Annotated in this window: 54 protein-coding genes and 2 tRNA genes (2 of these 56 cut by a window edge); 36 read left to right on the top strand and 20 right to left on the bottom strand. The window is 35.9% G+C overall.

The window, feature by feature from the left end; translation table 11 throughout:
* From NDQ75_RS15045 to NDQ75_RS15020, 6 genes are all read left to right on the top strand, one after another.
* Positions 1-739: the 3' portion of a DUF4129 domain-containing protein gene (locus NDQ75_RS15045; RefSeq protein WP_202029821.1), read on the top strand. Its footprint begins 5 nt before the window's first position; 739 of the gene's 744 nt are visible here — the last part of the coding sequence; its start codon lies beyond the left edge, outside the window; its stop codon occupies positions 737-739.
* Entirely contained in the window at positions 736-1935 is a 1200-nt protein-coding gene (locus NDQ75_RS15040; protein WP_202029822.1) for a DUF4350 domain-containing protein, read from the top strand. Before NDQ75_RS15045 ends, NDQ75_RS15040 begins: the two co-directional genes overlap by 4 nt.
* A 137-nt stretch (positions 1936-2072) precedes the next feature.
* A complete protein-coding gene (locus NDQ75_RS15035; protein ID WP_202029823.1) occupies positions 2073-3101 on the top strand; it encodes an AAA family ATPase in 1029 nt (342 codons plus the stop codon).
* Positions 3101-4432, top strand: a complete 1332-nt coding sequence (locus NDQ75_RS15030) for a DUF58 domain-containing protein (protein WP_202029824.1) — start codon at positions 3101-3103, stop codon at positions 4430-4432. The genes NDQ75_RS15035 and NDQ75_RS15030 overlap by 1 nt, the downstream gene beginning before the upstream one ends.
* Before the next feature lie 112 nt (positions 4433-4544).
* Positions 4545-4976, top strand: coding sequence for a DUF2141 domain-containing protein (locus tag NDQ75_RS15025; RefSeq protein WP_202029825.1), 432 nt, complete (start codon positions 4545-4547; stop codon positions 4974-4976).
* 87 nt (positions 4977-5063) lie between these two features.
* The gene (locus NDQ75_RS15020) at positions 5064-6005 is read left to right on the top strand and encodes a LysR family transcriptional regulator (protein ID WP_202029826.1); all 942 of its coding nucleotides are present in this window, start codon (positions 5064-5066) and stop codon (positions 6003-6005) included.
* 30 nt (positions 6006-6035) lie between these two features.
* Here NDQ75_RS15020 and NDQ75_RS15015 read toward each other — a convergent pair whose 3' ends face one another.
* Entirely contained in the window at positions 6036-6230 is a 195-nt protein-coding gene (locus tag NDQ75_RS15015; protein ID WP_202029827.1) for a hypothetical protein, read from the bottom strand.
* 98 nt (positions 6231-6328) lie between these two features.
* On the bottom strand, positions 6329-6697 hold the full coding sequence (locus NDQ75_RS15010; protein WP_202029828.1) for a DUF805 domain-containing protein: 369 nt from the start codon (positions 6695-6697) through the stop codon (positions 6329-6331).
* Between the two features lie 154 nt (positions 6698-6851).
* Between NDQ75_RS15010 and NDQ75_RS15005 the strand changes: the two genes are divergently transcribed.
* The 4 genes from NDQ75_RS15005 (at position 6852) to NDQ75_RS14990 (ending at position 10995) form a co-directional block, all read left to right on the top strand.
* Positions 6852-8114 carry a D-alanyl-D-alanine carboxypeptidase/D-alanyl-D-alanine-endopeptidase gene (locus NDQ75_RS15005; RefSeq protein WP_202029829.1) on the top strand — a complete coding sequence of 421 codons (1263 nt, stop codon included), beginning with the start codon at positions 6852-6854 and terminating at the stop codon, positions 8112-8114.
* A gap of 96 nt (positions 8115-8210) precedes the next feature.
* Complete coding sequence (rlmD, locus tag NDQ75_RS15000) at positions 8211-9620, top strand: 23S rRNA (uracil(1939)-C(5))-methyltransferase RlmD (RefSeq protein ID WP_202029830.1); 1410 nt, start codon at positions 8211-8213, stop codon at positions 9618-9620.
* A gap of 30 nt (positions 9621-9650) precedes the next feature.
* Positions 9651-10214 (top strand): DUF6452 family protein, encoded by a 564-nt coding sequence (locus tag NDQ75_RS14995; RefSeq protein WP_202029831.1) that lies wholly within the window; start codon positions 9651-9653, stop codon positions 10212-10214.
* The gene (locus tag NDQ75_RS14990) at positions 10195-10995 is read left to right on the top strand and encodes a DUF6048 family protein (protein ID WP_202029832.1); all 801 of its coding nucleotides are present in this window, start codon (positions 10195-10197) and stop codon (positions 10993-10995) included. The genes NDQ75_RS14995 and NDQ75_RS14990 overlap by 20 nt, the downstream gene beginning before the upstream one ends.
* Before the next feature lie 13 nt (positions 10996-11008).
* On the opposite strand, the gene NDQ75_RS14985 is transcribed toward NDQ75_RS14990, so the two are convergent.
* Positions 11009-11245, bottom strand: a complete 237-nt coding sequence (locus NDQ75_RS14985; protein WP_202029833.1) for a hypothetical protein — start codon at positions 11243-11245, stop codon at positions 11009-11011.
* Positions 11246-11248: 3 nt separating this feature from the next.
* The gene (locus NDQ75_RS14980; RefSeq protein ID WP_202029834.1) at positions 11249-12418 is read right to left on the bottom strand and encodes a THUMP domain-containing class I SAM-dependent RNA methyltransferase; all 1170 of its coding nucleotides are present in this window, start codon (positions 12416-12418) and stop codon (positions 11249-11251) included.
* Positions 12419-12670: 252 nt separating this feature from the next.
* Here NDQ75_RS14980 and NDQ75_RS14975 point away from each other — a divergent pair, with 252 nt between their 5' ends.
* Positions 12671-13345 (top strand): ZIP family metal transporter, encoded by a 675-nt coding sequence (locus NDQ75_RS14975; protein WP_202029835.1) that lies wholly within the window; start codon positions 12671-12673, stop codon positions 13343-13345.
* Positions 13346-14265: 920 nt separating this feature from the next.
* Here the strand turns inward: NDQ75_RS14975 and NDQ75_RS14970 are convergent.
* Complete coding sequence (locus tag NDQ75_RS14970; RefSeq protein ID WP_202029836.1) at positions 14266-15459, bottom strand: Gfo/Idh/MocA family protein; 1194 nt, start codon at positions 15457-15459, stop codon at positions 14266-14268.
* 242 nt (positions 15460-15701) lie between these two features.
* Here NDQ75_RS14970 and NDQ75_RS14965 point away from each other — a divergent pair, with 242 nt between their 5' ends.
* Positions 15702-16130 (top strand): DUF4268 domain-containing protein, encoded by a 429-nt coding sequence (locus tag NDQ75_RS14965; protein ID WP_202029837.1) that lies wholly within the window; start codon positions 15702-15704, stop codon positions 16128-16130.
* On the opposite strand, the gene trhA is transcribed toward NDQ75_RS14965, so the two are convergent.
* Positions 16127-16747, bottom strand: a complete 621-nt coding sequence (gene trhA, locus NDQ75_RS14960; protein ID WP_202029838.1) for a PAQR family membrane homeostasis protein TrhA — start codon at positions 16745-16747, stop codon at positions 16127-16129. The genes NDQ75_RS14965 and trhA overlap by 4 nt on opposite strands.
* A gap of 260 nt (positions 16748-17007) precedes the next feature.
* Here trhA and NDQ75_RS14955 point away from each other — a divergent pair, with 260 nt between their 5' ends.
* From NDQ75_RS14955 to NDQ75_RS14865, 19 genes are all read left to right on the top strand, one after another.
* Entirely contained in the window at positions 17008-18273 is a 1266-nt protein-coding gene (locus NDQ75_RS14955) for a site-specific integrase (RefSeq protein ID WP_202029839.1), read from the top strand.
* A complete protein-coding gene (locus NDQ75_RS14950) occupies positions 18251-18904 on the top strand; it encodes a hypothetical protein (protein WP_202029840.1) in 654 nt (217 codons plus the stop codon). The genes NDQ75_RS14955 and NDQ75_RS14950 overlap by 23 nt, the downstream gene beginning before the upstream one ends.
* Before the next feature lie 97 nt (positions 18905-19001).
* Positions 19002-19304, top strand: a complete 303-nt coding sequence (locus NDQ75_RS14945; RefSeq protein WP_207190477.1) for a helix-turn-helix domain-containing protein — start codon at positions 19002-19004, stop codon at positions 19302-19304.
* 10 nt (positions 19305-19314) lie between these two features.
* Positions 19315-19776, top strand: coding sequence for a helix-turn-helix domain-containing protein (locus tag NDQ75_RS14940; RefSeq protein WP_202029841.1), 462 nt, complete (start codon positions 19315-19317; stop codon positions 19774-19776).
* A 21-nt stretch (positions 19777-19797) separates the two neighbouring features.
* Entirely contained in the window at positions 19798-20493 is a 696-nt protein-coding gene (locus tag NDQ75_RS14935) for a P-loop NTPase family protein (RefSeq protein ID WP_202029842.1), read from the top strand.
* A 367-nt stretch (positions 20494-20860) separates the two neighbouring features.
* The gene (locus NDQ75_RS14930; RefSeq protein ID WP_251762036.1) at positions 20861-21064 is read left to right on the top strand and encodes a hypothetical protein; all 204 of its coding nucleotides are present in this window, start codon (positions 20861-20863) and stop codon (positions 21062-21064) included.
* Positions 21054-22304, top strand: a complete 1251-nt coding sequence (locus NDQ75_RS14925) for a relaxase/mobilization nuclease domain-containing protein (RefSeq protein ID WP_202029844.1) — start codon at positions 21054-21056, stop codon at positions 22302-22304. The genes NDQ75_RS14930 and NDQ75_RS14925 overlap by 11 nt, the downstream gene beginning before the upstream one ends.
* An 87-nt stretch (positions 22305-22391) precedes the next feature.
* Positions 22392-22982, top strand: a complete 591-nt coding sequence (locus NDQ75_RS14920) for a ParA family protein (RefSeq protein ID WP_202029845.1) — start codon at positions 22392-22394, stop codon at positions 22980-22982.
* A 42-nt stretch (positions 22983-23024) separates the two neighbouring features.
* On the top strand, positions 23025-23258 hold the full coding sequence (locus NDQ75_RS14915; RefSeq protein WP_202029846.1) for a hypothetical protein: 234 nt from the start codon (positions 23025-23027) through the stop codon (positions 23256-23258).
* 235 nt (positions 23259-23493) lie between these two features.
* Positions 23494-23727 carry a hypothetical protein gene (locus NDQ75_RS14910; protein ID WP_202029847.1) on the top strand — a complete coding sequence of 78 codons (234 nt, stop codon included), beginning with the start codon at positions 23494-23496 and terminating at the stop codon, positions 23725-23727.
* Positions 23728-23772: 45 nt separating this feature from the next.
* Complete coding sequence (locus NDQ75_RS14905; protein ID WP_202029848.1) at positions 23773-24249, top strand: hypothetical protein; 477 nt, start codon at positions 23773-23775, stop codon at positions 24247-24249.
* 101 nt (positions 24250-24350) lie between these two features.
* Positions 24351-25103, top strand: a complete 753-nt coding sequence (locus NDQ75_RS14900) for a metallophosphoesterase (protein WP_202029849.1) — start codon at positions 24351-24353, stop codon at positions 25101-25103.
* Between the two features lie 51 nt (positions 25104-25154).
* Positions 25155-25349, top strand: a complete 195-nt coding sequence (locus NDQ75_RS14895) for an MbcA/ParS/Xre antitoxin family protein (RefSeq protein ID WP_202029850.1) — start codon at positions 25155-25157, stop codon at positions 25347-25349.
* A gap of 132 nt (positions 25350-25481) precedes the next feature.
* Positions 25482-28736 (top strand): helicase-related protein, encoded by a 3255-nt coding sequence (locus tag NDQ75_RS14890; RefSeq protein ID WP_202029851.1) that lies wholly within the window; start codon positions 25482-25484, stop codon positions 28734-28736.
* A 2-nt stretch (positions 28737-28738) separates the two neighbouring features.
* Positions 28739-32038 carry an Eco57I restriction-modification methylase domain-containing protein gene (locus NDQ75_RS14885; RefSeq protein ID WP_202029852.1) on the top strand — a complete coding sequence of 1100 codons (3300 nt, stop codon included), beginning with the start codon at positions 28739-28741 and terminating at the stop codon, positions 32036-32038.
* A 3-nt stretch (positions 32039-32041) separates the two neighbouring features.
* Positions 32042-32404 (top strand): DUF4062 domain-containing protein, encoded by a 363-nt coding sequence (locus NDQ75_RS14880; protein ID WP_202029853.1) that lies wholly within the window; start codon positions 32042-32044, stop codon positions 32402-32404.
* On the top strand, positions 32343-33134 hold the full coding sequence (locus tag NDQ75_RS14875) for an ATP-binding protein (protein ID WP_202029854.1): 792 nt from the start codon (positions 32343-32345) through the stop codon (positions 33132-33134). Before NDQ75_RS14880 ends, NDQ75_RS14875 begins: the two co-directional genes overlap by 62 nt.
* A 187-nt stretch (positions 33135-33321) precedes the next feature.
* Entirely contained in the window at positions 33322-34719 is a 1398-nt protein-coding gene (locus NDQ75_RS14870; RefSeq protein WP_202029855.1) for a GmrSD restriction endonuclease domain-containing protein, read from the top strand.
* A 2-nt stretch (positions 34720-34721) separates the two neighbouring features.
* Positions 34722-36545 carry an AAA family ATPase gene (locus NDQ75_RS14865; RefSeq protein WP_202029856.1) on the top strand — a complete coding sequence of 608 codons (1824 nt, stop codon included), beginning with the start codon at positions 34722-34724 and terminating at the stop codon, positions 36543-36545.
* A gap of 84 nt (positions 36546-36629) precedes the next feature.
* Here the strand turns inward: NDQ75_RS14865 and NDQ75_RS14860 are convergent.
* The 3 genes from NDQ75_RS14860 to mutS form a co-directional block, all read right to left on the bottom strand.
* Positions 36630-36715, bottom strand: a tRNA-Leu gene (locus NDQ75_RS14860).
* 96 nt (positions 36716-36811) lie between these two features.
* A tRNA-Gly gene (locus NDQ75_RS14855) sits at positions 36812-36884 on the bottom strand.
* A gap of 131 nt (positions 36885-37015) precedes the next feature.
* Positions 37016-39592: a DNA mismatch repair protein MutS gene (mutS, locus tag NDQ75_RS14850; RefSeq protein WP_202029875.1), complete on the bottom strand. Its 2577-nt coding sequence runs from the start codon at positions 39590-39592 to the stop codon at positions 37016-37018.
* Between the two features lie 295 nt (positions 39593-39887).
* Here mutS and NDQ75_RS14845 point away from each other — a divergent pair, with 295 nt between their 5' ends.
* Positions 39888-40418, top strand: coding sequence for an RNA methyltransferase (locus NDQ75_RS14845; protein ID WP_202029857.1), 531 nt, complete (start codon positions 39888-39890; stop codon positions 40416-40418).
* Between the two features lie 180 nt (positions 40419-40598).
* On the opposite strand, the gene folK is transcribed toward NDQ75_RS14845, so the two are convergent.
* The 3 genes from folK to NDQ75_RS14830 all read right to left on the bottom strand — a co-directional run bounded on the left by folK (position 40599) and on the right by NDQ75_RS14830 (position 46834).
* Positions 40599-41723: a 2-amino-4-hydroxy-6-hydroxymethyldihydropteridine diphosphokinase gene (gene folK / locus NDQ75_RS14840; protein WP_202029858.1), complete on the bottom strand. Its 1125-nt coding sequence runs from the start codon at positions 41721-41723 to the stop codon at positions 40599-40601.
* 104 nt (positions 41724-41827) lie between these two features.
* Positions 41828-46207: a DNA polymerase III subunit alpha gene (gene dnaE / locus NDQ75_RS14835; RefSeq protein ID WP_202029859.1), complete on the bottom strand. Its 4380-nt coding sequence runs from the start codon at positions 46205-46207 to the stop codon at positions 41828-41830.
* 177 nt (positions 46208-46384) lie between these two features.
* Positions 46385-46834 carry a ferritin-like domain-containing protein gene (locus NDQ75_RS14830; protein ID WP_202029860.1) on the bottom strand — a complete coding sequence of 150 codons (450 nt, stop codon included), beginning with the start codon at positions 46832-46834 and terminating at the stop codon, positions 46385-46387.
* Positions 46835-47103: 269 nt separating this feature from the next.
* On the opposite strand from NDQ75_RS14830, the gene NDQ75_RS14825 reads away from it, so the two are divergent.
* Positions 47104-47535: a tellurite resistance TerB family protein gene (locus NDQ75_RS14825; protein WP_202029861.1), complete on the top strand. Its 432-nt coding sequence runs from the start codon at positions 47104-47106 to the stop codon at positions 47533-47535.
* An 89-nt stretch (positions 47536-47624) separates the two neighbouring features.
* On the opposite strand, the gene fbp is transcribed toward NDQ75_RS14825, so the two are convergent.
* Complete coding sequence (gene fbp, locus NDQ75_RS14820; protein ID WP_202029862.1) at positions 47625-48632, bottom strand: class 1 fructose-bisphosphatase; 1008 nt, start codon at positions 48630-48632, stop codon at positions 47625-47627.
* A 114-nt stretch (positions 48633-48746) separates the two neighbouring features.
* Here fbp and NDQ75_RS14815 point away from each other — a divergent pair, with 114 nt between their 5' ends.
* The 3 genes from NDQ75_RS14815 to NDQ75_RS14805 are packed head-to-tail and all read left to right on the top strand — an operon-like array spanning position 48747 to position 52355.
* The gene (locus tag NDQ75_RS14815) at positions 48747-49226 is read left to right on the top strand and encodes a GNAT family N-acetyltransferase (RefSeq protein ID WP_202029863.1); all 480 of its coding nucleotides are present in this window, start codon (positions 48747-48749) and stop codon (positions 49224-49226) included.
* Between the two features lie 3 nt (positions 49227-49229).
* A complete protein-coding gene (locus NDQ75_RS14810; RefSeq protein ID WP_202029864.1) occupies positions 49230-50480 on the top strand; it encodes an aspartate kinase in 1251 nt (416 codons plus the stop codon).
* Positions 50481-50537: 57 nt separating this feature from the next.
* Positions 50538-52355 (top strand): GNAT family N-acyltransferase, encoded by a 1818-nt coding sequence (locus NDQ75_RS14805; RefSeq protein ID WP_202029865.1) that lies wholly within the window; start codon positions 50538-50540, stop codon positions 52353-52355.
* A gap of 24 nt (positions 52356-52379) precedes the next feature.
* Here the strand turns inward: NDQ75_RS14805 and NDQ75_RS14800 are convergent, their stop codons facing one another.
* From NDQ75_RS14800 to rsmA, 7 genes are all read right to left on the bottom strand, one after another.
* A complete protein-coding gene (locus tag NDQ75_RS14800) occupies positions 52380-52703 on the bottom strand; it encodes an ArsR/SmtB family transcription factor (protein ID WP_202029866.1) in 324 nt (107 codons plus the stop codon).
* A 102-nt stretch (positions 52704-52805) separates the two neighbouring features.
* A complete protein-coding gene (locus NDQ75_RS14795; RefSeq protein WP_202029867.1) occupies positions 52806-53168 on the bottom strand; it encodes a TM2 domain-containing protein in 363 nt (120 codons plus the stop codon).
* A gap of 59 nt (positions 53169-53227) precedes the next feature.
* Positions 53228-53686: a DUF1801 domain-containing protein gene (locus NDQ75_RS14790; RefSeq protein ID WP_202029868.1), complete on the bottom strand. Its 459-nt coding sequence runs from the start codon at positions 53684-53686 to the stop codon at positions 53228-53230.
* Positions 53687-53711: 25 nt separating this feature from the next.
* Positions 53712-54647 (bottom strand): 2-hydroxyacid dehydrogenase, encoded by a 936-nt coding sequence (locus tag NDQ75_RS14785; RefSeq protein ID WP_202029869.1) that lies wholly within the window; start codon positions 54645-54647, stop codon positions 53712-53714.
* A 141-nt stretch (positions 54648-54788) separates the two neighbouring features.
* The gene (locus NDQ75_RS14780) at positions 54789-55253 is read right to left on the bottom strand and encodes a hypothetical protein (RefSeq protein WP_202029870.1); all 465 of its coding nucleotides are present in this window, start codon (positions 55251-55253) and stop codon (positions 54789-54791) included.
* 206 nt (positions 55254-55459) lie between these two features.
* The gene (gene mgtE / locus NDQ75_RS14775; protein ID WP_202029871.1) at positions 55460-56812 is read right to left on the bottom strand and encodes a magnesium transporter; all 1353 of its coding nucleotides are present in this window, start codon (positions 56810-56812) and stop codon (positions 55460-55462) included.
* A 96-nt stretch (positions 56813-56908) separates the two neighbouring features.
* A protein-coding gene (rsmA, locus tag NDQ75_RS14770; RefSeq protein ID WP_202029872.1) for a 16S rRNA (adenine(1518)-N(6)/adenine(1519)-N(6))-dimethyltransferase RsmA crosses the window boundary here: on the bottom strand, positions 56909-57671 show its 3' portion. It continues 101 nt past the right edge of the window; the window shows 763 of its 864 coding nt (coding positions 102-864); the start codon falls outside the window, past its right edge; it ends in the stop codon at positions 56909-56911.

Genomic DNA, 57671 nt, shown 5'->3' with positions numbered 1-57671 from the left:
GAAATATCTACCGCTTCTTTTGCTATGCTTTTCACTGCATAGTTTTACGCTTCAAGCAAAAACGCCTTTTTTTCAAAAGGACACATTGCGGGTGGATAGAAATTCTGAATTAACACAGCGTAGTTTCAAAGAAAATGTAAAAGAAAAATACACTGCTGAAGAATACGATTATGAAACCGATGCGAATCCCGACAATTGGTTTCTCCGCTTGAAAAAATGGTTCGTCGACCTTTTATCAGATTTGTTTAGTATTGGAAATCGGCCTGAAGCAGAAAAGTTGGCGCAAATCATCTCGCGTGTATTCTATTTTGCCATCATTTTGGCGGTTATCTATTTTATAGTTAAAGCAATACTTAAAAAAGAAGGACGGTGGATTTTCGGGAAGTCATCCAACAAAAAAGTACTCAACGTTCAAGATATAGAAAGCAATATCTACGAAACCGATTTTAAAAAACTCATCGAAGAAGCCGTTCAGCAGCAAAACTTCCGATTGGCCATTCGATATTACTATGTATGGCTTTTAAAAGAACTTTCAGAAAAAGGACATATAGACTATGATGTTGAAAAAACCAACAGCGATTACCTCCATGAAATTAAAGAGCAACGTTTAAAAACAAACTTTTCCTACGCCTCTTACTTATACAATTACATTTGGTATGGGGAGTTTGTCATTGTTCATGAAGAATACAACAAAGCGGCTCTTCAATTTGAAAATTATATAAATAACCTTAAAAAATGAGCAAGACCTTAAAAATATACATTGCGGTGCTCATTTTACTTTTTGTTGGTGCCATTATCTTCGAAGTGAATCGACCACGACCAGTGGACTGGACACCTACGTTTAACGAAAATCACAGCAAGCCTTACGGATTAAAAATTTTTAGAAACGAACTTACCAATCTTTTTCCAAACGATTCGGTGAAAGACATCCAATCCACATTATACGAATTCCTTGATAGCCATTACTACTGGATTGATTCCACCCACACAGCAAACGACGCTATTTTAGCCATTCATCCGCGTTTACATTTAGACCAAGTTACGGTAGATTATCTTTTATCGTACGCTGCGGAAGGAAATACGGTTTTTCTTTCTGCGGAAGAATTTTCGCCTTTGCTGGAAGACACATTGGATTTTGAAACCAAATACGATTTTGCATACAGAAACAAGACGATTACCAGTTCCCTTGCCAATGAAAAATTCAAAAAAGACACCCTGCAAATAAAGAAAGGTGCAAACAACATAAACTTTGTAAAACTTCCTGAAGCCACCGCTACTGTGCTTGGTTACCAAACTCTAGATAAAGAGCGGATTAATTTTGTAAAAATCGCCCATGAGAAAGGGCAATTTCTGCTGCACACGCAACCGTATGTTTTTACCAATTACCATATTTTACAGGATAATAATCAAAATTACATTGCAGATGTACTGACTTACATCCCCGATGGAACCATTTATTACAACGCTCTGGAAAAATATGGTTCTTCAGAAATAAATTCACCACTTCGGTTTATTTTCACTCAACCGCCTTTGCGATGGGCATGGTTGTTAGCGCTACTCTTTATTGCTACTTTCATGCTTTTTAATGCCAAAAGAAGACAACGAGTGGTTCGTGTTATTCAGCCTTTACGAAACACTACCGTGCAGTTCACCAAGACGGTTGCAAATTTGTATTTTGAAACAAAAGACCACACCAATATTATTCAGAAGAAAATAACGTACTTTTTAGAAAAAATAAGGCGGGATTATCATTTGGATACGCACGATTTGAAGGAAGGCTTTAGCAAACAACTCGCTTTAAAGTCGGGGAACGATGTGGAACAGACCAAAAAACTAATTGATTACATCGTATTTTTAAAAGACAGGGAAGGTTTATCAGAAGAAAATCTTATCGAACTCAACAAACGTATTGAACAATTTTATCAGAAAAAATAATATGAAATGAGCATAAACAAATTTATTTTTTTGCTTACAACCGAAATAATTAATTTTTTGTGCGAAAGCGCAGCGGTTGATTTAAGCAGAAAATTTTTATTTATTTCATTTTCAGTAAAATAAAAATTTTTAAATAAATGAACACACCGTTAGAAAACCAGCACGACAGTCCTAATGAAAGCGATAACAAAGAGAATATCACTTTTGAAAATAGGGTCGATTTAACCGAGTTACAAGAAGCTGTTTCAAAAATTAAAAGCGAGCTCGGCAAAGTAATTGTGGGTCAAAAATACATGATAGACATGCTTCTCACCGCTTTACTGGCCAATGGGCACGTGTTGATTGAAGGAGTGCCGGGTATTGCCAAAACCATCACCGCCAAATTACTCGCAAAAACACTTACGGTCGACTTCGGAAGGATACAATTCACACCGGATTTAATGCCGTCGGATATTTTGGGAACGTCAATTTTCGATTTAAAGAAGTCGGAATTTGAGTTTAAAAAAGGGCCTGTTTTCACCAACATGCTCCTCATTGATGAAATTAACCGGTCACCCGCAAAAACTCAAGCTGCACTGTTTGAGGTGATGGAAGAAAAACAAATCACCATTGATGGAACTAAATATGAACTTCCACCGCCATTTATGGTACTGGCTACCCAAAACCCTATTGAACAAGAAGGTACGTATCGCCTACCGGAAGCTCAATTGGACCGTTTTCTTTTTAAAATTGATATTAGCTATCCTTCTTTGGAAGAGGAAGTGGAAATTATCTTAAGGGAACACCAACTGAAAGAAGATAAAAAATTAGATAAAGTCACCGCTTTTCTTTCCCAAGAAAAGATTGTGAAATACCAAAAGTTGGTCAACGAAATTATTGTAGAGCCACACCTTATTCGTTATATCGCGGAAATCATTAATCAAACCCGAAATAACGAGTTCCTTTACATGGGTGCCTCCCCGAGAGCTTCCATTGCTATTTTAAAAGCATCCAAAGCTTTTGCTGCCATCAACGGTCGGGATTTTGTGACACCGGAAGACATAAAAGCAGTGGCGGTATCGGTTATTCAGCATCGAATTATTATTACCCCAGAACGGGAAATGGAAGGGATTACCGCCAAGCAAATTATTCAACAAATCATTCAAAATGTAGCCATTCCCAGATAATGAAGGTATTAAAACTACTTTATATTGAAAACCGATTTTACTACATTGCTTCTGCTGTAGTGGTCCTTTTTTTGCTCAGTTTTATAATAGAGTGGTTGTTTTTTATTGCCAAAATCTCCCTTTTTACCTTTGGTGCTTTCTTTCTCATCGATATTTTACTGGTTTTTTTACTGAAAAAAGGAGTTCTGACAAAACGGATTACACCTGATAAATTTTCGAACGGAGATATTAATTTTATTTCTCTTCAGATTGAAAACCACTACGATTTTTCAATCTATCTTAAAATTATCGACGAACTTCCTGAGCAATTTCAAATACGGGATTTTAAAATAACGAAACAACTTAATCCTTCCGAAGAAATTACTCTGAAGTATGAAGTACGCCCTACCGAAAGAGGTGAATATCATTTTGGCAAACTCAACGTATACGCTTCCAGTTTCATGGGCTTGGTAAGCAAACGGTACATTTTTTCTGATGAAGTAATGGTGCCCACCTACCCCGCATTTCTTCAGTTAAAGAAATATGACCTGCTGGCCATCTCCAACCAGCTTCATTTGTACGGAATAAAGAAGATTAGAAAAATTGGACATACCATGGAGTTTGAACAGATAAAAGAGTATGTTCAAGGAGATGATTTACGAACGATTAATTGGAAAGCCACGGCGAAAAAAAATCAGTTGATGGTAAATCAATTTCAAGATGAACGTTCGCAACCTGTTTATTCCATCATTGATAAAGGCAGGGTGATGAAAATGCCTTTTAACGGGTTGAGTTTATTGGACTACGCGATTAACGCCAGTCTAATCATCAGCAATGTTATTCTAAAAAAACAAGATAAAGCCGGCGTATTTACCTTTTCGAAAAAAGTTGAAAATGCCGTGGTAGCCGACCGCAGAAATAACCAAATGCAACGCATCTTGGAAACCCTCTACAGAGTGGAAACCGATTTTTGGGAAAGTGATTACGGAAGACTCTATGCAGATATAAAAAAGCATATCAATCAGCGAAGTTTGCTATTTCTCTATACTAATTTTGAAACATTGGATGCCCTTCACCGACAACTTCCCTACCTAAAAGGAATTGCTAAAAACCATTTGTTGGTAGTTGTTTTCTTTAAAAATACCGAACTGGATACGCTTATAAAAACCAACTCCAACAATGTAGAAGAAATTTATGATAAGGTAATTGCTGAAAAATTTGCCTTTGAAAAAAGATTGATTGTAAACGAGTTAAAAAAATATGGTATTTATTCCATTTTAACGGCTCCTGAAGATCTCACTATAGATACGATCAACAAATATTTGGAGATTAAAGCGCGCGGACTTATTTGATAATCGGTAAAACTTCAACTCATCCATCAAATAGTACAATTCGGTAAGTAATTCTGGTTTTTCCCTGATATATAGAGGTACTTTACACCATAACCTTTAAAAACAATCAGTTATGAAAAACATGTTAATTATTACCGTCGCTATCTTGAGCGTCTCATTTGGCCTGGCTCAGGAAAAGGATGCTGAAAAACAAGGAGTTTCTATTGAAGTAACCATTGACAATATCACCAACAGTAACGGCATGGTTTTACTTTCTTTACACACCGAAGATACTTTTATGAAAGGAAAAGGCATTAAAAACTTACAAAGTGAGATAAAAGACGGCAAGGTAACAATGACTTTTACTGACGTTCCATCGGGAACCTATGCTATTTTAGCTTTACACGACGAAAACGACAATAAAAGAATGTATTTTGAAGCTAGCGGGATGCCCAAAGAAGACTACGGAATGTCTAACAACGATATGACTTTTGGACCTCCGCAATTCTCGGATGCCAAGTTTGAAGTTGAAAATACGGACATGGAAATGACCTTACGTTTCTAAAACAACTATTGGAAAAGAATATTGAAAGCAAAGGATACTATAAAATTATCTAATAGTTTTATACCTTTGCTTTCAAATAATAGACGAATGACCATTACTCAACTGCAATACGTACTTGCCGTAGCAGAATTTCAGAATTTTACTCATGCGGCCGAAAAAAGCTTTGTTACACAACCAACTCTTAGCATGCAAATACAAAAGTTGGAAGATGAATTGGATGTATTAATCTTCGACCGAAGCAAAAAACCCATTCAATTAACTGCGGTTGGAGAAAAAATAGTAGAACAGGCACGTAATATTGTAAACGAATCGTACCGAATACAAGATATTGTAGACCAAGAAAAAGGATATATCGGCGGTGAGTACAGGCTCGGTATAATCCCTACAATTATGCCAACACTGTTACCATTATTCTTAAAAAACTTTGTAAAAAAATATCCCAAAGTCAATTTAAAAATAGAGGAACAGAATACCGAAACGCTTATAGAAAAATTGGAGGACGGTCATTTAGATGCTGCTATTGCTGCAACTCCTTTAGAAAATGAAAATATTATTGAAAGACCGTTGTATTACGAGCCCTTCGTAGCTTACATTCCAGAAAGTCATCGTTTAAGCTCTTTAAAAAAGGTGAATATTACCGACTTAGATATAGATGATATTTTACTTTTGGAAGACGGCCATTGCTTCCGGGATGGGGTAATTAACCTTTGTAAAGCAAAAAAAGGATTTAAAGATGATCATTTTCATTTAGAAAGCGGAAGTTTTGAAACCATGATGAAGCTAGCTGATGAAGGCTTAGGGATGACACTCCTTCCATATCTACACACCCTAGATGTTAGCACAAACCAACAAAAGCATCTGCGCTATTTTGTGGAACCGGCACCCGCGAGAGAGGTGAGCCTAATTTTCCATAAAAGCGAACTTAAAATGCATATTACCGATGCCTTAAAAGATATTATTTCTGCAGTGGTAAGAGGAGCAATTGCTTTTCAGAATGTAAAAATTGTAAGTCCGATTCAAAAAAAATAGCCGTTAAAAAACGGCTAATTGAATATGTGATTATTTAAAATAAATTAAACTTTTGGAAAGTTCCGGTTTCCCCTGAATGTATAAATTAAGCCAAATTTTTAATTCATCCAATTCGTAAGGAAGCAATCTTTTTGCCGCTTTTTCAAGCTCTTTACAAAAAAGGATTGGGTCGAAACTTACCTTTTGTAACACCGTTTTGGTGTACTCAAACATAGCTCTAGCCATTGTATTAAGGTTTAATAATTGGTTGTTATAAAAGTAACGTAACTACAAATATAAAATTGTTGCGGTATCGTTAAAATCAATTTTCATCTGTTAAATTATTATGCCTTTCCTATTTCAGAAATTTCTTCAAAGCGATTAATTTCTTTAGGGTTTTGTCCGTACTCATTTGCTCCCGACTGTCCTTCAGCAAACAAAAGCCAAAAAATGTAAAAAGGGATAAGTTGGTACCACCCGCTATTTCCAAGATCGTGACAACGCTTGGCACTTTGTGCAATATTAAAATAGAGAATAGGCACCAAGAAAACCCAAAACAACAAGGTTGCTCCGGTAGCATCCAATTCCATAAATCCAGTAAATAAAGCGGTTAACATAAAGACTAAAAAGTAGCCAATAAAATAAATGAGAATACTTAAACCATATTCGGTTCTGCGAATCCTTCCGTCAAAGGAAAAAGGGGATTTAAACATTGTAAAGTAAGATTTTAGGTTCTTCCAAATATATAAAAACATTTAACATACGTGCTTTTTTATCGATAAAATGCATGATTTTTCAAACTTAGGATAGAAAAACGCAAGTAAAAACCAGTTTTTTTATTAATTTCCGATTTTAAATTTTCCCCTTATGAGAATACTTTTATTGGCGCTTATTAGCGCTACATTTCTTGCATGTGCTCCGCATAAAAAAATAACAAAAACAGTTGGCAAAGAGTTAGAAACTGACTTCTTCAAAAATCAATTTACCGGCTTTTTTGTTTACAATCCTAAAACGGGAGATACTGTATTAAACTATAATGGAGAAAAATATTTTACCCCTGCCAGTAACACTAAAATTTTTACACTGTATACCGCCCACACCCTTTTACCTGAAAATTTACCCGTTTTAGCTTATACAACTAATGATAACGGGGTTTACATTAAGGGTCTTGGAAATCCAGCTTCTCTACATTCCTATTTAAAGGACAGTACCTTGGTGAACTTTCTTAAAAATCAAGAGAATATCCATTTGGTGTATAATAATTTTGAAGACGATCCTCAAGGACCCGGCTGGTCTTGGGGCGATTTCGATACTTACTATGCCCCCGAAAGGAGTCCGCTGCCTATCTATGGAAATGTCCTGACAATTGCTAAAAGCGATTCGATTTACACGGCTCCCAAATACTTTAAAGACAGCGTTGCTCCTATTCATTATAAACACAGAAGAGCCCTTCATAAAAATCAGTTTTATGCGAGTCTTTCTAAAAACGACACCATAGAAGTTCCTTTTTTAACCAACGGCAACACCGTTAAAGGCATCCTGGAAAACCTTTTGAATAAAAAAATTCAGCTAACCGACTCTTTTCCTTCGGGAGAAAAGCAAATTATTTATGGCATAAAGGCCGATTCGGTTTATAAAAGAATGATGCATGTAAGTGATAATTTTATTGCTGAACAACTGTTAGTTTTATCGTCTTCCATGCTTAGCGACACTTTGAGTAGTGGGAAGGCCCGCGAATATATTTTAAAAAACGAGCTTGCCGGAATTACGCAAAACCCAAGATGGGTAGATGGCTCGGGGCTATCAAGATACAACCTGTTTACACCGCAATCCATGGTGTTTACTTTACATAAACTTTACGAGGAGATTCCTACGGAAAAACTTTTCGATTTTTTTCCTACGGGTGGCGAAACAGGAACTTTGAAGAATTATTTTAAAGGAAATCCGAAACCCTATGTGCACGCAAAAACAGGCACGCTTAGCAACAATTATTGTTTAAGCGGCTATTTGGAGACCAAATCTGGGGAAATTCTAATTTTCAGTTTTATGAACAACCATTACCGCGGTGGCAGTACCGAAGTTAAAAAACATATGACACCCATTTTAGAATGGATACGTGATAATTATTAATCTTCGGATTCTTACTTTCTGAATTTGATTGCATCTCCTTGGATAAAAAACGTATGATGAGAGATTTTCCTGCTAAAAAACTCCTATTTTTGCCGCATGTCGAGAAAGAATAGAAAACAATTTTTTGAAAAGGTAGAAGTTATCGATGCGGGCGCAAAGGGGAAAGGCGTTGCCAAAGCTCCAGATGGGCGTGTTATCTTTCTACCGTATGCTGTCCCTGGGGATGTTGTGGATGTGCAAACATTTAAAAAAAGAAAAGCATATTTTGAAGGTAAAATAGCCAATTTCCATGTAGAATCGGAAAAGCGAACGACACCCGAATGTCAGCATTTTGGAGTTTGTGGGGGATGCAAATGGCAAAATATGGGCTATGAGCATCAACTTTTCTACAAGCAAAAAGAGGTTGAAAATAATCTAAAGCGCATCGGGAAAATTGACTTGCCCGAATTCACTCCTATTTTAGGTTCAGAAGAAATCTATTTTTACCGAAATAAAATGGAATTTTCTTTTTCCAATAGTCGATGGCTCACGCAAAAGGAAATTGAAAGTGACGATGATATTGATAACAAAAACGCATTAGGATTTCACATTCCTGGTATGTGGGATAAAATCTTGGATATTAAAAAATGTCATCTTCAAGAAGACCCTTCAAATGCTATTCGTTTAGCGGTTAGGAATTTTGCTATTGAAAACAATCTTGCCTTTTTCGACCCTAGAAACCAGAACGGACTCCTTCGCACGATGATGATTCGCACCTCCTCTACTGGGGAAATTATGGTGCTTATTCAGTTTTATGATGATAACGTTGAAGAAAGGGAACTTGTACTAAATTTTCTTCAGGAAAAATTCCCTGAAATCACTTCATTGCAATTTGTGGTCAACCAGAAACCGAACGATACCATTTACGATCAAGAAGTAGTTTGTTTTGCTGGAAGAGACCATATTTTTGAAGAAATGGAAGGTTTGCGATTTAAAATAAATGCCAAATCGTTTTACCAAACCAATTCTGCACAAGCGTACGAACTTTATAAAATAACTAGAGATTTTGCTGGGCTTACCGGTGATGAATTGGTGTACGATTTATACACAGGAACAGGAACCATTGCTCAATTTGTGGCTAAGAATGCCAAAAAAGTAGTTGGTGTAGAAGCAGTTCCCGAGGCTATTGAAGATGCAAAAGCGAATGCACAATTAAACGGTATCGACAACGTTAGTTTCTACGCAGGGGATATGAAAGAGGTGTTTAATGAACAGTTTATTGCAGAAAACGGCCAACCGGATATTATTATTACCGATCCGCCTCGTGACGGCATGCATAAAGATGTGGTTCAGCAAATATTAAATATTGCTCCTAAAAAAGTAGTGTATGTAAGTTGTAACAGCGCTACCCAAGCTAGGGATTTATTACTGATGGACGACATGTACAAGGTAACCAAAGTACAGCCTGTAGATATGTTCCCGCAAACACATCATGTGGAAAATGTTGTACTTTTAGAAAAAAGATAAATTTAATTCCGAAGAAGAATTAATTGTATAATGAAAAAACTTTTAATCATACTTTTTGTAGCAGCCATCGGTGGCGCCATTTTTTCCGCTTGCGAAAAAGATGATATTTGTCCACCCGAAACCTTAACAACTCCCCTTTTAAAGGTAGGTTTTTTCAACTTTAATAATCAGGATACCCCAAAAGCAGTTCCAAAATTGAGGGTTTTCGGCGTAAATAGAGAAGAAGATGGAAGTTATACCATCGTGGACACCTTAAACACTTTCCCAGATAGAACTAATCGCGTGGCTGTAGACCTCCCTTTGAAAACATCCGAAAATGTAAGCACGTTTTTTATTATCAATAATTCCAGAGATAATGAAGAGGGAAACGAAATTGGAAATATAGATACTTTACAATTTTCTTACGCCCGCCAGGAGCGTTTTGTTTCCAGAGGCTGTGGTTACGGAATTAATTTCTTTGAATTGGTTACTACGCTCAATCCAGATTATACAAACGATACCATTCAGAATCCTGGGGAATGGATTACCGCCATTTTCGACCAAGAAACTAATTTAGAAATCCAAGACACTATCCATGTTAAAATATTTCATTAGTGGTATATTTCTTTTTATCTCCCTAAATTCTTTTTCCCAGGAAAAGGAAACCATAGTGGTAGATAGTAGCGCCATAGATACCGTTTCTGTAACCAAAATTAAAGCAGATAGCACCACTTTTAAACAACGGTATGGTTTACGGGTGGGTATTGACCTAAGCAAGCCCTTACGTTCTATTTTAGATGAAGACTACCGAGGATTGGAATTGGTAGGGGATTTTAGGGTTTCCCATAATTTTTATGTTGCTGCGGAATTGGGTAATGAAGAAAAGACCACCCAAGAAGACAATTTCAATTTTACCACCAATGGAAGTTACCTAAAACTCGGTTTCGATTGGAACACCTATGAAAATTGGTACGGAATGGAAAACATTATCAATCTTGGGATTCGTTTTGGATTGAGCACTTTTAGTCAGACTTTAAATGAATACCAAGTTTACACTCCAAACCAATTCTGGAACGAAGCAGGCTCTGGCATTTTTGGAGAAGATAATTTAGGAGAATACAGCGGACTCAGTGCGCAATGGACAGAAATCGTTTTGGGGATAAAAGTAGAAATCCTCCGCAATGTCTTTATGAGCGGAAGCGTTCGGCTTAATTATTTAATAAACGATACACAAGCCAACCAATTTCCAAACCTTTACATTCCAGGATTCAACAAAGTGACGGATGGCAGTAATTTTGGAGTTGGCTACAACTATACCATTTCTTATCTCATCCCTATTTTTAAAAGCAACAAACCCAAAAAGAAGAAAGAAGAAAAGCCTGAGGAAGAAAGCTAAGATTAATCAATAATCAGTTTACGTCTTTAAATCCTTTAAAAAATATCCATTTCATTTTAATTTGCTCTTTAGAACCTTCTTTCACTACAGCAAATTTCGGTGCCAATACACTACTGGCAAATGCCGCGATTAGTACCAGCAACAAGTGACTCAAAGTTGGGAACAAATACAGGAGCGCGAACCTAAGAAGGAGAAATATCCCAACAAAACCCAATAAGTTATAAAGAAATGCTTTTGTTTTTGGTGACATAGCTTATTTGCTTTTAGGATTATTGAATTTAGCTTTTTTACTTCCTTCGTAGATTTCGTATTTCAGCAGTTTACTTTCCAGTTTTCCATTGAATAATTTAATTCTTCTGGAAGGACGCAATCCTACATTTTTTATAGCTTCCATATTCGAAGTGATAAACCAAGCATCGGTATTGGGATAATTTTGCTTTAAGGTGTCTCCAATTTCAGCATAAAAAGCCTCCATATCTATTTGCAAACGCTCACCATAAGGCGGGTTAAAAACCATATGAAGCTTTCCTTCCACTTGCTTTTCAGTATCAAAAAAGTTTTCATTCTCTATGGAAATATAATCCGCTAAATTGGCGTTTTTCACATTATCAATGGCTTTTCTTACTGCCGAAGGCGCCTTATCAAATCCGTAAATTTTATGATGGAACTCTCTCGTTTTTTTCAGACTACTCTCAACAATCTTATCGAAAAGGTCTTCATCATAATCTCTCCATTTTTCAAAAGAAAATTCCCTTCTGTTAATATTTGCCGGGATATTACAGGCAATCATAGCTGCTTCAATTGGTATGGTCCCACTCCCGCACATGGGGTCTAGAAAATCGGTTTGTCCGTCCCAACCACTCAGCAGCAGCATTCCAGCAGCCAAAACCTCGTTAATAGGGGCGATATTTGTGGCGGTTTTATAACCACGCTGGTGTAAAGATTGACCAGAACTGTCCAGCGAAACATTACAAATATCCTTCTGAATATGCACGTTGATACGCAAATCGGGATATTTTAAATCCACGTCGGGTCTTTTTCCGTGGGCATTTCTAAACTTATCAGCTATGGCATCTTTTGTCTTTAAAGCAATAAATAAGGAGTGATTGAATTTATCAGAATTCACTGTAGCATCTATAGCGAAAGTATTGCTGTAAGACATGTACTCCTCCCAATCCATTTGGTAGATTTTGTCGTACAAATCCTGTTCACTCCTCACCCGAAAACTATGTATCGGTTTTAAAATTTTAATGGCTGTACGCAAACAAAGGTTCGCCTTGTACATAAACCCTTTGTCCCCTTCAAAAGAAACATTTCTTACCCCTTTTTCAACATTAATTGCCCCTAATTTCTTGAGCTCTGTTTCTAGGATTTCTTCAAAACCAAACATGGTTTTGGCCACCATTTTAAAATTATTAGACATCGTACTGCTATTTTAAAAGGCAAAAATACATTAATTTAGCCGCCTGATATCATTTATTAATCGATATTACTGTAAAAGAAAGTGGAATATTTTTTCTTTTAGCGAAGAAGAAAATTACAGCATAGCTTAAGCTACGGTTTTATTTTATGATGACGTTAAAAGTAAAAAGAGACATTTTATTCCAGTAATATTGATGAGTAAATGGTATAATTCAATAATCCCTCAGCTACTGGCCAAAAAAAGGCACTTTGTATGTTAAATTACTTCCTTCCCATTCTAGCCGTCCTTTTAGGATATGTTTTTGTGCTTGTTTTTAAAGTAAGAGAAAAAAACACGCTTAAGCTATTTTTGGCGTTTAGTGGTGCATTTTTATTATCCATTACGGTTTTCAACATGCTCCCAGAGGTTTACGAGCACGGAAACGCCAAAAAAACGGGTTTGTTTATAATGTTCGGGATTTTGTTGCAAATATTTTTGGAGTTCTTTTCCAAAGGCGCAGAACATGGCCATGTACACTTGCACAGCCAAATGCAAACTTTTCCGTGGTTGCTTTTTATAAGTTTAAGCATCCATTCAATTTTAGAAGGATTCCCCATTCACAATCACAATAGTTTGCTTTATGGAATTATCATCCATAAAATCCCTATTGCTATTATTTTAAGTACCTTTTTTCTTAACGCCAAAATAGAAAAAACGAAAGTAGCCGTATTCCTTATTCTATTTTCTTTAATGACGCCCTTCGGAAGTTTTTTAGCTGAAAACTTTAGCATTCTACAAAAATACTATCATGAAATCACTGCTGTGGTTATTGGTATCTTTTTACATATTTCCACCGTAATCCTTTTTGAAAGTTCCGAAGGACATAAATTCAACCTCAGAAAGTTGGTTGTTATTTTAGTAGGAATTGTAATTGCCTATTATGTTTAATACTCCTCTCCCGCATAATTGTTTCGGGACTAACAAGTTATGCATGCCACAACTTGCCTTTAAGAACATTCTTTATACGTTGTTTTGGTCTCGTTCCGCATAATTTATAGGTCTTGATAGGTTATAGAACCTATCCAACGGATTATTTTAATGAAATTTTTAGGTCCCCAAACCTAAATGGCGGCATAATTGACGTCTATTTTTCCCTTTTTAACCTCAAACTTGGGTGTTTTAACCCCAAATTTTAGGTTGCAAGACGTGTCGATTTGTATAAATAACCCCGACGAAGCGGTTAAAGACGTGGAAAAAGCATTCTTTTATACCAACGGATAGGTTAGTAAACGTATATTTTGGGGTTATACAACCTGTTAGGACAGGTTAATAGACGTATCGGTTGGAGTTTCAAAGGTGTCCAGAGCAGTTTTTAACAGCCCTTATTGCCGTACGATAGCATCGTGTAAAAATTCTCTATTTATAGCCATATTCTAATTTTACTATTCGTAAAACATCTCTTGTTTGGGCAAACTTTTAAATTGTCAAGAATCAAAAAGCTACTCCTAGTTACGAGTGGCTGAATTTTAATTTATTCCGACTTTGTTTTCAGTTCTATGTTTTTTTCACCCCACAAGATAAAATTTAGCAGGAATAGGTATTTATTATCTAAAAATTCTAAAATGATAAAATGTTAGACCATTTTAAAATAAACATAAAGAGAAATGTTAATCCTGTACTGTAAAATATTACACCCTGCCACAAATAAAGTTTTGAATTCCATTGTTTTTGCATCTTTTCACTTAGTTGCTTTTTAGTGTAATTACTTAAAATCTTCCAACAGAAAAAAGTGCTGATCGAAAAAATGAATATTGCGGTTATTATTGTAGAATGTTCTATTATCATCTTTTTTAGGTTATTGACCCCGTTTAAATAAGCGATACCTCGTCCCAATGAACGATTTTATTTTGATGCATTGCGTCGATTCCCATTTGCACGGCAGTAGCGGCTTTTCCTCCCGTAACCGCATTGGAGATTGGTGTGGTATTGGTTCTAATACTATCCCTAAAATCCATTAAGGCCTGCTTTGTTGGGTTCGCATGATTGTTTGGCAGGGGAATTCCTTTGCCTTCATCCCAACCATTGTTTATTGTGGCTCCTGATACACCATCTACTTCGCCAACCAATTTTTTGGCCTCATAGGCACCTTCCGGATAGAACCATGCTTTGGTGTAATCAAGAATAAGCGTTCCCTTATCGCCCATAACCTTAATCTGGTAATCATCTTTGGAGTTAGAAGTCAAACAAGTAAACTTTGCCTTAATCCCTTTTGGATATTCATATAGCAAATGCACATTATCGTAAGTCTCCCTACCGTCTTTCCAATAATCGATGCCTCCCATTCCCATCACACGTTCAGGAGTGGATTTAGTAACCCAATTGGCAAAATCGATTTGATGCGAGCAAAGTTCCGCGGTTAGTCCGCCCGAAAATTCTTCATACATCCTCCAATTGATGGCTCTTTCCAAAGAAGGATCTGGCACTGCTCGCCTCCAATCACCATTACGGTTCCATTGGCATTCAAAAGCAGCTATTTCACCTATTTTTCCTTCATGAATGGATTTAACTACATCTACATACAACCGCGAACTATGGTATTGATGCCCTGTTTGCATTATCTTTCCAGAGTTTTTGGCCGTATCTATCAGTTCCTTTATTTCCTGATATCCACGTGTCATGGTTTTCTCACAATACACATGTTTACCAGCTTGAAGGGCGTCTATGGCAATTTTACCATGCGTGGCAAAAGGAGTAGCAATTAAAACAGCATCTATATTTTTATCGTCCAGTAATTTTCGGTAATCGACATACCCTTTGGCTTTATTGCCTGTTCTACGCAAACCATTTTCCAAACGGAAAGGCAAAACATCGCAACAAGCGGCTACCTCAACACCTTCAATCTCATTTAAAAACGGAATTAATCCGCCTCCACGACTACCGGTACCAATCACTCCAATTTGAATGGGTTTCTCCTTGGAAAATACATTGTTAGCCACCGAACCAAAAGCAGATGTCGCCGCTAACGCCGCACTACCTTTTATTACAAAATCTCTTCGTTTCATTAATCTTTACAGTAATTTAGGGATTCCTTTATTTTAGCAAATACTTACTAAAAATCATCATTACATATCAATTCATCAAATAAGTAACGATACTTATTGCTGAATATTTATATTTTGACGTGAAAATAAAGATAAAATTGAGAAAACAAAACCTAATTAACATTCAACTGCATTGCAGGCGTTTTAAATTTTACTCTTAGCAATCTTTATGTGTATTTTTGCATCCATAATTTATTTTAACAATGTTCAGTAGGGAAGAATCAAAAGCACTTAGAAAAGAATTTTGGATTTCATTCGGAAAATCATTTCCTCGGAAGTGGATTTTATACAACACCAAGATTAAGGACTTTTCTTTTAAATTTTATTTTGACAAGAAAAAGGCCATGGTGATGCTAGATATTGAACACCAGGATTTGGAGAACCGAATTAAGTATTACGAAAAAATGGAATCGCTTAAATCGGTTTTAAAAGAAAATTATCTTCCAGAGGCCGTTTATGAAGATGTTCATTACTTGGATAACGGCAAAGAAATATCTAGAATTTTTGTTTTGAAAGAAGGGGTGAGCATTCACAATAAAAATACTTGGCAAGAAACCATGGTTTTCCTAAATGAGAACATGCAGAAATTTGAAGAATTCTATTTGGATTTCGAAGATTTTATAAAGGCTTAAACCAAACTCAGCACCATAAAATAATGACTTATAGCACCGCCTAAAACAAAGAAGTGCCAAATTACATGGTAATATGGAATTCTTTTAATAGCATAAAACACAACTCCGACGGTGTAAAATAAACCACCAACAATTAAAAGCGTAAGCGATTCTCTGGAAAGCGTTGCAATAAGGTTTTGAACATCAAAAATGATAAGCCAGCCCATAGCTAGGTAGAGTAGCAAGGATAAATACTCAAACTTTCCAGTAAAGAATAGTTTTAAAATCATCCCCACGGCAGTTATTCCCCAAACAACCCAAAACATAGACCAACCAGAGCCATTTTCCAACGCAATGAGGCAAACAGGGGTGTAGGTGCCGGCAATCAAAAAATAGATACTGATATGATCTAACTTCCGAAGAAAAATCTTTTTTTCCGCATCACTCACCGAATGATATAGTGTTGAGATGGAAAATAGCAGAAAAGCAGACAACCCATACATCCAAATGCTTAACGTGCTAAATTCGGTCTTATGATTATCTGAAGTTAACAAGACAACAAGCCCAACCAAACTCAACACCGCCCCTACTCCGTGCGTAACGGCATTCCATAATTCTTCTTTTTTAGTTTGATGCATGAAAGATAATTTACAAGAAAGAGTGCAAAGTTAAAGTTCAAAAACAAAAAACCCTTGAAAATCAAAATGATTAACAAGGGTTTAAGTACTCGAGGCGGGAGTACCATTAAATTTAACCGCTTTTAATCCCTTTTAAACCAAATAATACTGTTATACATAGGATAGGTTATTTGTTTTTATATGTGTTTAATTTACTTTTTATTCAAAAAAGTATCCCTATTTGTATCCCCTTTTGTATATTTAAATCAAAATTAATTTATATGAAAGTTTCATTTCATTTAAGAACGGATAAATTCGATAAAGATGGATACGCACCTATTAGAACATTAATCTCGGCAAATGGTTTTAAATTGTTCAAAGCTGTCCCAGAAGTAAAATGCGATAAAATGCATTGGGATGAGAGAACCCAGCGGATTATTCCTTCTAAAAAGAAAGAACCTTACAACTACGCTGTTGAGTATAATCAAAAAATTGATGAATTTGCGGAAAAGTTACGGAAGCTTCAAAGGTATATTTTATTAAATGATATCACCCCCACTAAAGAATATATAAAAGAGAAGTTAAATTCTGGTTTGAAAGGAATAACTCTAGCTAATGAATTTTTACCGTCATTTGATGAATATATAGAGACAGGTAGAAGCACCAAGGCTGAGCGCACATTAATCCGTTATGGCACCGCCAAAAACTTTATTGAAGAGTTCTCTATTAAAAAGGATTACCCTTTAAGGTTTGAAACCATAACAATTGATTTTTTTGAAAAGATAAGAGACTACTCCTTTCAAGAGAAAGGGATAATGGTTAACTATTTCGATAAAATTATAAGCATTCTCAAAACATTCATGAATTGGGCTTTTGATAGGGGTTATCATGAGAATCTGGATTTTAAAAAATTTAAAACTTCCCAGCAGGAGGTTGAAGTGATTTATTTGACAATGGATGAATTAATGAAGCTTTATAACCATAAGTTTAAATCGAAGAAACTAGAGCACGTGAGGGATACTTATTGTTTCGGATGTTTTACAGGATTAAGGTTTTCCGATATAAAACAGTTGCGCGCATCAAATATTTTTGAAGATCACATCAAATTAAATATACAGAAGACTAAGACTATAGACCATATTATTCCTTTAAATAATTATTCCAAAGCTATACTTGATAAGTATAAGAATACCTTATATGAGCCACTTCCTGTTATATCATCCCAAAAGTTTAATAGCTACATAAAAGAATGTTGCGCGGATGCAGAAATCGACACCCCAACCACTATAACGAGGTATGTGGGTCAAAAACGAATAGATACAACAGAACCAAAACATAAGTTTATTACTAGTCATACGGCCAGAAAAACATTTGTAACCAATAGTTTGATTTTAGGAATGAAGGAAATGGTTGTTCGAAATATTACGGGACATAAAAAGGAAAGTACTTTTAAGCGTTATGTAAAAATTGCAGAAGATTTTAAACAAAATGAAATGGACAACACTTGGAATAAAATTCAGAAAGATGATAAAAAATTGGATAAATAAAAATCTTGGACTTTTAAATTTAGCATTTATTTTTCTGTTTGCCGCTTTATGGATAGTTGTAGATAATAATGACATAATGTTTCAACTAGCTATGCTCAGTGGGATTCTATTCTGTTTTGCAGGCTTTATCACTTTAAGCTTCCAAAGCTATTCGAAACACATTAAACCTACGGATATCGAAGAGGTTAAATCTAGGAATGAAAGAAAGATAATTCTAAACAAGAATCCAAACGATTTGAAAAAAGTCTTAGTTAGGCTGTTAGCACCAAAAAATGAAAAGCAAGAGCAACAAATAAATGTATTTATCAATAACATTTTTGAATGGGATAGTAAATACGGTACTATACCAAATTATGGCACGTCTTTAACTTTTTTAAATAAGAGAAAAGTTAAACTTTTAACAGGATTTATGTTTTATCTGCTTCATAATAAAAAAATAACTTCCCAACAGAGCCAACCGAAAAAGATATTTTTAGAATGTTTAATGGTTACTGAATTGAAACATTTAAATGTTCCCAACATTGGATTATCAAAAGATGGACTGCGCAAGAAATTTGATGCTAACCAATCATACTTTAAGGAACAATTTTTCTCTTCCTCAACCATTGCTCAGTTTAAGCTTTTTCAATAAAATAACATCCCAAATTTAGACTGGGAACTTCCCAAGACCCCATTTTACATCTAGTTTAGCTCACGAAAACGATTATTAAAGCTAAAATTTGATTAACATGGGCAACATTCTATTTTACACACACAACAAAAAAGATTTAAAAAGAGCTGTCAAAATGATTATTGATGAAATCAGAAAGACAGAAACTATTTCAGACCTCCCCATTGACCCCGAAGAAGATCGTTTAACTCAAGCCAACGCTGCGAAGTTACTTGGGATATCGATACCTACTATTATAAGCTTGAAGAAAAAAGGCAAAATTCCTTACTATGAGATTGGGCGCTCAGTATTCTACAGTAAAGCTGAATTGTTAAAAATAGCTCGAAAAAACCCTCATTTAGTAAAACCAAGTAGAAGGTAATTATTCAATCATGAATAATATAAAAAATAACCTGAAAAGTGGATTTACTGTAATCCCTAATAAACTAATTCGAGATAAAGAGATTTCAGATAGGGCACGTCTATTATTCATTTATATGGCAAGTCAAAGTAATGACTGGAAATTTTATAATTATGGGTTAGCGAAGGCGATGGGTTATTCAATTGAAACTCTAAGAAAATACTTGAATGAACTCGTTTATTCTGGATGGATTACTAAAATTGAACAGGAGCGAAAAGGAGGGCAATTTGGAGCAAACTGTTATATAATAAATGAGCAACCCATCCAAGTTTCACCGTGTAGGGAAAATACCGACACGGTAAAAAACGGACACGGTAAAAGTCCTACACATAAGAATAAAAAGCCCAATAGAATAAAAAATGATTCAGATAAAAATCCTTTAATAGAGGAAACTAAAAAATCAAATTTTTCAAGGGGACAACCTTTGGAATGAAAAGGGAAAAAATAATAGTATATGAGGAGAGGATTAGTTCATGTCAAAAAGGTTTTAGAATTGCAAAAAGAAAGAAAAAAAATTGCGCCAAAAAAAGAAAGAAATAACAAAATCATGACTCATAATTTAAAACGCATATTCAACCAAGAGGCTATTTCATTTTTTGAATTAGAAAACAGAAGTTTTGTGGTTGATGCAGATAACAAAAACTTTTACAATCTATTCTGTAAATACTGGGCTAGAGACGTTTCTTTCGAAAATGATCATAATGGAGAATTAGAGAAAGGGCTTTTTGTATATGGAAAACCAGGCTCAGGGAAAACGACAAGCTTTAAAATAATTCAAAATGTTTCAGTTAAATACGGAATTAAGAAATTATGGGCTCCATTGATTTCTGCTGAGGAGGTTGTTTCTAAGTACAACTTGGATAGATATAAAGATTATATAATAGGCAACTACTCAAAAGGGAATTTCATTTTTGATGATCTTGGTAGTGAAAAAGAAGCTAACAATACCTACATCTTTGGCAAGGAAGATATATTCCAAACTATTCTGGAGAGAAGGTATAATGCCTTTATTGAAAATAATACCAAAACATACATAACATCAAATCTAAGCATCAATGAAATTCAAAAAAGATATGGTGAAAGGGTTTCCGATAGAATAATTCGAATGTGTAATATTCTTCAACTAGATGGAGATAGTAGAAGACTTTAGCTTCCCATTAAAGATTACATTCTGGAATTTTCGCCCAGGATTAAAATCAATGTGTCGTAGGAAAGAGCAAGGTGTGTTTTTGTAATACAAAAACCTTTAAAATACCATTTTAAAGGCCTTGCTTTTACTTATCAGCAAAAGAATTTAGAACCTCCAAAGTCGATTCATCCAAAACATATCAATTATGGCAAGACCAAAAACAAATACTCCAAGAGATAAAATAATATCAATCCGGTTCACTGAAAAAGAATACAAAAATTTGCTCGTCATTTTTGAAACACAAAAAACATATGGCTCAAAGTCTTTTAACCATTTTCTACGAAGCAAATTGTTCTTAGAAAATGACCGGCTATTAAAAAAGTTGCAATTGGGAAAAAGTGAAAAAGATAGAATCCTGGATGAGCGTTTAATCTTTCAACTTAAAAAAGCGGGAACTAACCTAAATGGTCTGATGAAATTTGTTTTTAAAGACCAAACCACTACCAAACTATCCTATCGGGATGTTGTTTCGATCCGTGATATTATACTCTCATTTAAATCCATCATAAAACAACTGGAAAATGGTAGCTAATATTACTTCCGGCGATAACGTAAAGGGCATGGTTGCCTATAACACCAAAAAAGTGGAAAATGGGGAAGCTTCCGTTTTGATGTTGAACAATATCAATGATGGCACTCAAGCAGGAATCCAAAAAATGATCCAATACCAAAATAATTTAAACCCCAATGTAAAAAACCGAAACTTTCATGTATCCCTAAATTTCCACAAAAATGATTTGACGTTTTTAAACGAAAAAAGGCTCAAGGAAATTGCTGAGCAGTACATGAACGAAATGGGATATGGAGACCAACCCTATGCTGTATTCCAACATTTTGATGCTTCGCATCCCCATGTACATATTGTTTCCTCTAGAATAGGTATGGATGGTAGGAAGATCAAGGATTCCATGGAAAGAAGGCGTAGCAAAAGGATAACCGACAGCATCGAAAGGTCTTATGGTTTGATCATCGCCAATGACCAATCAACTATGCCAGGGGTAAAGGATTTAAAAAAAGAAGTTTTGGAATACGTAGAAAAAGGAAAAGGAGATCTAAGGAACATTATTGACCAGTCGCTATACGTGGCAATGAGTAAGCTCCCATTGAATGAAAAAGAACTTAAGCAGTTTTTGAACAGTTACAATATAGATTTTTACTACGATGAAAACTTACATGGGCTTACTTATTATCTTTTTAAAGAGGCTGTAAAAGAGAACGGAGAAAAAGTGAAGCAACAAGCTGGAAAATCATTAAAAGCGTCAGAAACCACTAAAAAAATGCTTCACAGTGATCTTCAGGCTTTCTTTGAGAGAAATAAGAACCAAAAAAGCAAACATTTAAAGAATGTAAGGGGAACGGTGTTCAGCATTTTTAATCCCCTTCAGAATAGAAATATGGTTGTTAGCCTAAATGACTTAACAGTTTCTCTTTCCAAGAAAGGCATTGGACTGAATGTACTTAGGGCAAAATCAGGTGATAGAAAGAACAACATAATAGGGGTTTCTTTTACAGATCGAAAAACAGGCTTTAGATATACCGGTGAAGAAGTTAAATTAAAATGGACGAAACTTTCACCATTTGTTACCGATGACCGATCTGATGTAGAGGCCAAAAGAGCAAAAGAGAATACATACAATCCAATTGCCCACGATCCTGCAAAATTTGAAATGATGACAGAAATAGAAAAAATAATGAAGCTCCATAGTGACAGGACACCTAACGACCATCAAGAAGATTTACGGAAAAAGAAGAAAAAGAAACGGATGCTGTGAAAGGATGTGTACCGAATGACGTTTGGGACAAATGCGTGTACCAAATACTTCTTTTCCCTTTATATAAAAATATAATTCTATAAAACAATGAGCAAAATTATACTTATAACCCATCAAAAGGGAGGTGTTGGCAAATCAACTCTTGCTTTCAACCTCGCACAGAACCTTTCCAAAAGTAGCACTGTCGCTATTGTGGATTTGGACCTTCAGGGAAGCTTATCGCAATTAAACGGTTTGGTAACGGATTTTGACATTATACCATTTACGGATGATACCGCTGCTATTCCCGAATTGGATTACGATTTCATATTTGTGGATACCCCACCCTATCTATCCAATCAGCTGCCACAGTTGATCCAGCTCGCAGACCTGATCGTTGTGCCCACCAAGGCAGGGATTCTGGACCTGTTGGCCATCAAAAGTACTTTGGAACTCATTGAGAAAGAAAATGGCTCGGATAGGGCTATGGTGGTTTTCAATATGGTAAAAGCCAATACCACCCTCACCTTGGATATTCTTATCGGGCTTGAGGAATACAATATACCTATCGCCAAAACCCATATCAGCGATTTGGTGGCATTCACCCGATCCGTTCTTTTAAATGGGGTTGACAATGATAGGAACGCTAAAAAGCAACTGGACAGGCTAACGGAAGAAATAATAACCAAACTTGTATAGTTCCATGATTATGGAATTATATAAATATAGCATTATATAATTATGGAAAAACAACATTTAAACGACCTTATAAACAAAGCGAAGGCCAACAATAGAAACAAAACCGTACAGAAAGTGGTTCCCGTTAAAACCAACACTTCAGACGAGGTACAGTTCTCCTTTTATCTAGAAAAGACTTTACTGAAACGGCTGAAGCAGAACGCCTTGGACAACAACCAGAGCATCAAGAAATCCATTAATAGGGCTTTGGAGATATACCTAAAAACAGATACGTAGGATATTGCAAATAAATATATCTATGTATCTTGCAACACATTTTAAAATGTAAATAGATATAATAACATAAAGCGTTTAGCTTTTGGTTGGGTAACAGAAATCGCCAATTTTTATACACCAATGATCAGAGCTAAGACGCCCACGTTTCGGCGTGGGCTGTTCTTGTTTGGTGTAGGGTGTTTGGCGATACCTTGTTACTTCAAGTTCAGTTCCGCGCTTTTTTAATTCCATAAAAATGAGCATTAAAAGAATTTTAGGGAAACCCGTTCCCGAAAAAGAGAAACGTGACCGAAAATTGATAAACAGCAACCTTGTGACCCATGAAAGGATTTCCATGCTGGCCGATGTGTTCGACGTGAACAAAACCCAGATAGTGCATAACATAGTTCAGGAGTTTCTACGGAACTATGAAACGGAGATAAAGGAGCAGATCGACATCAAGCGTAACCAATTGGATAATATTTTTTAATTTATAGCATTCCAGAATTATATAATCATATAAACAGCAAGGGACATGTTCAGGCCATCGCAAATACAGGATTTAATTGATTTTAGGGAATTGCACGCAGATTATTTCCAGCTTATCAATGAATATTCGGAAACGCTTCTTTACAATGAAATAATCCATTTTATGAACAGGGCGTTCCCAGAGTGGAATTCCCATGCGGGTATTGGCGACTGGTCAGCTGAATTTGTGCTCACCGCCATTCAAAACCTTGAATATACCGAGGAAGGTGAATATTCTTTCCTACAAACCCTAAAGGACATGTACCTTAATTTGGCAGCTGACTACAGTTCAACCAAAGAACTTTACCAATTTAAGGTGTTGGACACTATCGCAAAGGGGTTCAATGAGGAACATAGGGAGTTTTTGGACGGACAGGAACATCTTCCGCAGAATGATTTTGATGCCCTGTACCATGAGCTTTACAGTAGCTATAAATCAAAATACCTACAGAAGACAACCTATATTTTTTTAGAAAACGACTAGATTTAAATTATGAAATGAGCCATATCAATTAAGTTAATATCAACCGTAATTTTCTATGGCAAATTCCATCTGACCATTGAAAACCCAATAAATAAGAACAGATGAAAATACAATATTGCTCGGATTTACATTTGGAAATTTTAGGCAATAATGATTGGATCAAGAACAATCCAATGGTTGTTGCGGGGGATATCCTTGTTATTGCAGGTGATACTTACTATTTAGATGAAAACTTTAAAAACCTTGACTTCTTAAAAGGAGTTTCCGATAATTTCCGCCAGACATACATCATCCCAGGTAACCATGAGTTTTACAGGGGATACGATGTGTCGGTCTGTGAAGGATCCATAAACGAAGATCTATTGGACAACGTTAAGCTTATCCATAACGACATCGCTTATGAAGAAGGCGTAAAGCTTATTTTTTCAACCATGTGGGCACGTATTGTGGAGCACACCAAAACTATCAGGTTGGGGATTACCGATTTTCACAGGATCAAATACAAGGGCAAACGTTTCAGTCCCTACCATTTTAACGAAATACATAAAAAGTGCTTTCAGTTCATTGAAAAAGAAGTCCAAGAGGAGAGCAAAAAAGTAGTGGTTACCCATCACCTGCCCAGCGAACTGTGCAATGCCCCGGAGCATAAAAACAGTAAATTCAATGAGGCTTTCTGTGCCGAAAAAACCGATTTTATTGCCAATTCTGAAATTGACTATTGGATCTATGGGCATAACCACAGGGTTCTACCGGAAATTGATGTCAAAGGCACCAAACTGGTTTCCAATCAGCTCGGGTATGTAGACCATTACGAACACCTAAATTTCGTATCGCATAAGCATTTTGATATATAAACTTACCAATTCAACATTTCAAGTTCTATACTTGGGAAATTTAATAATTCGATGACCAAGGAGTTAAACAATTTATACGAATACGGTTACCAAGTCTTTGGGGACAAAACGAAATTCCACCAATGGCTGGAAAGAAAATGTACTGCATTGGGCGGTAGGACACCTGCATCTTATTTAATCTCCCCCGATGGAATACATATCTTACGGCAAACCCTTGGCCGTATTGAACACGGGGTTATTAGCTGATTCTAGCTACAGTTATAGAATTATATAATTATGGTAATCCATAATTATATATAAGTATGATTGTTTATTTTTAACCTTTTTAAGTTAAGAACTTAAAAACAACTATTAAAGTGAATTGAGATAATAAATCAAATGTCAAATAATTATAACATAGATCAAACAGACTTAACGTTTTTTACTAATGAAGAAGGTCATAGTTTATTAAATAGATTCAAATCAACTTTACGTGATACTCAATTGTTCGATGTGTTAGTTGGCTATTTCAGGTTAAGTGGTTTTCATAGATTATATGATTCCCTTGAACCTTTAGAGAAAATTAGAATACTGGTAGGGTTAAATGTAGATAAGGACTCTTACGATATTATTTCACATCACCAAGAAATGGCGATGTTGGATTTAGAATCACATAAAAGAACCAAGAAAGTATATCAAAAGAATTTACTCGAAGAAATTGAAGATACTGAAGAACCTGAAAACAAACTACAAGAGGGTATTGAAAAATTCATAGCTTTTTTAAACGCAGATTGTTCAGATCCAGAAATAGATAAAGCTTATCACGGAAATGGTAGAAAATTAGAAATAAGAGCATATCCATCTAAAAATATTCACGCTAAAGTGTATATCGGAAAGTTTAAACCAGAAGATAGAGACTACGGATTCGTTATTACAGGTTCAAGTAATTTTTCTGAATCTGGCTTAATTGCAAATCGTGAATTTAATGTAGAGTTAAGAACAAAGCGAGATGTGTTATTTGCTGAAGACCAATTCAATAAACTATGGGCTGAATCTGTAGATATTTCAGAAGATTTTATTGATACTATTGAAAATAAAACGTGGTTAAGTGAAAATATCACACCTTATGAATTGTACTTAAAGTTAATTTACGAATATCTTGAAGAAGATATAAATCTAGAAGATGAGTTCGACCCATTTTTACCTGATGGGTTTATGAAACTTAAATACCAAAGTCAAGCGGCCATACAAGCGAGAAAAATATTAGATAGGTATAATGGTGTGTTTTTAGCTGATGTAGTAGGACTTGGTAAAACATTCATTACGGCCTTATTATTACAACAATTATTAGGTAGAACTTTAGTAATCTGTCCACCTGTATTAAAAGAATATTGGAAAGACTCTCTTTTTGATTTTGGTATTAGAAGCTTTGAGGTAGAATCTCTTGGTAAGCTAACTCATATTTTAAAAAAGGGAACAGAACGATACGATTATATCGTGGTAGATGAAGCCCATAGGTTTAGAAATGAAGGTACACAAGCTTATGCAGACTTATTAGAAATTTGTAATAACAAAAAAGTAATTCTTGTTACTGCAACACCTCTCAACAATACTATAAACGATATTTTTGCCCAACTTAAATTATTCCAATCACCAAAAAACTCAACAATTCCAGGAGTAGTAAATCTTGAAAAATATTTTGCTGGTTTACGAACTAGATTAAATAAAGTTGATAAAGCTGACCCAGAGTACAAACATCTTATTAAAGAAATATCGGATGATATTCGTAACAACGTATTGCGTTATGTAATGGTTAGGCGTACTCGTAATGATGTTATGACCTACTTTAAAAATGATATGCAAAAACAAGGTTTGGTATTCCCAACCCTTAACGATCCAAGCAAAATTGTTTATCAATACGAAGGTAATTTAGAAGCCATTTTTAAGTCTACCATTCAACAGTTATTAGAGTTTACTTATGCCCGTTATACGCCTTTATTATTTTACAAAGGGAATAAGCAATTAACGGAATTTGAAAAACAACAACAGCGTAACGTCGGTGGCTTTATGAAAGGCATTCTGGTTAAGCGTTTAGAGAGTAGTTTTTATGCTTTCCGAATGAGTATTAATCGTTTTATTAAGTCTTATGAGAATTTTATAGATATGTACAAATCAGGTACTATCTACATAAGTAAAAAAGTAGATGTGTATGATTTATTGGAAAACGATGATATTGATAAACTAGAAGAGTTGGTAAATGAAGATAAGGCCCATAAATACAAATCAGAAGATTTTACACAGAATTATTCGGACTTACTTCAAAAAGACCTCAATATTCTAAAGGGTATAAAAGAGTTATGGTCATCAGTTAATGAGGACCCAAAACTAGAAAAGTTTATACAAGACTTAAAAACAGATAAGAGACTTAAAAAAAATAAGCTTGTCATTTTTACAGAATCCAAAGAAACAGGGGATTACTTATATGAAGCTTTATTAAAAGAATTTCCAGAAAAAGTAATGTTCTTTTCAAGTAAAGGCGGTAGACATACTAATGGTACCTTACTATCTAATCATAATGTGTCGAGAGATATTATCCAATGTAATTTCGACCCTAACCGTAAAAAGAAAGATCAAGTCAATGATATTCAATTTTTAATAACTACAGATGTTTTAGCTGAAGGCATCAACTTACATCGTTCAAATGTACTAGTAAATTACGATTTACCTTGGAATCCAACACGTGTATTACAACGTGCAGGTCGTGTAAATCGTTTAGGTAGCGCGTTTCCTTTTGTATATATCTACAACTTTTTCCCTACTACGCATTCAGATGCGCATTTAGGACTAGAAGTAAACATCACAAATAAGATTCAAATGTTTCACGATATTTTAGGAGAAGACGCGAAATATTTAAGTGATGGTGAAGAGTTTGGTAGTCAAGAGTTATTCAACACCTTAAACAATAAAAAAGCTTATTCAGGAGAAGATGAGGTAGGTGATTCCGAATTAAAATATTTAGAAATCATTAGAAACATCAGAGATAACGAAGCTGACTTATTCGAGCGTATTAAAAAGCTACCAAAAAAGGCTCGTAGTGGCTTCAATAATAATGAAGTTGAATTACAGACAATGCTAACTTTTTTCCGTATTGGTAAACTTAAAAAGTTCTATCAGTTTCAAAGCGGTAAATCCAATGAGGTGACTTTCTTTGATGCTGTTCAAGAATTAGGATGTACACCAAAAACGCCAAGAGCTAAAGTCCCTGAAAACTTCTTTACAATGTTGCAAACCAACAGAGCAAAATTTACGCTAGATACCACATCAAAAGAAGAAACAGGTGGTAATAAAGGACGTTCTAATGCTAAGTACATTGAAGACCGCATCATAAAAGATAAGCTATTTAAAAACTTTAAAGGCTTTACGGAAACCGATGAAGAATTTATTGCGGCAGTAAAGGCAACACTTAAAGAAGGTAAAATGGCAAAGAAAACGGCTCAAATTGTTAAAAAAGAATTAGAAAAAGTGATAGAACCTTTACAAGTATTGCAGGTATTACGCAAGTATGGTCGTATTCAGTTGGATATTACCAACACAGACAATAAAAAATTTCAGAAAAGAGAAGTCATTCTTTCAGGATATATTACCAATAAGTAATTATGGATAAAAATTCAGCTATTAACCTAATTGATAAAACGTTTAATAATGCGTTTGATGAAGCACAGTTTACAAACTTCATTCAAAACCTATTAAACGACTTTGAAATAAAACCGAATAAATATAGTGGCAATACCATTTGGGAAGACCAACGCGACCATGTAAGCTATTACAAACGCATTGGTAAATACATTGACCCAGAAGGCGAAGCTTTAGATGTCCTGATTGTTCAAGTAAAGAATGTTTCTAAACTGGAAAGAGCAAGAACAGCATTAAGAAACTTTGTGATTAAGCATCTTAACAATTTTGAGAAAGATTATGCTTTAGTGGCATTTTATTCAAAAGAAGACGAAGGGTTCGACTGGCGTTTTTCTTTTATAAAAATGGAGCATCAATCCTATTTAGATGAAGAAAAGCAAAAAGTAAAAATGCGTAAGGAGTTTACACCTGCAAAGCGTTATTCCTTTCTAGTTGGTAAATACGAGAAATCGAATACCGCTAAAACACAATTATTACCGCTTTTACAAAATATTGCCAATAACCCAACTATTTCAGAGTTAGAAAAAGCGTTTAGTATAGAACGTGTAACTGATGAGTTTTTTGAGCAGTACAAAAGCTTATACATTAAAGTCTATGAGTATTTTGAAAAGCAAGACTTATCCATTTTTCAAGACAGCCAATTAAATACTTCTGGTTTTACAAAAAAGCTATTAGGGCAAATTGTATTCTTATACTTTTTACAGAAAAAAGGTTGGTTAGGTGTACCTAAAAATGAAAGATGGGGTGCTGGTAAAAGACATTTTCTGCAACAGCTTTTTGATGAGTCTTTAGAAAAAAACAAAAACTTCTTTAAAGACTATTTACAATATCTGTTCTATGAAGCTTTGGCAAAAGAACGGGATAATGAAAATTCATATTATCCAAGGTTTAATTGTCGTATTCCATTTTTAAATGGAGGTCTTTTTGAAGCACAATACGATTGGAGGAATGCCAATATTACTATTCCTACCGATTTATTTCGTAATGACGAGAAAAACAAATCTGGAGACATAGGCACAGGTATTCTCGATGTGTTTGACCGTTACAACTTCACCATAAAAGAAGACGAACCGCTAGATAAAGAAGTGGCAGTAGACCCTGAAATGTTAGGGAAGGTCTTCGAAAATATGTTGGAGATTAAAGAACGCAAAAGTAAAGGAGCGTTCTATACACCTCGTGAAATTGTACACTATATGTGTCAAGAAAGCTTAATACATTATTTAGATAATGCTTTAAACGAAGACAATAAAACAGTTGTACCCAAAGAAGATATAGAGCAATACATACGCGAAGGACATTTAGCATTAGAAAACGATGTACGTGTGGCAGAACGTGGCGAAACCAAAACCTATAAATTCTTATTGCCAGAAAGTGTACGTAATAATGCCGATGTTATAGATAAAAAATTAACCGAAATACGTATTTGCGATCCTGCTATTGGTTCTGGGGCATTTCCTGTTGGTTTGTTACACGAGCTGGTTACTGCACAATTAATATTAAAACCACATTTAAGTTACAATTACCTAAGTAATAAATTAAAAGAATTTGAATTTCACGAACGAGAAAGCGTCAGCGAAAGCCGATATGTATACCGCTTAAAAAAACACATCATACAAGAAAGTATTTATGGGGTAGATATAGACCGTTCTGCTATAGATATTGCACGTTTACGTTTATGGCTCTCATTGGTGGTAGATGAAGACGATTTAGAGCCTATAGAAACTTTACCAAACCTCGATTATAAAATTGTTTGTGGTAACTCATTGATTGGTATGCCAGATGGTACAATGCGAGATTTAGAGGTTGAAAAAGAGTTAGAAACTTTAAAAGAAGAGTTTTATACAGTTACAGATGAGCAAAGAAAAAAATCTTTACGTAACAAGATAAACTCAAAAATAAGAAAACTATTAGATACCGCCGAAACTTTTGCTGGATATAAGATTGACTTTGATTTTAAACTTTTCTTTTCTGAAGTTTGGCGTGAAAAAGGTGGTTTTGATGTGGTTATAGGAAATCCGCCTTATGGAGCTTCACTGACAAAGATTCAAAAAACTAATTTCCGTACTCAATACCCTGATTTAGAATTTAAAATTGATTCTTACGAGGTTTTTGTACTAATGTCTAATTCATTAATGAAAGAGAATGGATTAACAACTTATATCATTCCTAGTAATTTAATGGATAATTTTTATTCAAAAAAAATTAGATTAAATCTATTAAACAATGGGATTAATGAATTAATAGAATTAGATGATAAGGTTTTTAAAGGAGCAGTAGTTCACTCAATGATTGTCTCTTGGTCAAATCATAAAAAAGAAGATTATCTGCTAAAATGTAAGGTCGGTTCTGTAAGTGAAGAAATCACTTTTTGGGGAGAAAAAAGTTTTTTCTTAAATGAAGACAATTATTCATTTTCATTACGTAAAGTAGAGTTTAAGAAGATTTTAGATTCCATTTATTTTAATTCCATAAAATTAGAAAACGTATTTAAAATTAAAGATGGAATAGATACAGGAAATAATAATAAATATGTTTCTGATGAAGAAATTGATGGTTGGAAAAAACTAATTGGCGGTAAAAATATTGATAGATGGGAAATTAAAGACTGGAGGTATGTCGATTATGGTAAACACCTTGCTAATCCTAGAGATCCCGAATTGTTTGAAAATGACAAAATAGTAATAAGGGAAACAGGAGATAGAATTATTGCTACAATTGATAAAGAAGGTTACTATGCATTATCAACCTTATATTCAGGCTTTATAATAGATGATGAATATTCTCTTGAAGTTATTTTATCATTATTACATTCTGAATTAATTCATTTTATTATGGTATTAGTAGCTTTTGGTAGAACTGAAGGAGCATTCACCAAAACCAGAATTTTTCATTATTATTCATTACCCGTTAGCAATTTACTTCCAAACTATAACTCTGTATTAACAATTTTAGTCAATTTCCATCTTTTCTTGAAAAAGAAGAAATTGGAGTCAGAATCAATAGCATATTTTTCAACAATTATAGATTCTGCTATTTATGAAGCTTTTTTTATCAAATCATTCCAAGCAGCCAACAAATCTATATTAAAACATCTTACTGACCTTAAACCTATCAATGACAGTATGAGTGATGAAGGAAAGTTTGGTATTATACAAAGTGAGTACGAGCGTTTATATCACCCAGATCATCCGGTTCGTTTTGCTATTGAAACACTAGACAGTATAGAAGAGGTACGTATAATTAGAGAGGCTTTAAAATCGTAATCAATGACAGCAGATGGAAAAATAGAAATAATGATAGCATCTTCAGTCTATGGCTATGAAGACCAACTAAACCAGATTTGTGGCTTATTTGAGCAAATGGGATACCACCCTGTTAATTCTCATTATAAAACAATGCCAACAGACCCAACAAAATCAAATTTAGATAATTGTATAGAGGCTGTTAATAATTGCGATGTTTTATTTGGTATTTTACGTCCATTATACGGGTCTGGAGTTATTGGAGATACATCTATTACACACGAAGAAATGAAAAGAGCGATAGAACTGAAAAAGCCTAGGTGGTTTGTCGCTCACAGAGATATTAGAGTTGCTAGAGTGCTACTTAAACAATACAGATTTTTTTGATTTGGCTTATGGTATTTCAAGTTCGTTTAGTGATTCTGATTGGAAAAGAAAAGATGTAAGTCCTTTTCCAAGACTAGCTATAAGAGAAGCTATTCTTAATGCTTTTATCCATAGAGACTATGCGTCTTTTTCTAGTAGTATTGCTATAAATATTTATCCAGATAAATTGCAAATAAGTAGTTATGGTAGTTTACCTAAAGGTATAAGTGTTAAGTCTCTTTCTAAAGATCATTTATCTATTCCTGTTAATCCTGATATAGCACATATTTTCTTTTTAAGAAGTTGGATTGAAAAAATAGGTATTGGTACTGTTAAAATGATAGCACTTTGTAAAGAACTTGGTTTTAATGTTCCTTCCTGGAAAGTTCAAGATAATAATGTTGTAGTTACTTTTCCAGATGTTATTGTTCCTTTTAATTATAGTGAGGGAATAAATGAGGGAATAAATGAGGGAATAGATATTTTAATAAATGAGGGAATAAGTAAGGGAATAAATGAGGGTGTTTCTAAAAGTGTTAGAGAATCTTATTATGATATTATAGCTCTTGTTCTTAAAGAGAAAAGTATTAAAGCTTCAGAGATTGCTGATAAATTAGATAGACCTTATAAAACTATAGAAAGACATATTAGTAGTTTAAAACAACTTAATGCTATAGAATTTAAGGGTTCTAATAGAACAGGAGGTTATGAAATAACTAATAAACTTAAAGAACTAATTACAACTTCTTGATTAAGAAGAGAACAGTAAATAAGATATAATGTGGTTTATGATAAAAGGGCTCATCTTTTTACAGTTTTTAAAAGAAAAAACATTTAAAATCTTGTAAAACAAGACGTTATTAATATTGTATAAGGACTCACTATCGGCTCAATTTATAGCTAAAACAAAACTGAAGTAATAAAGAAGAGAATAAAATATGGCATTCAACCCAAAAACAGAATACACAATAGTTCAGGAAAGTTTTCCTATAGAAGATTTTCACAAATACAAAGATGAGTTTGTAACAAGACCACCATATCAACGTAAAGCAGTATGGAAGGTAAAAAAGAAACAAGCCCTAATGGATAGTTTGTTTAGGCGCTATTATGTGCCAAAGTTGGTTATTCGTAGAGTACGTTTAAGTGATGAGCGTACAGTTAATGAAATCGTGGATGGCCAACAAAGAATTACGACCGTTCAGGAGTTCTTTGAAAATAAATATAAGCTGCCTAAAACCTTGGCAGATTTAGGTGAAGGTATTGCAGGTAAATATTATAAAGACCTTAATTCAGAAGTCAGAAAATTTATAGATAGATCCTTGACCTATCAAGCCGATGTTATTTTAAACATCGATGAACCAAATAATGTAAACCACCAAATTATTGCTACTGATATTTTTTGGAGATTACAACAAGGTGAAACCCTGAACTATATGGAAGTTGCGCACGCGCAATTATCAAGTTTGAGTAGAAATTTTATAGTAAAATATGCTGATGACTTAACCTTTGATTATAACAAATACGAGCCAATAGATAGTAATCCAGATAAAATGCCATTTTTCAAACTATTGAATGTAGATAATGATAGAATGAAGCATTTACAAATTATGGCGAGGTTTCTTCTTATTGAAAAAAATGATGGTTATGCAGAACTAGGAGATAAAAAAATAACAGAGTTTATTGAAGAAGCCAAAACATCTAATGGTATAGGAGACTATACTTTCGAGAATAATAATGAAGCTATTGCGGTACGTAAAAATTTAAAAGTATTCTACGATATTTTTAAAGATGACCCAATGTTAGACGATAAAAACGGCATAAAAGAGTTTTCAGTAGAGTATTTCATCATTTCTGTATATATGCTCATTCGCCATTTAAGAATGCATTATGTATTAGATGATGATACCAAAAATACAGTTCGGGAATTTATTTATGCTTTTCATACACGTTGGAAAACCTACGAAGATTCTGAAGATACCGATATGTTAACGTTTAGTAATCGTAGGCAACAAGGAGAACACGATTTAGAAGTCAGAGATAGAATTATGAGACAAATCTTTTTCGAGTATTTAAGAGATAACAATTTTGAGTTAAAAGAAAAGGTTGAAAATAGAGCTTTTTCAGAGTTACAAAGAATCATAATTTATCGTGATGGTAAAGGCTTATGTCAGGAGTGTTTACGTGAAGGTAAACCCGAAAAAGAAGCTAGAGTAAGTTGGTCAAATTATCAAGCCGACCACGTTTTTCCACACGCTAAAGGAGGTCAGACTATTTTAGAAAACGGAGAGTTATTATGTGCGCATCATAATCAATCTAAAGGCGCTAAAGTGAGTTAAAGATGAAAATTCAAAATATAACCATAAATAAATACAAGGCTTTTCAGCGTTCAGAAGATATTAAAGTAGAGGGTAAAAATGTATTCATCTATGGTGAAAATGGTAGTGGTAAAAGCTCGGTGTATTATGCACTTAAAGATTTTTTTCAATCGAGTGTTGAGAATATCGATATGGCTAATTTGCGTAACCTCTATCTTACTGATGGTGAAACAGATTGTGCTATTGAAGTTGAATTTGATGGTAATGCAAAATTCACGCTAAATGAAAGTACAAAAACTTCTAATACAGCTTCAATAACAGATTGTAATAGACTCAAAAGTTTCATTACCTACAAGCATCTGTTAGGTGTTCACAATGTTAAGCTGAAAGATGAACTTAACGTTTTTAACTTAATCATAAATGGCGTTTTAAAGCATTTTAAATCTCAAACCATTACAGGTGGAATTGAATTGGGTGAATTATGGCAAGACGTATTAAAAGAAAGTAAAAAAACGGTAGGTAGGGGTAAAGACTTTAATCAAAATAGACAAAAAAAAGCTTCGGTTGAACGCAAAGCACTAGCATTTAATAATGCGTTAAATAAGCTGTTTTTAAGTGGTAATCCAGATTATTTAGCACCTGCTGTCAATAAAGTTTTAGAAAAATTAGTTCCTGTTTTAAAAATAGAATTTAATAGGCATACCATTCAAGTAAATCAATGGGGCGGAATATCACAAAGTAAAATATTATTAAATATTGAAAGTGATGGTACTTCTTTAGATAGTCATTATCCACATTTTGCATTGAATGAAGCAAAATTATCAGCTATAGCAATAAGCATTTTTTTGGGTTCAATATTGCGCCAGTCAAGATTTTCACAAGACATTAAAATTCTTTTTTTAGATGATATACTAATAGGTTTAGATAATGAACATCGTTTAAAACTATTAAAGCTTTTAAAAGAACCAGAGTTTCAAGACTTTCAAACATTCATAACAACGTACGATAGGCATTGGTACGAAGTAGCAAAACTTCAATTAACCGATTGGAAGTTTCTAGAGTTTTATAAGGGGGCTAATGGTCCAGCTATAATTGATAATGAAAAAGATGATTTTAAAAGAGCTAAAGATTATTTTGATGCTTATGATTTTCCTGCTGCTGGAAACTATTTAAGAAAGGTTTTAGAAAAAACGTTAAGAGATAAACTTCCTAAAACCTATACGCATAGTGAAGAAAAAAACGGTTCATTAAAGCCCTTAAAATTGGACACTATGATTGATAGGTTAAGATTATATTATTCAGATATTGAAGTAGAAGTTCCAATTCAATTAATTGATAGTATAAAAATTTATAAATCAATTCTATTTAATCCAATGTCGCACGATGATATTAAAAGCCCCATTTATAAAAACGATATAGAAGATGGATTTAAAGTTATTGATGAATTACAAAATCTACAGTTACCAATAAAGGATATTGTAATTAAAAAAAATAAAACATTTCAAATAGACTTACCCGATATTTCTTATAGAGCAGAAGTTGTTGTTGTCGAAAACGTTTATAAAGTGAATAATAATGGAACAATTTCGTTTACATCTACGAAGTTCTCGTTTAACCTATGGACTAGAGAAACGATTGATTTTGCCAAAAGTACAGGTACACCTATCGAGTCGTATACGCCTGGAGATAGATTGGACAAGATTTTAAAAGGACCATATGATTTAGAATGGATATCTAAAGCAATTAATCCAACTTATAAAGAAAAAGGATTAGCAGAGATTAATGTTGAAGACTTAAAAAACGTAATGACTTGTGATGGTAAAACACTAACACAATGGTTGAATTAGAATACTTTTATCCACTCGTATCCCCATCCGTATCCCCTAAAATCAAAAACCCCTGTAAAAACAATGTTTTACAGGGGTTTTCTGTACTCGAGGCGGGACTTGAACCCGCACGGACATTACTGCCCACTGGATTTTAAGTCCAGCGTGTCTACCAATTCCACCACTCGAGCGAAATATGAGCGAAAAACGGTCCCGAAGCCTCGGGAGAACCACGACCTCCACAATTGGCAGTCGTTAAATCCGTATTGAACGTTTTTACGCGTCTGAGCGAAAAACGGGATTCGAACCCGCGACCTCCACCTTGGCAAGGTGGCGCTCTACCAACTGAGCTATTTTCGCAGTCTGTATCTCTATGAACTTGTGCAACCAGCTATCTTGCTGAATGCGGATGCAAATTTAATACAATTCTATAAAAACCAAAGCTTTTTTTTCAAAAAGAGCTAAATTAATTTTATTCAACACCTTAACTATCACACTTTCTTTTTCTTAACTAACATTCTTTTTATTTCATTCAGCTTCATCAAGGCTTCTACAGGGGTTAACGTATCAATATCGGTATGTAAAATTTCTTCTTTAATGTTTTCCAGCAATGGGTCATCTAAATTGAAAAAACTCAATTGCATTTCGTCTTGAGCCGCTTTTAAATTATCGGTAAGCTCTTCACTGCTGTGTGACTTTTCAAGTTTCTTCAAAATTTTATTGGCACGATGAATCACCTGTTGGGGCATACCCGCCATTTTAGCAACATGTATCCCAAAACTATGTTCGCTTCCACCCGGAATCAACTTCCGAAGAAATAAAACATTGTTTTTAAGTTCTTTTACAGAAACATTGAAGTTTTTAATACGTTCAAAAGTTTCTGTCATTTCGTTCAATTCATGATAGTGGGTTGCAAAAAGTGTTTTGGCTTTCGCTGGATGTTCATGAATGTATTCGGCAATCGCCCAAGCGATTGAAATTCCATCGTATGTACTTGTCCCCCTTCCTATTTCATCCAATAAAATTAAACTCCGCTCCGAAACATTGTTCAAAATAGAAGCAGTTTCGTTCATTTCTACCATAAAAGTCGATTCTCCCAAAGAAATATTATCGCTGGCGCCCACTCTGGTAAAAATTTTATCGACAATTCCGATTCGCGCTTTTTCGGCGGGAACAAAACTTCCCATTTGTGCCAACAAAACTATTAAAGCGGTTTGGCGGAGAATAGCCGATTTACCACTCATGTTCGGACCAGTAATCATAATAATTTGCTGTTCGTCCCGGTTGAGCGTAGTGTTATTAGCAATGTAAGCTTCGCCAAGCGGAAGTTGCTTTTCTATAACTGGATGCCTTCCATTTTCAATTTCCAAATCAAAAGAATCGTCTATTTCAGGCTTAATGTAATTGTTTTCTTTCGCCAACTGAACAAAACCACATAAACAATCCAATTGAGCTATCAAACCGGCATTTGTTTGCACCGACTGAATGTAAGAATGCATCCAAGTCACCAATTGAGCGAACAACTGCTGTTCCAAAACCGCTATTTTTTCTTCTGCGCCAAGAATTTTTGCCTCATATTCCTTTAACTCTTCTGTGATGTACCTTTCTGCACTCACTAAGGTTTGCTTCCGAATCCAATCGGCTGGCACCTTATCCTTGTGCGTATTCCGTACTTCAATATAATATCCAAAAACATTGTTGCTGGCAATTTTTAACGAAGTAATTCCTGTGCTTTTCATCTCGCGCTCGAGCATGGAATCTAAATAATCCTTACCGGAAAAAGCTAAATTCCGCAATTCATTCAATTCCGCTGAAAAACCTGTCGCAATCGCATTCCCTTTATTAATGTTTACCGGTGCTTCTTCGTGCAAGGTCTGCGTAATTCGCTCACGAAGTACATCGCAGGCATTCAACCGGTCGCCAATTACCTTCAGAGCATCATTTTTACTTTTGGATGCCGTTTCTTTTATGGGCACAATAGCATTTAATGAATTTTTGAGCAATACCACCTCACGCGGATTTATCTTGCCAGTAGCGACTTTAGAAATAAGGCGCTCCAAATCGCTAATCTGCTTTATTTGCTTTCGGAAACTTTCTAAAACGGTTTCATTTTCTGATAAATATTGTACAATCTCGTGTCGCTGCCGAATTTTATCCATACTTTTTAACGGAAGCGCCAACCAACGTTTAAGCAAACGCCCACCCATTGGCGAGATGGTTTTATCGATTACGTCGAGTAAGGTAACCGCATTGGCAGAGGGTGCCTGGTACAATTCCAAATTGCGAATGGTAAACCTATCCATCCACACGTATTCTTCTTCAGCAATACGCGTTATGGAAGCAATATGCTCCAATTTATTGTGTTGTGTTTCCGACAGGTAATGCAACGCCGCACCGGCGGCAATTGTACCGTGCTGCAAATGCTCTACTCCAAAGCCTTTTAACGATTTTGTTTGAAAATGATTATTGAGCGTTTCTTGCGTGTAATCTTCTTGAAAAACCCAGTCTTCCATAAAAAAAGTATGGAATTCATTCCCGAAAACCGTTTTGAAATCCGATTTAAATTTCTTGGAAATTAAAACCTCACTGGGATTAAAATTTTGCAACAGTTTAGAAATATACTCATCAGAACCTTCCGCAGTAAGAAATTCTCCAGTGGAAACATCCAAAAATGCCACCCCAAATTGTTTTTTTCCAAAATGAATAGCACACAAAAAGTTATTGGATTTTGCCGAAAGGATATCATCATTTAACGCCACCCCTGGCGTCACCAATTCGGTTACGCCACGTTTTACAATCGTTTTGGTTTGTTTTGGGTCTTCCAATTGGTCACAAATAGCCACTCGCTGCCCTGCTTTCACCAATTTTGGCAAATACGTGTGCAACGAATGATGTGGAAATCCGGCCAACTCTGTTCGGTCGCTGCCATTGTTTCGGTGCGTGAGGACAATTCCCAATATTTTGGCCGTATTCACTGCATCTTCTCCAAACGTTTCATAAAAATCCCCTACCCTAAACAACAAAAGTGCATCTGGGTATTTAGCTTTAATAGCATTGTACTGCTTCATTAAAGGCGTGGTCTTTTTTGCTTTTTTCTCTGCCAAATCTCAAATATTAGGTTTCGTAGCGAAATTATTATTTTTTATTCCCAATTGCCATTTTTCACCCAATGTATTATAAACAACTTTTGTTGATTAGCTGATTTCAGGAGCATTTTCTTCTGTTTATTTCAGTAAATGCTGTTGCCCGCCTGCCTGACGGTAGGCAGGCTTTCGCGACTACACGGTAGTTCGCTCAATCAGGGCTAGTAGCCTTCATTTTTTTGTACAGCTCGATTCCCTATTTTTGCAAAAAAATAAATGCATGCGGAAGCTAAAAAACAACGAACTCGAAAGACTTAACGTAGAAGAATTTAAAGAGGCTCAAAAAACACCTCTCATTATTGTTTTAGACAATATAAGAAGTTTAAACAACATAGGTTCGGTTTTTAGAACTGCGGATGCTTTTCTGATTGAAAAAATTTATTTGTGCGGTATTACTGCTACTCCTCCGCATAAAGACATTCATAAAACTGCTTTGGGAGCTACCGAAAGCGTGGCTTGGGAGTACGCAGAAGACACTGTTTCTTTGGTGGAAAAACTAAAACAAGACGACGTAGTTACCGTGGCTATTGAACAGGCGGAAAACGCGACGATGCTAAACGAATTTCAGATAGAATCAGGAAAAAAATATGCTGTTATTTTTGGCAATGAGGTAAAAGGAGTGAAGCAAAAGGTGGTTTCTTCCGTAGACAAAGTGATAGAAATTCCGCAATATGGCACCAAACATTCTTTAAATATTTCAGTAAGCGCCGGTGTAGTGGTTTGGGACTTTTTTGCTAAGATGAAGGGATAAAAAAAGGGACCCGTGAAAGAGTCCCAGTAGTTATGTTTAAGTAAAGTTAGCTAGTTTCTTTTTTAAATTCTCTACGAATTAAATAATCCTTACTGAAAAATCCAAAAAATGTTATTCAATTTTGGAGGTTACCACTCCAAAACAGTATGCGACTTCTCATAAATTCGAAGTGACATAAAATTAAAAATCATGTATTTTATCAATTATAAATTGGTAATCGTTGTGGTTTTGAACAAAATCCAAATCGGAAATATCGATGACTAAAGGGTGCACTTCTGGGTGGGTTTTTATAAAGTCCAAGTAGCCTTCATTTAGCTTTTCCAAGTAATCAGCAGGAATCTTTTGCTCGTAACTTCGTCCGCGTTTTTTTATGTTTTGCAGCAACCGCTCTGTGTTTTGATATAAATACACATACACATCGGGTTTTACAACTTCCTTATACATAAAATTAAAAACCTTTCTGTAAAGCGAAAATTCGTCTTCCTGCAAAGTAACTTTCGCAAAAATAAGCGATTTAAAAATATCGTAGTCACTTACCATGAAATTTTTAAACAAATCGGGGCGGGATGTATCGTCGGTAAATTGTTGGTAACGGTCGGCCAAAAAAGACATCTCCAACGGAAAAGCATAACGGTTTCTATCTTCGTAGAATTTTGGCAAAAAAGGATTATCGGCAAAACGCTCCAAAACCAATTTTCCATTGAAATCCTCAGCTATTTTATTGGCCAAAGTTGTTTTTCCGGCTCCGATATTTCCTTCAATAGCAATAAAATTAAACTTCGAAAAATCTTTCTTCAGAAGTGAAATTGATGTACTTAACTTTTCCAATTCACTTTCATCTTCACAAACGTCCAAAAGCTCAATGATACTTTTTTCAAAGATAGGATGGACTTTCCCTGGAGCAATATCTGCCAACGGCTGAAGAACAAACAGTCTGTTTTGCAAATGAGGATGGGGAATTACCAAATCGGGTTCGTCCAGCACCTCATCTTCATAAAACAGAATATCCAAATCTACTGTTCGCGCTGCATAGCCTTCATTTTTAGACCGAATCCTTCCCAAAGATTTTTCTATCTGTAGTAAACAATCCAGTAATTCCTGCGGCTGTAACTCGGTATCTACTCCCACACAGATGTTATAAAAATCATCACCTTCAAAACCCCAAGCGGGCGTTTGGTAAATGGGCGAACAGGAAACCACGTTCCCCGCCTTTTCCCGCAATTCCCGAACCGTTTTGCTAAGATTTTCGTATTTATCCCCCAAATTACTCCCAACGGAAAGATATGTGCGCTTGTAGTGAATCATAAGATTTTGCAAAGTAACGAAAAGAAAAATGTTTCAAGTGCCACGAATAGACTAATAATTTTTGATGCTCCTATCTTCTAGGGTCAATCTTATGGCCTCCAGCATCAATTCAATTTATACATTACTTCTTGCTTTTTCAGCTCATCTAATAATTCGTTGGAAATCTGAACTTTCTGTTTTCGGCTGGGCATGGTAAGCTTTATTTCGTTCTCCATTTCATACACCACAAAGTTTAAAATATGGTCGCCTTTATGCATGGAAATAACATCTTTTAAACTATCTATACGCTCTTCTACTAATTCATCTAATTTTAAATGAATAGTGAGCTTTCGCGCATACTTTTCCATAACATCCTGCAATTGTTCCATGGAATTAAACTGAAGCCTTGGCTCTCCCTTTTTACCCGTTTCGCGATTTGTCCAACCCTCACGAACGAAAGCTTTTATGTAGATAAAAGAATTTATCATAAGAAAATGCCTGAACTTTAAATACTCCTCACCAAACATTCTAAACTCGTAAGAATCAGTATAATCTTCTACGGTAAACAACGCCCAACCTTTTCCGTTTTTAGACACGCGGTGTTGCACATCGGTTATTACACCGGCAAAAGAAATCTCTCTATTGACGATAGCTTCCAGATTATTAAATAATCCCACATTTCCGTTACAAAAAACGCCAATTTCTGTTTTGAAATCATCCAGTGGATGTCCGGAAATATAAATCCCGACCACTTCTTTTTCCCGCTTTAATTTTTCCATTGTTCCCCATGTATCGCATGGAGGCACTTGGGGTTCTGGGATTTGCACATCACTGGCCTCCCCGAACAAACTAACTTGGGCGGAATTTTCATTTTCCTGAAATTTAGCCCCGTATTTTATGGCTTTTTCCAAAAAGGTAATTCCGTCGCCATCATCGTGAAAATATTGTGCTCGGTGCGTATCAAAAGAATCGAAACCTCCTGCCAGCGCTAAATTTTCAAATGCCTTTTTGTTGGCTGCTCGCAAGTCAATTCGCTTGGCAAGGTCGAAAACCGATTTGTATTTTCCGTCGTCCCTACCTTTTACAATCGTTTCCACGGCACCCCGACCCACACCTTTAATCGCCCCCATTCCAAAACGAATAGCGTTGTCTTTGTTAACGGTGAATTTGTAATAAGATTCGTTTACATCTGGCCCCAACACTTCAATCCCCATACGCTTGCATTCCTCTAGGAAGAAAGTCACCTGTTTAATGTCGTTCATGTTGTTGGAAAGCACCGCTGCCATGTATTCCGCAGGGTAATTCGCCTTTAAATAAGCTGTTTGGTAGCCAATCCAAGCATAACATGTGGAGTGGGATTTATTAAACGCATAACTCGCAAAAGCCTCCCAGTCTTTCCATACTTTTTCCAGTGTTTCGCGCGAATGTCCATTCGCTTCCCCACCATCCAGAAACTTAGGTTTAAGTTGCTCCAGCAAGGCAAAAATCTTTTTCCCCATCGCTTTACGCAATACATCGGCTTCACCTTTGGTAAACCCAGCCAATTTCTGCGAAAGCAACATCACCTGCTCTTGATAAACCGTAATTCCGTAAGTTTCCTTTAAATACTCCTCCATAGCATCGAGGTCGTACTTAATTTCCTCGTCGCCGTGTTTTCTTCGGATGAAACTCGGAATATATTCCAACGGACCTGGCCTATAAAGAGCATTCATAGCAATAAGATCGGCAAAAACGGTTGGTTTTAGGTCTTTCATGTGTTTCTGCATTCCGGCAGATTCATATTGAAAAATCCCAACTGTTTCCCCACGTTGAAAGAGCTCGTATGTTTTCTGGTCGTCAAGCGGGAATTCATCCGGATTCAAATCGATTCCATGCTTGTATTTCACCAGCTTCACCGTGTCTTTGATGAGGGTCAATGTTTTTAATCCGAGGAAATCCATCTTCAGCAACCCAGCACTCTCCACGACGGAGTTATCAAACTGGGTTACATACAAATCAGAATCCTTTGCCACCGAAACCGGAACGAATTTGGTAATATCATCGGGCGTAATAATTACTCCACAGGCATGAATTCCCGTATTTCGAACAGACCCTTCCAAAACGCGGGCTTGATTTACGGTTAAGGCTTCGAGGTCGTCCCCATCAGCAATATTCTTTAACTCATTAACCTTTTCCAATTCTTCGGAACGCAGCTTTTCTTTCAATCCGGCATCATCCATACCGAAAATCTTACCCAGCTTCATATTGGGAATCAGCTTTGCAATTCTATCTGCATCGTGCAACGGTAAATCCAACACCCTTGCCGTATCCCTGATAGAAGATTTGGCAGCCATGGTTCCGTAGGTAATAATTTGCGCTACTTGATTGGCCCCATATTTCTCGATTACATAATCCATCACTCGGCTCCTTCCTTCATCATCAAAGTCGATATCAATATCGGGAAGGGACACACGGTCTGGATTCAGAAACCGCTCAAAAAGCAAGTCGTAATGAATAGGGTCAATATTGGTAATTCCTAAGCAATACGCTACCGCGGAACCCGCCGCAGAACCACGACCCGGCCCTACCGAAACATCCATTTCACGTGCTGCAGCAATAAAATCCTGTACAATAAGGAAGTACCCTGGATAACCTGTATTTTCAATAACGCTCAATTCAAAATCGAGTCGTTCTTTAATTTCTTCAGTAATTTCTGGATACCTTTTTTTGGCTCCTTCGTAGGTAAGGTGTTTTAAATATTTATTCTCTCCTCTTTTTCCATTGTCCTCTTTATCCTCTTCCACCTGAAATTCTTCAGGAATATTAAAGGCAGGCAACAGCACGTCCCGAGCAAGCTCGAAAGGCTCTACTTTATCTATTATCTCTTGAATGTTGAAAATAGCATCGGGAAGGTCTTTAAAAATGGCTTTCATTTCATCGCCGCTCTTAAAGTAATATTCCTGATTTGGCAATCCGTACCTATACCCTCTTCCTCTACCAATTGGGGTATCTTTTTTCTCCCCATCTTTCACACACAACAAAATATCGTGCGCATTGGCATCTTCTTTCCCTATGTAATAGGTGTTGTTGGTAGCAACCAGTTTTACGTTGTGCTTATTGGCTAATTTAACAAGTTCATCATTAACCCTATTTTCGTCTTCTTGTTCGTGGCGCATAATTTCCACGTACAAATCTTCCCCAAACTGTTCTTTCCACCACAACAAGGATTCTTCGGCTTGAACTTCCCCAACATTCAACAATTTACTGGGCACTTCCCCATATAAATTTCCCGTAAGTACGATAATATCCTCCTTGTATTGCTCCACCACTTTTTTATCAATCCGCGGAACATAATAAAATCCCTTCGTATAGGCTATAGAAGACATTTTAGCCAAATTGTGATAGCCTTTTTTGTTTTTGGCAAGCATCACGATTTGGTAACCGTTGTCTTTAACGGACTTATCCAAGTGATTTTCACAGACGTTCAGCGTACAACCAACAATGGGTTTAATAAGCTTCTCAGTTGGTTCTTCACCATTGGCCAGCGCTTCGTCAATTTTAGCCTGTACTGCTTTGTTGTGGTTTCCTACTTCTTTCACAAAATGAAAAGCCCCCATCATATTCGCCATATCGGTAAGCGCCACGGCTGGCATGTTCGCTTTTGCCGTTGCCGCCACAAGATCCGGAATGCTCGATGTAGCCTGTAAAATAGAGAACTGCGAATAGTTATGCAGATGTGCAAAATCAACCTCAGCAAGTTCTTTTATATTTTGATGAAGCTCTTCTTTGGATATTTCTTCGGAAGGCGCCTCCTTGGCTAGTTGTTTCCTTATTTCTTCGGAAGCTTTCTTTAGATTGATGTGCTCCAACCCTATCAATTCGATAGGCTGCGGATTCACTTCTGAAAAATCCCTAAAATATTGCGGAGAAACATCAAGTTCTTCCGCAGTAAAGACTTCTTTTCTGATCAATTCTAGAAAGCAGCGTGTTGTAGCTTCCACATCGGCTGTAGCATTGTGTGCTTCCGCAAAGGGCTCATTAAAAAGATGTTCATGAAGCTCCGTCAAAGTAGGCAGTTTAAACTTACCCCCTCGACCTCCAGGAATTTTACATAATTCTGCCGTAGTTTCTGTACAAGTATCCAACACAGGCAGCTCCGTTAAATTGCTTTCTACGCCATCCCGATGGAACTCTGCCCCCATGATATTAACATCGAAACCGACGTTCTGTCCAACTACAAATTTTGTTTTAGCCAAAGCCGCATTGAATTTCTCCAAAACCTCTGCCAATGGAATACCTTTTTCTTGCGCCAATTCGGTAGAAATTCCATGGATTTTCTCGGCATCAAAAGGAATATTAAAACCATCTGGTTTAATGAGATAATCTTGATGATCGATAACATTTCCCATTTCGTCATGTAGCTGCCAAGCAATTTGTATGGCCCGTGGCCAATTATCAACATCGGTAATTGGAGCATCCCAACGTTTTGGCAATCCAGTAGTTTCTGTATCGAAAATTAAGTACATAAAAAAGCTATCTCTTTAAAATTGAAGTCATTGGCAACTGCTCGGCCATCTTTCAAAATTAAGGATAATTTCAAGAGAAAAAAGAAGAAGTTTTTAGGAGTTATCAACGGTAAAAACAAAAAAAACTGTTTCGATTAAGAAACAGTTTCTCTCTTTTTCATAACAATCTTATAATTCTTACTCTACAATGCTTTCGTATCTTTTAGCATTGTTCACCGAATTCTGAATTGCATTTCGATGTCTAGTTAACATCGCCTCGGTAGTTTGTGGCAAAGAGGTTTTGGAAAGCACTTCGTTATAATCTTCTAAACTTGCTTTCTCCCCTCTCTGAACTTCCTCTAAAATAGATTCTTCATCATTACTAGACAGGGCAGATTTAATATTCATCCATGTTCTATGGGCATCTCCTGTCAAACTACCGGAATCCACTGGCTTTTCACCAAATGACACGATTTCTCTTTTCAATTCGTCCGAGAAATTTTCGCGCTCTGCTGCTTTACTCTTAAAATACGTTTTAAGATTGGTGCTATCTACATTATCAGCGGCATTCATAAATCCTTTCTGTGCATCGTAATTTTTTTCCAACAATTCATTAATCTTTTTGGAAACTTCTTCTGTATAGTTCATAATATTATTTTTTTAATGGTTACTAATTCTCTTATATCAATGTAACATCTTAAACAGCTAAATACAAGATTATGAGTGACTTTGGGTTGACTTTAACGTAAGTTCTTAAAGTACTTATAAAGCTTTTCCTACGATATTCAGTAAAATGATATTTAAAAATCGCTTATTGGTCTGTTAGCGCTTCTTTACGACTTAAAAAAGAAAGTTTTTTTAAGTAAATAATCTTAGGGAATAATTATCTTTGTGCCACATTATAAAACCTATTATTGATGTCAATTTCAAATTTATATTCTTCCGGATTTAGAGATAGAAACCGCGATCACTTTGCTGCTATTGTAAGAGTTGCATTGTCTGATGGCGAAATGACTCCTGAAGAAAAAGCGTTCCTAGACCGTTTAGCTCATAACTTGGATATTTCACCTGAACTTTATGAAAGCGTACTAGAAAATCCAGCTGCATACCCGGTAAACCCACCGTCACTTTATGTAGCGAGATTGGAAAGGCTTTACGACATTGCCAGAATGATTTATGTAGACCATATTGAAGATGAAGACGAATTACGCATAATGCGCCGTTTGTCTATTGGACTTGGATTTAACCCTGCCAATGTTGACCTCATTAATAAAAAAGCATTGGATCTAATCCACATGGGAGTTGATCTGGATACTTTTATCGAAGAGATAAAACACATGAACCGATAAGAACAATGTGTTCAAAATATATAAAAAGCTGCCTTTTTTAAGAGCAGCTTTTTTTATGCAAAAAGATTTTGCACTAACGAACATGATTTTTATTGATAAGTCTCCATAAACTCTTCCGCTTTCTCTACCATATTTTTACTTCCGCAGAAAAATGGAGCCCGTTGGTGGAGTGACGTCGGCTCAATATCTAATATGGGCTTGCAGCCGTCACTTGCCTTTCCCCCTGCTTGTTCAGCTAAAAATGCCATCGGATTACATTCGTACAGCAAACGCAACTTACCATTTTTTGCTTTGCTGCTGGTTGGGTATAAAAATATCCCTCCTTTAATCATATTTCTGTGAAAATCCGACACCAACGAACCGATATAGCGTGAGGTATAAGGCCTGTCCCCTTCTTCCATTTGGCAATATTTAATGTATTTTTTGACTCCTTCCGGAAAGTGAACGTAATTCCCTTCGTTAACAGAATAGATCCGGCCGTCTTCCGGATATTTCATATCGGGATGCGATAAATAAAAAGTACCTATGGCCGGATTCAAAGTAAATCCATTTACCCCATGACCCGTGGTATACACCAACATGGTAGAAGTTCCATAAACTACATAGCCCGCCGCAACCTGTTTACGACCGGGCTGCAAGAAATCTTCAATAGTTACAGGTGTTCCAATAGGAGTAACACGCCGGTAAATTGAAAAAATGGAGCCAACAGACACATTCACATCTATATTACTTGATCCATCCAAAGGATCAAAAAGCACCACGTACTTATTCTGATGGTTGTTATCATGACTATTAATTACAACGAAATCATCCTCTTCTTCCGAAGCAATCCCGCAAACAATCTCCCTGTTGGTTAACGATTGAATAAACTTCTCGTTGGCGAGCACATCTAATTTCTGTTGGTTCTCCCCCTGTGCGTTAATATCGCCACTAGCTCCCAAAATATCTACCAATCCGGCTTTATTTACTTCGTGGTTTACCACTTTAGACGCGAGTCGGATGGCATTAATCAACTTAGAAAGCTCCCCGGTAGAGTACGGAAAGGCCTTTTGGTTTTCTATAATGAACTCTCCGAGCGTTTTGTGTTTTTTAGTCATCAGCGTTTTTTGTGTTTTTACGCTCACAAATATCGTCATTTTTGTGAAACTACAACGTTTTCGTTAAATTTCATTTTTATATAATTATAACTCTAAGTTATATTTGTAACAGATATGGAATACACAATTAGAAGAGCCGTAAAGGAAGACATGAAGCAAGTACTAGAATTAATCCAGGAACTTGCTGATTTTGAAAAGGAGCCCGATGCTGTGGAAGTCACTGAAACTGATCTTATAACCGATGGGTTTGGTGAAAAGCCGTTGTTTTCCTGTTTTGTTGCTGAGGTAAATAACCGTATTGAAGGAATGGCATTGTATTACAATCGCTATTCTACATGGAAAGGTAAAACCATTCATTTGGAAGATTTGGTAGTAAGAAAAAGCTCCCGAGGTTCTGGATTAGGAAGTGCTTTATTTGCTGAAGTAATTAAACAAGGACATAAAGACGGCGTAAAAAGAATAGAATGGGTAGTGCTCAATTGGAATACGCCAGCGGTAGAATTTTACAAAAAAAATGGAGCCCTTATTTTAAGCGATTGGGACACAGTTCAATTAGACGAAGAAGGAATTAAAAAATTTATAGCTAATAACTAATTCATGAGAATTTTTAAGTTTGGAGGAGCATCTGTTAAAGATGCAGATGGAATAAAAAACGTTGTGAATGTTCTACAAACCGTAGGGCATGAAAATACATTGTTAGTGGTTTCCGCAATGGGAAAAACTACCAACGCCATGGAAGTAGTGGTAAAGAATTATTTTGAAAACAAAGCAGAATTAAACGCTTCATTTGAAGAAATAGAAACCTACCACCATAAAATATTAAAAGACCTCTTTAAAAACGATAATCACCCCGTTTTTGCAGAAGTTAGGGGCCTCATTGAACAAGTTCAAGGTTTTTTAGCATGGAACAAATCGCCAAAGTATAGCTTTGTTTATGATCAAGTGGTCGGCTACGGAGAGCTTATTTCAACCACTATTCTAAGCAACTATTTCAAAGAAGTTGGTATAAAAAATAAATGGCTGGACGTACGCGATTATATAAAAACTGATGATAGTTACCGCGAAGGAACGGTTAACTGGGAACAAACCCAGAAAAACATCACAGAAAATGTAGATCAAAGCTGTTTGAATATTACCCAAGGTTTCTTAGGTAGTGATGAAAATAACTTCACCACAACCCTAGGAAGAGAAGGATCGGATTATACTGCGGCCATATTTGCCTATTGCCTAAATGCTGACTCGGTTACCATTTGGAAAGATGTACCAGGGGTTTTAAATGCCGATCCAAGGTATTTTGAGAATGCAGAACTTTTAAACCGAATCTCTTATCGAGAAGCTATAGAGCTTGCCTTTTACGGGGCTTCTGTAATTCACCCAAAAACGTTACAGCCTTTACAAAGAAAGGAAATCCCACTTTATGTAAAATCCTTTATCAATCCTAAGGAAGATGGTACGGCGGTAATGAAAGGAAAAGGGATCACTCCAAATGTTCCTTGCTTTATTGTGAAGAAAAATCAGATTTTAATGAAACTTTCTTCATTGGATTTTTCTTTCATTGTTGAAGAAAATATCAGCGAAATCTTTAAGCTTTTCCATGATAACCGAATGAAAGTAGATCTTATTCAAAACTCTGCTATTAGTTTTTCGGTATGTGTTGATAATAAATTCAATAAGCTGGACGATCTTTTAAAGGTTCTTAAATCTAAATTTAAGGTTACCCATTACGAGGATGTATCTCTTTACACCATAAGGCATTTCAACGAAAAAGCAATTGCTTCTTTGCAGAACGGCAGAGAGGTTTTACTGGAGCAAAGAACCCAAGAAACGGTACAACTGGTGGTAAAATAAAACTAGCGCGTGCTTTCTTTTTCTATATTTGTATTGATAAGACGAATATAAAGTTTCATGGGATTAGTTACAGCAAAGGAAGTTGCTCAAGTAATTAAGACAGATAAATACGGTTTTTTAGGAACCTTTAGTGGTTGGATGCTTATGAAAGTACTCAACATATCTGCACTTAATAAAATTTACAACAAGCATAAGGACAAACAGGATCTTGATTTTTTAAATGCAATTTTAGAAGAATTTGAGATTAACTTTGAAATCCCGCAAGAGGACTTAAAAAGACTCCCAAAAGATGGCGCCTATGTTACTATTTCCAATCATCCATTGGGGGGTATCGATGGCATTCTGCTACTGAAGCTATTGCTTGAACAGCGTCCTGACTATAAGATAATTGCAAACTTTCTATTGCACCGTATTGAGCCTTTAGTTCCATACGTTATGCCTGTAAATCCTTTTGAAGACCACAAAGACGCCAAAAGCAGTATTGCTGGTTTCAAACAATCCCTACAACACTTAAGGGAAGGCAAGCCGCTAGGAATTTTTCCAGCTGGTGAAGTTTCCACCTACAGGGATGAAAAACTAATAGTAGATAGACCATGGGAAGAAGCTGCGATGAAATTAATTCGTAGAGCTGAAGTGCCCGTTGTACCTATATATTTTCACGCTAAAAACAGTAAATTATTCTATCGGCTATCAAAGATAAGCGATACTTTGCGTACAGCTAAATTACCTTCAGAACTATTAACGCAAAGAAACCGAGTAATTCGCGTGCGCATTGGAAGACCCATTAGCGTAGAAGCACAACAGGAACACGAAAGCTTAGAAGATTTCACGGAATTCCTTCGGAGAAAAACGTATATGCTTTCTAATGTTTTTGAAAAAGGACGACTTTTTGATAAAGTTCCTACCAGCTTTAAATTTCCACGCTCCCCAAAAGAAATTATCACACCCGTAAGTAAAGAGCTTATGGAAAAGGAGGTAGATGAATTAAGAGAAAACGATTTACGACTTCTGGAAAGCAAAAACTACGAAGTATTCTTAGCGAAGGCTAAAAAAATGCCTTACATCCTTCGGGAAATTGGCCGACTTCGGGAAATAACCTTTCGGGAAGTTGGGGAAGGCACCAATCAAGCCATTGATATTGATGAATTTGATGAATATTACCACCACCTTTTTCTATGGGATAGTGAAGCCAAGGCGATTGTAGGGGCTTATCGTATGGGAATGGGCGCTGACATTTTCAAAACCCGAGGCATTGATGGATTTTATCTGCAAGACCTTTTTAAATTTGAGCCGGAGCTGTATAAAATGATGAGCGAATCCATAGAAATGGGACGCGCTTTTATTGTAAGCGATTATCAGCAAAAACCAATGCCGTTGTTTTTACTTTGGAAAGGAATTGTACACACCACTTTGCGCAGACCAGAGCATAAATACCTAATTGGAGGAGTTAGTATTAGCAACCAATTCTCTAACTTCTCTAAATCGTTAATGATTGAATTCATGAAGTCGCATTATTGGGATCCGTACGTAGCCCAATATATCAGTCCGAAAAAAGAGTTCAAGGTAAAACTAAAAGATGCCGATAAAGAATTCGTATTCGATGAAACCGAAGCCGACCTGAACAAGTTCGACCGAATGATTGATGAAGTAGAACCGGGCAACCTAAGACTGCCAGTACTTATTAAAAAATACATTAAGCAAAATGCAAGAGTGGTTGCTTTCAATGTAGATCCACTTTTTAATAATTCGGTTGACGGACTTATGTACATCAAAATAGCCGACTTACCTGAAAGTACGGTAAAACCGGTAATGGAGGAATTTCAAGCGGAATTGGAACGGAAACATGCCGAAGAACAAAATGATCAACAAGAATAACAATCAAACTATCTTTTTTCAAGATTAACTGGCGCCTTGTTGTGTTTCATTGAAGAATGAACCAACGGATTGTTTTACTTCGTAAAGTTTATCAATATTAATATTATAGCACGTTTTTTTGCCTTTTTGTTTACCAACAATGAGGTCTACTTTTTTCAATTCGATTAAATGTTGGGAAATGGTGGCTTGCGCCAAATCTATATCCTGCACCATGTCGTTACAGATACAGTTTGGGTGACTGCTAATATATTGAAGTATGGAAATTCTAGCCGGATGCCCCAGCGCTTTAAATGTCTTAGAAAGCTGGTTCTGCTCTAAAGTGTGTGCTAATTTTTTTGTAAACCCCATATATTTATTTCCTTTTGCAGCAACTGTAGTGAAATGGGGGAAACTATAAGCTGAACTATTTAGGGAACAAATATACTCATTCCCTAAAAGTTCTAGTGTATTTTAAAACCAAGGTTTTTTACCAACCTGATATGTATTAAAAAATTCTTCATCGGATTTTGTTAGGTAGATAATCCCTTCAATAATTCCTATGATATACATCACCGTCCCTAGAATACCGCAGGTTAGCAGCGTTCCTAAAAGCATAATCAACCCTTCCTTTTGATAACCTAGGATAAATTTATGAATACCAAAGGCCCCAAAAAGAATAGCTAAAATGCCTGAGATAACCTTTTTGTTATTTTGATCAGCAAATGCCTCTTTTGCATTTTCAGCAAATTCATTGGCCGTATTCTTAGTTTCTTTGGCAAAGTTTTCAGCATTTTCTTCAAAATAGCTCTTTTTACCGTCTCTTTTATCTTCCATTGTGTTGGTTTAAATGGTTAGATTACTAAAATAGTAAAAAAACAATCTTAGCAATCGTTTTATTTTCTTTTCACAGCATTTTCATAAATCCCAATCCATTCTTGTACACTCAATTTCCCCATTAATTCTTCTATAAGGGCAAAAGGGATTTTATCCATTTTTTTAAAGCGTACGCAACTCTTTCCCATATCCAGTTTGGCATCGGTATGTTTTGGATACTCCCCAACAAACCAATCATGTAAATTTTTATCAGCATAAATCCCAGAGTGATAGAGCGCTATGTAGTTTTTTTGTGAAGCAATATTTATAAAAGGCAATGGCAACTTAGGGTCGCAATGATAACCCGCTGGATATACGGAATGCGGCACCACATAACCAATCATGCCATAGCTCAAGGTTTCTTCAAGTTCTTCGGGCTTACTCCGCAGAATTACCTGACGTAATTTATTAAATGCATCCCTTCTTTCCACAGGAAGAGCATTCAAATAATCCTGAACCGTATTTGCTTCAATTTTCACTTTAAAAATGTGGTTTCCTATAAAGTTAAGAAAATTCTTTGGTAATTTTATTTACAATTGTTTGCGCTAGCTTCTCTTTACTTTCCACCGTCCAGCCAGCTACATGTGGGGTAAGCAGCACATTCTCAGCTTCGATTAGATATTTAAAAGCTTCGGGCATTTCTTCTGTAAAAAGGTTTTCAAAAGAAGATTTTTCGTATTCCAAAACATCCAATCCAGCGCCCAATATCTTTCCAGATTTTAATGCTGAAACCAAGTCGGCTGTAACAACACTCTTTCCTCGTGCTGTATTTAATAACCAAAAAGGGTTGTGAAAAGACTCTATAAACTCATTATTAATCATTCCAATGGTCTGCGGGGTTTGCGGAGTATGCAAACTCACTACATCTGCATTTTTTTTGAACTCCAAAATGCCTACTTGACGCGCATTATCATCGCCAACGCCGCCTACAATATCATAACAAATAACATCCACATCAAAACCTCTTAACTTCTTGGCAAATGCTTTCCCCATGTTTCCATAGCCAATTATACCTACAGTTTTACCATTAAGTTCCACTCCCCTGTTCTCTTCACGTCGCCATTGTCCATTTCTCACTTCCCTATCGGCGCTGTTTAGTTTATTGAACAAGGACAGCAACATTCCCAAGGCATGTTCTCCTACAGCGTTTCTATTTCCTTCTGGCGCGTTAAAAAGTTTGATATTAAGCTGTTTTGCCGTTTCTACATTGATATTTTCCAACCCAGCGCCTACGCGACCTATAAACTTCAATTTGGTCGCCTTTCTTAAAAAAGAGTCATCCATAGCAAACCTACTCCGAATGATAATTCCGTCGTAGTTTCCAATTATATTTTCTATTTCCTCCTTTGAAGACGTATAATCAGTATCATTTTGAAACCCAGCAGCAGCAAGTTGCTCCAAAAGCAAAGGGTGATTGGTATCTAAATGAAGAATTTTCATTTCTTATTTAATTTTCGGTAAACTTATTTTTAAGACAAAGGTATTACCAAATCTTCAATAAAGAGATCAATAATGAATAAACTTATAACGCATCAGCCACTAGATCACTTAGGACATGAACTTTAGAAAAAGTCGGAAAAATTATTTTTGATAATGGTTTTTCAAAATTGATTTTAGCGTTTTAATGCGCTTTTCCTGAGCGACCAATTCTGAAACGAGCATCTCCTTAATCTCTTCAGGAATCGAATCTTTATCCAACGATTTTAAAATTTCAAAATTCTTTTCCTCCAAAAAAAGGGCTTTGGTAAACAAAAGTTTAAACTCATCATCAGTAAAAAAAAGCTGACCGGTAAGTTTGGTAATATAGGCAGCATTGTGAAATTTAGAAATTAGAGAGGTAGTCCAGCCCCAAGTACGAACATACTCATCTAAACAGTTGCATAAGGTGTTTGCTGAAAAAAAACTTTCTTCGTAAAACAATTTAAGCTCACTGTGAGACATGTAATATTGACATTCATTATAAGTCTCTTTCAACTTACAACTTCTTCGGAAGATTTTAATTACATTTTTCTTTATCTTCTTAGCATGATCAGTACTTTCTATCATATTTTTTTGGCTCTCAAATAGGAAAGTGGCAAAGGGGCAACTCTTGTAAAATTAATATATTCACTCCTATGTAGGAAAAATTATATTAATTTTTAACAGCATTTTTCGATAAAACACTAGAATTCGCGTACAAACGTTAATTTTTTTTAGATAAAAAAACTGATTTTCAAAGTAGTATGTTCTCAAAAAATGCTCTGCAAACAAACTTAAAAACCTAAAATAAGTTTGGCAATGCTGAAGTAAATAAGTATTCCGAAGACATCGTTACTTGTAGTGATAAATGGACCGGTAGCCACCGCAGGATCAATCCCTTTTTTATCCAAGAAAATAGGCACAAACGTACCAATAATAGCTGCAATGATAATAACAGCAATAAGGGCAACGCTAATGGTTGCTGAAACCAAATAAGAGGTTTCAAATAAAAAATGACTTATAAGCAAAACCACAAAAGCAATTGCTGTACCGTTGATTAATCCTAGCAAAAACTCTTTACCCAATCGTTGCAACATCTCTCCCCGTATGCTGTCGTTGGCCAAACCTTGCACTACAATTGCCGATGATTGCACCCCCATGTTCCCAGCAGTCGCCTGAATTAAGGGAACAAAGCTTAATAAAATGGGTTCTGCCAGTGCTCCTTGAAAACTGCCAATAATACTGGCCGCACCAATACCGCCAAACATCCCAATAAGCAACCAAGGCAACCTTGCTTTGGTAAGTTCCCAAACATTATCATCTGCTTCTACATCTTGGGTAATACCCGCTGCCAATTGATAATCTTTCTCAGCTTCCTCCCGAATAACATCTACGATATCGTCAATGGTAATCCGTCCTACCAATCGCCCCATCTCATCTACTACGGGAATAGCTTCCAAATCGTATTTGGACATCAATCTTGCCACATCCTCGCCTTTATCGGTAACGGTTACATAATCCACTTTAGGGATGTAAATACTGCTTATTTCTGCCTTGGTAGAAGTAGTAAGCAAGTCTTTTAACGAAAGTCTTCCTTTTAATTTTTCATCATTATCCACCACATAAATGGAATGTACTCGAGTAACATTCTCGGCTTGTCGCCTCATTTCTTTTACACAGGTCAGCACGTTCCAGTTTTCATTTACCTTAACGAGCTCCTTAGCCATAAGTCCACCCGCAGAATTCTCATCGTACCGTAACAGTTCAACGATATCCCTGGCGTGTTCCCTGTCGTCTATTTGGGCGATAATTTCTTTAACCAATTCATTGGGGAGTTCTCCAATAATATCGGCAGCATCATCGGTATCAAGTTCGCTGATCTCTTCGGCAATTTCCTTAGCGGAAAGATTTCCCAGAATTTGTTCCCGAATGTCTTCATCAAGCTCGGTTAAAACATCCGAGGTTTTTTCGCTATCCAGCAACTTAATGATGTAAGTCGCTTCATCTAAATTAAGTTCGTGAATTATTTCAGCAATATCGGCATAATGGAACTCCGCCATCATGTTCAATAAAGTAGCATCCGATTGGGTTTCAATCAGCTGCTCAATTTGCTCAATAAGCTCATCACTTAATTTAAATGGAACCATACCTGTTTATTCTTTGGGCGCACGAGCCGGGCTATCCGCTATATCCCAGACAAGCTTCACTTTGTCTGGGGATGCCGCTGCTATCCCTTGCGCAGATTACGATAAATCTTTTTCTATTCTGGTTGTAAGTGCAATAAAGTCTTCCACACTCATTTGTTCCGGTCGTCGATCAAAGATACTATCTTCTTTCAAATTATCGGAGAGATTAAAGCTTTTTAAACTGTTGCGTAGGGTTTTTCGTCGAAGTCCGAAGGCGGCTTTTACGACTCTAAAAAACAATTTTTCACTACACGGTAGAGAGAAATCATCTTTCCTTATCAACCGCAATACTCCTGAATGTACTTTTGGAGGCGGATTAAAAACCTCTGGCGGAACAGTAAACAAATACTCCGCATCATAAAATGCCTGAACCAATACGGATAGAATTCCATAGGTTTTATTGCCTTCCTTTTCACAAATCCTAGCGGCTACTTCCTTTTGGAACATACCTGTAAACTCCGGTATTTGATGCCGTAACTCCAACGCTTTAAAAACGATTTGTGAAGAAATATTATAGGGAAAGTTACCGGTAATAGCGAAAGGCTCTTCCCCGAACAACTGCGAAGTGTCGTATTTTAAAAAGTCGGCTTCTATAACCTCAAAACCATGTTTACTAGCTGCCGGTCTTGGGTGTTCCAGTAAAAAATGGCTCTGAAGGTATGCAATAGATTCACTGTCTAAATCCATCGCAAAAACATCTACATCCTTTTGTAAAAGGTATTTTGTGAGCACGCCCATTCCTGGACCAATTTCCAAAACCTGATTGTAACGGTTTAAGGTAAGTGTATCTGCTATTTGTTTGGCAATATTTTCATCTTTC

This window comes from Galbibacter mesophilus (assembly GCF_023721415.1).
GTDB classification, from domain to species: Bacteria; Bacteroidota; Bacteroidia; order Flavobacteriales; family Flavobacteriaceae; genus Galbibacter; species Galbibacter mesophilus.
The sequence above is the reverse complement of the archived record's forward strand: the minus strand, read 5'-3'. Positions and strand labels throughout refer to the sequence as shown.

Coding starts and splice junctions, on each gene's coding strand:
- NDQ75_RS14865 (WP_202029856.1), top strand. CDS start 34,722: ATGAAAATTCAAAATATAACCATAAATAAATACAAGGCTTTTCAGCGT.
- NDQ75_RS15015 (WP_202029827.1), bottom strand. CDS start 6,230: ATGGCTAGAGCTATGTTTGAGTACACCAAAACGGTGTTACAAAAGGTA.
- trhA (WP_202029838.1), bottom strand. CDS start 16,747: ATGCATCAAACTAAAAAAGAAGAATTATGGAATGCCGTTACGCACGGA.
- NDQ75_RS14965 (WP_202029837.1), top strand. CDS start 15,702: ATGTTCAGTAGGGAAGAATCAAAAGCACTTAGAAAAGAATTTTGGATT.
- NDQ75_RS14885 (WP_202029852.1), top strand. CDS start 28,739: ATGGATAAAAATTCAGCTATTAACCTAATTGATAAAACGTTTAATAAT.
- NDQ75_RS14925 (WP_202029844.1), top strand. CDS start 21,054: ATGGTAGCTAATATTACTTCCGGCGATAACGTAAAGGGCATGGTTGCC.
- dnaE (WP_202029859.1), bottom strand. CDS start 46,207: ATGTACTTAATTTTCGATACAGAAACTACTGGATTGCCAAAACGTTGG.
- NDQ75_RS14995 (WP_202029831.1), top strand. CDS start 9,651: ATGAAAAAACTTTTAATCATACTTTTTGTAGCAGCCATCGGTGGCGCC.
- NDQ75_RS14895 (WP_202029850.1), top strand. CDS start 25,155: ATGACCAAGGAGTTAAACAATTTATACGAATACGGTTACCAAGTCTTT.
- NDQ75_RS15035 (WP_202029823.1), top strand. CDS start 2,073: ATGAACACACCGTTAGAAAACCAGCACGACAGTCCTAATGAAAGCGAT.
- NDQ75_RS14920 (WP_202029845.1), top strand. CDS start 22,392: ATGAGCAAAATTATACTTATAACCCATCAAAAGGGAGGTGTTGGCAAA.
- mutS (WP_202029875.1), bottom strand. CDS start 39,592: ATGAAGCAGTACAATGCTATTAAAGCTAAATACCCAGATGCACTTTTG.
- rlmD (WP_202029830.1), top strand. CDS start 8,211: ATGTCGAGAAAGAATAGAAAACAATTTTTTGAAAAGGTAGAAGTTATC.
- NDQ75_RS15040 (WP_202029822.1), top strand. CDS start 736: ATGAGCAAGACCTTAAAAATATACATTGCGGTGCTCATTTTACTTTTT.
- NDQ75_RS14810 (WP_202029864.1), top strand. CDS start 49,230: ATGAGAATTTTTAAGTTTGGAGGAGCATCTGTTAAAGATGCAGATGGA.
- NDQ75_RS14785 (WP_202029869.1), bottom strand. CDS start 54,647: ATGAAAATTCTTCATTTAGATACCAATCACCCTTTGCTTTTGGAGCAA.
- NDQ75_RS14890 (WP_202029851.1), top strand. CDS start 25,482: ATGTCAAATAATTATAACATAGATCAAACAGACTTAACGTTTTTTACT.
- NDQ75_RS14935 (WP_202029842.1), top strand. CDS start 19,798: ATGAGGAGAGGATTAGTTCATGTCAAAAAGGTTTTAGAATTGCAAAAA.
- NDQ75_RS14985 (WP_202029833.1), bottom strand. CDS start 11,245: ATGTCACCAAAAACAAAAGCATTTCTTTATAACTTATTGGGTTTTGTT.
- NDQ75_RS14955 (WP_202029839.1), top strand. CDS start 17,008: ATGAAAGTTTCATTTCATTTAAGAACGGATAAATTCGATAAAGATGGA.
- NDQ75_RS14940 (WP_202029841.1), top strand. CDS start 19,315: ATGAATAATATAAAAAATAACCTGAAAAGTGGATTTACTGTAATCCCT.
- NDQ75_RS14780 (WP_202029870.1), bottom strand. CDS start 55,253: ATGATAGAAAGTACTGATCATGCTAAGAAGATAAAGAAAAATGTAATT.
- NDQ75_RS14945 (WP_207190477.1), top strand. CDS start 19,002: ATGGGCAACATTCTATTTTACACACACAACAAAAAAGATTTAAAAAGA.
- NDQ75_RS14845 (WP_202029857.1), top strand. CDS start 39,888: ATGCGGAAGCTAAAAAACAACGAACTCGAAAGACTTAACGTAGAAGAA.
- NDQ75_RS14880 (WP_202029853.1), top strand. CDS start 32,042: ATGACAGCAGATGGAAAAATAGAAATAATGATAGCATCTTCAGTCTAT.
- NDQ75_RS15005 (WP_202029829.1), top strand. CDS start 6,852: ATGAGAATACTTTTATTGGCGCTTATTAGCGCTACATTTCTTGCATGT.
- NDQ75_RS14870 (WP_202029855.1), top strand. CDS start 33,322: ATGGCATTCAACCCAAAAACAGAATACACAATAGTTCAGGAAAGTTTT.
- NDQ75_RS15020 (WP_202029826.1), top strand. CDS start 5,064: ATGACCATTACTCAACTGCAATACGTACTTGCCGTAGCAGAATTTCAG.
- NDQ75_RS14915 (WP_202029846.1), top strand. CDS start 23,025: ATGGAAAAACAACATTTAAACGACCTTATAAACAAAGCGAAGGCCAAC.
- NDQ75_RS14980 (WP_202029834.1), bottom strand. CDS start 12,418: ATGTCTAATAATTTTAAAATGGTGGCCAAAACCATGTTTGGTTTTGAA.
- mgtE (WP_202029871.1), bottom strand. CDS start 56,812: ATGGTTCCATTTAAATTAAGTGATGAGCTTATTGAGCAAATTGAGCAG.
- NDQ75_RS14975 (WP_202029835.1), top strand. CDS start 12,671: ATGTTAAATTACTTCCTTCCCATTCTAGCCGTCCTTTTAGGATATGTT.
- NDQ75_RS15010 (WP_202029828.1), bottom strand. CDS start 6,697: ATGTTTAAATCCCCTTTTTCCTTTGACGGAAGGATTCGCAGAACCGAA.
- NDQ75_RS14970 (WP_202029836.1), bottom strand. CDS start 15,459: ATGAAACGAAGAGATTTTGTAATAAAAGGTAGTGCGGCGTTAGCGGCG.
- NDQ75_RS14905 (WP_202029848.1), top strand. CDS start 23,773: ATGTTCAGGCCATCGCAAATACAGGATTTAATTGATTTTAGGGAATTG.
- NDQ75_RS14815 (WP_202029863.1), top strand. CDS start 48,747: ATGGAATACACAATTAGAAGAGCCGTAAAGGAAGACATGAAGCAAGTA.
- NDQ75_RS14910 (WP_202029847.1), top strand. CDS start 23,494: ATGAGCATTAAAAGAATTTTAGGGAAACCCGTTCCCGAAAAAGAGAAA.
- NDQ75_RS14800 (WP_202029866.1), bottom strand. CDS start 52,703: ATGGGGTTTACAAAAAAATTAGCACACACTTTAGAGCAGAACCAGCTT.
- NDQ75_RS15025 (WP_202029825.1), top strand. CDS start 4,545: ATGAAAAACATGTTAATTATTACCGTCGCTATCTTGAGCGTCTCATTT.
- NDQ75_RS14805 (WP_202029865.1), top strand. CDS start 50,538: ATGGGATTAGTTACAGCAAAGGAAGTTGCTCAAGTAATTAAGACAGAT.
- NDQ75_RS14795 (WP_202029867.1), bottom strand. CDS start 53,168: ATGGAAGATAAAAGAGACGGTAAAAAGAGCTATTTTGAAGAAAATGCT.
- NDQ75_RS14990 (WP_202029832.1), top strand. CDS start 10,195: ATGTTAAAATATTTCATTAGTGGTATATTTCTTTTTATCTCCCTAAAT.
- folK (WP_202029858.1), bottom strand. CDS start 41,723: ATGATTCACTACAAGCGCACATATCTTTCCGTTGGGAGTAATTTGGGG.
- NDQ75_RS14950 (WP_202029840.1), top strand. CDS start 18,251: ATGATAAAAAATTGGATAAATAAAAATCTTGGACTTTTAAATTTAGCA.
- NDQ75_RS14825 (WP_202029861.1), top strand. CDS start 47,104: ATGTCAATTTCAAATTTATATTCTTCCGGATTTAGAGATAGAAACCGC.
- fbp (WP_202029862.1), bottom strand. CDS start 48,632: ATGACTAAAAAACACAAAACGCTCGGAGAGTTCATTATAGAAAACCAA.
- NDQ75_RS14830 (WP_202029860.1), bottom strand. CDS start 46,834: ATGAACTATACAGAAGAAGTTTCCAAAAAGATTAATGAATTGTTGGAA.
- NDQ75_RS15030 (WP_202029824.1), top strand. CDS start 3,101: ATGAAGGTATTAAAACTACTTTATATTGAAAACCGATTTTACTACATT.
- NDQ75_RS14900 (WP_202029849.1), top strand. CDS start 24,351: ATGAAAATACAATATTGCTCGGATTTACATTTGGAAATTTTAGGCAAT.